We start from the raw sequence: 56,069 nt of genomic DNA on the forward strand, positions 1-56,069 counted from the left end.
ACGCCGGCGGTAAGTTCGACCAGAACTCCTACAAGGTGTCCGGCGGTCTGCATGGCGTAGGCGTGTCCGTGGTCAACGCCCTGTCCGACTGGCTGGAGCTGAAGATCTATCGCGACGGCAAGGCGCACCAGATGCGCTTCGAGCGCGGCGACACGGTCAAGTCGCTGGAAGTCACCGGCGACGCCCCCATTCGCGAGGACACGGGCAAGCCGCTGAGCGGCACCGAGGTCACCTTTTTCCCGTCCGTCACGACCTTCAGCCACATCGACTTCGACCTGAAGACGCTGGAACACCGTCTGCGCGAACTGGCCTTCCTGAACTCGGGCGTAGTCATCAAGCTGGCCGACCAGCGCCACGCCGAGCCGGTCGAAATGATCCTGCACTACGAGGGCGGTGTCGAAGCCTTCGTGCGCCACCTCGACAAGTCCAAGACGCCGATCCTCAAGGACGTCATCGTCATTCGCGGCAAGAAGGAAGGGATCGAGCTGGATCTCGCCCTGTGGTGGAACGACAGCTACCACGAGACCATGCTGTGTTTCACCAACAACATCCCCCAGCGGGATGGAGGCACCCACCTGTCGGCCTTCCGCGCCAGCCTGACGCGCGTCATGGGCGGCTATATCGAGAGCTCGGGCGCCGGCAAAAAAGAGAAAGTGTCCGTCACCGGCGAGGACGCGCGCGAGGGTCTGACCTGCGTCCTGTCGGTCAAGGTGCCGGATCCCAAGTTCAGCTCGCAAACCAAGGACAAGCTGGTCTCCTCCGAAGTGCGTCCGGCCGTCGAAAGCCTGTGCTCGGAAGGCCTGTCGACCTGGTTCGAGGAGCATCCGGTCGAGGCCAAGCAGATCGTGGCCAAGATCATCGAGGCGGCTTCGGCCCGTGAGGCCGCCCGTAAGGCCCGCGACCTGACCCGGCGCAAGTCCGCGCTCGAAATCTCGAGCCTGCCGGGCAAGCTGGCCGACTGCCAGGAGCGCGATCCCGCCAAGTCCGAACTGTTCATCGTCGAGGGCGATTCCGCCGGCGGCTCGGCCAAACAGGCGCGCAACCGCGAGAACCAGGCCGTCCTGCCCCTGCGCGGCAAGATCCTGAACGTCGAGCGCGCGCGTTTTGACCGGATGCTGTCGTCGGACCTGATCGGCACGCTGATCCTGGCGCTGGGCACCGGCATCGGCCGCGACGACTTCAACGCCGACAAGCTGCGCTATCACAAGATCATTCTGATGGCGGACGCCGACGTCGACGGCGCCCACATCCGCACCCTGCTGCTGACCTTCTTCTATCGTCAGATGCCCGAGCTGATCACGCGCGGCCATGTCTATATCGCCCAGCCGCCCCTCTATAAGGTCTCCAAGGGCAAGCAGTCGCGCTACCTGAAGGATCAGGCCGAGATGGACGCCTATCTGATCGAGGAAGGTTCGTCAGAGGCCGAGCTGGATCTGTCCACGGGCGAGCGTCGACTGGGTCTGGACCTGCAATCGCTGGTGCGCGAGGCCAAGGCCTTCAGCGCCAGCGTCGATCGGCTCAGCCAGCGCGCCCCCGCCTTCGCTATCGAACAGGCGGCGCTCGCCGGTCTGTTCGCCGAGCATTCGGACATGGCGACCGCCTCAGCCGCCGCCGCCGTGCGCCTGAACCTCTATGCCGAAGAGGGCGATGGGGAGTGGACGGGCGCGCCGGGCGAACAGGGCGCCGTGGTCTTCAGCCGCACACGTCGCGCGGTGCAGGAGACCATCGTGCTGGAGGAAACGTTGATCCGTTCGCTGGACGCCCGTCGTCTGGCCGAACGCGCACAGGCGTTCGACGGCGTCTTCGTCGCCCCCGCCACCTACCGCCGCAAGGACAAATCCACGACCATTCGCGGTCCGCTGGACCTGCTGACCGCCGTGCTGGATGCCGGTAAGAAGGGCCTGTCGATCCAGCGCTACAAGGGCCTGGGCGAGATGAACCCCGAGCAGCTGTGGGAGACGACGCTGGACGTCAACGCCCGCACCCTGCTGCAGGTCTCGGTCGAGCATGAGGAAGACGCCAACGACCTTTTCGCCAAACTGATGGGCGACGTGGTCGAACCCCGGCGCGAGTTCATCCAGGACAACGCTCTGGACGCGGCCGTCGACGTCTGATGGGCGAAAGGGGCGCGGCCTACTGGCCGCGTCCGCCCGCGATGAAGGCCTGGATGGTCGGGAAGGCCGCCGTCTGGGGCCGCATGTCCTCACAGGCGAAGGATTTGATTGCGCCATAGATGCCGCCGGCCGGCGTCGCTTCCCACGGCGTGTCCTCGGAATAGCGATCGGTTTCCGCCCCATCCGCGCCATAGGTCACCGTCGCGCCCGAACGCGACTGGCCGTCCGAACACCGCACCATGACCTCTTCGGTCTCATGGCTGAGATTGGTCGCCTCGCCGCGCGCGGGCACCCGCGCCATCCGGGTCGTCGCCACGCCGTCCACCGGCGCCAGCGCATCGACATCCACCAGATAGACGGTGGCGTCGCTGCGTGAAAACGTGGCCCAGCTTTCGGCCGCCGATGGCGATGCGATCGCCGCCGTCGCCAGGATAGCCACCACGCCGATTGTTCTGATCATCCTCTTCCCTCCCCAGGCAAGACGATCATTTCATACCCGCGCAAGCGAGAATTCAATCTCTCCCGAAGACTCCGAAAGCGTTTTTGATCAGGGCCGATCGCGAGACGGCAGGGCCTCGATCTCTGCAGTCGTCAGCTTCCTGGCGATGCGCACGCGGCACGGTTGAGGGCCCGTCGCCGGGCTGAGCAGTGAGGCCTGATCGCCGGGACACAGGCGGCTGGATCCGGCGACAGGTTCCAGCGCGATCGACAGGGCGCGGGTCATGTCGCGACAGAAGGGGGTTTCGATCTGGAACACCCCCGCGTCGGCTGTGCGAACATACAGGGTCTGGTCGTTCGGCGCGGTGAAGTTGCGCACCAGATTGGGCCGGAAGCACTGGCCGGCGTCGGCGCGGCTGGCCGTCGTCACGCCCGGCGACGGCGCACAGGCCGACAGTACGAGGAGAGCAGCCGACGACAGAATTAGGCGATGCATAGTCAACTCCTGAACAAGCCCCCGCTTCATCATGCGCGCGTCGGCGAGGACGATGCAAGGGCGTCCGTCAGAACCGCAGACCGACGGGCCGACACGCGCGCCGCCAGATCGCGCGGCAGGGGCGAGGGCTGATCAAGGACGAGGGCGGCGATATGCTCGCCCAGCAAGGGCGCGACGCAGAAGCCACGCGACCCCAGACCGCCGAGCACATAGAGACCGTCATCAAGAGCGCCCGCCACGGGCAGGCGATCCGGCGTCGTGGCGCGGACTGCAGCCCGATGCTGCACCGACCCGGCCGCCGTGATGCGCTTGGCCAACGCTGGCAGGCGCGCTTCCAAGGTCGCCAGATTTCGCGCGCTGTCGGCCTCGCGCGCCGCCGCAGAGGTGTCGCCCCGATCATGGGTCGCGCCGAACAACACGCCTTGGCCCGTCGGAACCGCATAGCCGCCCCAGGCCATGGGGTGGATGGTCACGTCCCCGTCGATCCAGTCCGCCTGCCCCCGCACGGGCGACAGGCGCGGCGTCTGGTCGAACCCTTCCATCAGGGCGGCCGATCCCCAGCCGGCGGCGAGAACCACCGCATCGACCTCGCCCAGCACCGCGTCGGCTTCGCCGATCAGCCGCCAGCGGCCGTCGGCGCGCTCCAGCCGTGTCACGCGCTCAGAGCGCATCTCCGCGTCCGAAAGCCAGTTCGAGAGCACCGCCGCAGGGCGCAGCGCGAATGCCCCCTTCATCAGCAGACCGCCCTGCCCCGTTGCTTCGCCGGCGACCGCTGACGCCGCCCCTTCATCCAGCACCCCCATGTCATCGGCATTCCAGATCGGTTGGCGAGCGATTTTTTCGAACCGGGCCGCATCGCGCGGCGCTTGGGGCAGTTGCAGCACGCTGTGGCCCGTTACGGCGTCCGGGATCGAGGCATACAGATGTGCCGCCCGCTCCAGCGCCTGGGCGTGCAGGGCGGCGATGCCGTGATCGCCGGCATCCAGACGTGGTGTGACCAGGGCCGCCGGAAAGCCAGAGCCGCCCGCGCCGGGACGCTCACCCTCGAACACCACAGCCCGGACGCCCTGCGCCTTCAGGGCCCGCACCACCGATGCGCCGGCGATACCCGCGCCGATCACGGCGACGCGGGGCGGCGGCGACGGTTCGAAAGCCGAGGGCAGATGAGCCTCAAGCCGCTCGCGCTTGCGGCCATGGCCGGGGCGCTTCTCGACGACGAAACCCTGCTCGGCCAGGCCCCGCCGCACGGCTCCGGCGACGGTGAAGGTGGCCAGGCGCGCGCCCGGCGCCGAGCGCTCGGCGATCAAGGCCATCACTTCGGGCGACCACATGCCCGGGTTCAGCGCAGGCGAGAAACCGTCCAGGAACCAGGCGTCCGCCGATCCCGACCACTGCTCCAGCGCCCAGGCCGCATCGCCCACCGCCAGGTCCAGCACGGCGTCGAAGCCCGGCAGATCCACCCGGTGAAAGCCCGGCGTCGCGGCCGGCCAGTCTGCGATCAGGACCTCGGTCGCTTCCGTCAGTTCGGGCCAGGCGCCCAGCGCCCGCGCCGCTTCCGCCGCCGTCAGCGGAAACCCCTCGATAGAGAAGATGTGCAGCCGCCCGCCCTCGGGCCGCGTCCGTCGCCACAGATCCAGCAGGGCGGCGATGTTCAACCCTGTGCCGAACCCCAGCTCGGCCACCGTGAAATGATCCCGCCCCATCCAGGCGTCCGGCAGGCCGCAACCTTCCAGAAACACCGCCCGCGTTTCGGCCAGGCCGTCGTCTCGGGAGAAATAGACGTCGCCGAACCGGCCGGAGCGCGGCTCGCCCTCTTCGGTCCAGGTCAGCAGCGGCGAGGCGTCGTCATCAGGCGTCATCGCGCGGCTCTAGCACCTTCGTCGCCGACATGAAAAAGGCCGCTCCCGTTGGAGCGGCCTCTTCGGGTTTAGGTTTCGACGCGGCCTAGTGGGCGGCCGCCGGACCGTGCGCCGGCTCGGCCGCCGCGACAGGCGCAGGCGCGGCGGCCGAGGCGTCGGCGCCCTGCATCGTCGTGGCCGCCTGGGCGGCGGTGTCTTCCTGAATGGCCTGATTGGCCGCCGCTTCGGCGTCCTTGGCGGCCTGATCGACCGTCAGCGCGGCTTCTTCAGCACTGCCGGCGGCCTCGACCGCATCGGTGGCCGGCGCTTCGGCCTTCTCTTCCGGGGCCTTGCTGCAGGCGGCCAGGACCAGGAGCGCGGCGGATGCGGCGACGAGGGCTTTGATACGCATGAAGATGTCTCCGAAGCTTGCGAGACCGGAACGTCTCTTAGCGCAAACGATAGGGCCGCCGCGCGCGGCAGGGCAAGTTAAGATCAGGAAAGTCGGGATCAGTCGGCGGTGATGCTGTTCAGCGCCTCTTCCATCTCGCCGAACGACGGCTGCGCCGACGACGGGATGTCGCCTCGGCCGATCTCGACCGAAATCTGAGCGGCGTTGCCGTGCAGGTGGGCGACCAACACCGACTGGATGATCTTATAGTAGGCGGCTTCCTCGTTGATGATGGCCGTCAGGCGCGCCGCGAACGGACCGACCAGACCATAGGCCAGGAAGACGCCCATGAAGGTGCCGACCAGGGCGCCGCCGATCATGCCGCCCAGAACCTCGGGCGGCTCGGTGATCGAACCCATGGTCTTGATGACCCCCAGCACGGCCGCGACGATGCCTAGAGCAGGCAGGCCGTCGGCCAGGTTCTGCAGCGCGTGGGCGTTTTCCAGATGCTCGTGATGGTGCTTTTCGAGCTGCTTTTCCATCGCATCCTCGACCTGATGCGGATCTTCCAGGTTCATCGTCATCATCCGCAGGGTGTCGCAGATGAAGTCGACGGCGAAATGGTCCTTCAGCACCTTGGGATACTTCTGGAAGATGTTTGATTCCTTGGGCTTTTCGATGTGGCTTTCCAGCGCCACCACCCCCTTGGACTTCATCGTCTTGGTCAGCTGGAACAGCAGCGACAGCAGGTCCTTATAGTCCTGCTTCTTCCACTTCGGGCCGGCGAAGGTCTTGCCCAGCCCGCCCATGGCCCCCTTGATCACCGGCATGGAGTTGGAGATCAAGAAGGCGGCGATGCCCGCTCCGCCGATCGCCATCAGCTCGTGCGGCGCGGCGTGCAGGATCACTTCGAACTTGCCGCCCGAAATAGCGTAGCTGCCGAAGACGAGGCCGAACAGCAGCACGATGCCGATGATCTGGAACATGGAGGCGAACAATCCTGACGCGAGAGGTCGGGACTATCGCCATTAATCATTAAGACGGCGTTTCGTGAACGCCGCCTTCCCAGTCGTTAAAGCCGGGTTTCGCCCTTCAGAATGGCGTTGCGTCCGGCCGCCGTCAGCTTCTGATAGCCTGTCGCCCCGCCCCGCACATAGAGGGCGGCGCCGGTTTTGGACGGATCGAACCCGTCGACCACAAGATCGGCCTTGCGGTATTTGAAGGTGCCGGTCGTCTCGGCCGATTTGATCAGCCGCACAAACACTGGTTGGGCATAGGCGGGCAGTTTGGCCTCGACATGATCGGAGAAGGCCTGGGCGTCGAACTTGCCTTCCACCACCAGGGCCGCCATGCCGGCCTTGCCGTCCTGGGCCGGCACAGGCACGCCATAGACGATGGCTTCGGTCACGCCCGGCGCGTCCATCAGCACCTGTTCGACCTCTGAGGTCGAGACGTTCTCGCCCTTCCAGCGGAAGGTGTCGCCCATCCGGTCGACGAAGTAGAAATAGCCTTCCTTGTCCTGCTTCATCAGGTCGCCGGTGCGGAACCAGCGGTCGCCCTTCTTGAACACATCGGTCAGGATCTTCTTCTGCGAGGCGGCCTTGTCGGCATAGCCCGAGAAGTCGTGGCGGATGTCGTTGCCGATCAGGCCGATGGCCTCGCCGACCTCGCCGACACGCGCCAGGCGACACAGACCGTCCGAGCCGCGGATCGGCTGTTCGGTCTCTACGTCGAACTCGACCAGGCGAATATTGATCTGCGACTTCAGGAAGCTCGGCACCCGACCGATCGCGCCCTGTTTGCCGTCGAAGTTGAACAGCGAGACATTGCCTTCGGTCGAGCCGTAGAACTCCAGGATGTCGGGGATCTTGAACCGGCTCTGGAAGTCGGGCCAGACATCGGCGCGCAGGCCGTTGCCGAACGCCAGACGCAGCTTGTGCTTGGTCTCGTCCTCGTGCGGCGGGCAGTTGACCAAATAGCGGCACAACTCGCCGATATAGACGAACATGGTCGCGCCCGACGAGCGCACGTCGGGCCAGAAGGTGCTGGCCGAGAACTTCTTGCGGATCACCAGCCGCGCGCCGTTCAGCAACGCCGCGCCCACGCCGACCAAGCCGCCGGTCGAGTGATACAGCGGCAGGACGTTGAAGATCCTGTCCTCGGGCGTCGAACGCGTGGCGCCGGCGAAGGCGCGCATATAGGTCCGGGCGCGCGAATGCGGGATGCGCGCCGCCTTGGGCAGGCCGGTCGTACCGGAGGTGTAGATATAAAGGGCGGTATCGCGGTTGGTCAGGCCTTCGCGCGCCGACTTGGACGGCCGCACCGAAGACCCGCCGCGCACGGGCTTGTCCAGGCCGCGACGGTCGCTGGTCTCCAAATCGTCGGTCAAGCCCAGAACCCAGAGCGCCAGGTTGTGATCGACCAGAGGCCGCGCCTCCTCAATCTGACGCCAGCAATCCTCGTCCGCGACGACGTTGAAGGCCTTGGAAATGGCCAGACAGTGGGCCAGCCCCTGTCCGTTCAGATTGGTGTTGATCAGGGCCGTGGCGATACCGACCTTCGAGAAGCCGATCCACGCCGCCAGATACTCGATCCGGTTGGTCATCATCAGGGCGATGGTGTCGCTGCGGCGCAGGCCCCGGTTCTTGGCCCAGTGGGCGAAGCGGTTGGCCATGGCGTCCAGGTCGCGATAGGTCAGGGTGCGCTGACCGTCGTCGATGGCGATGTTGTCGGCGAACTTGTCGACGGCTTCTTCAAAGTCGTCACAGAGCAGGACGTCGCTGTCCAGCTCGATCGGCTTGATGCGTTTCAACAGACGGAACAGGCCGCGCGCGAACCGGACATCCCTGCGGATATTGGCTACAAAACCCATGCGCGCCGTACTCCGGTCAATGCGTGTTCCACCCGGTCCGGTGATGGACGAAGGCGGCCGGTCGGGTCAACCGTAGGGTCCGCAATCCTTCGCGAACCTGCCAAATTGCCGCCCGGCCGTGATCCATTTGTTCGGTTGACGCGGCGGAAATCCAGAGCGCCGCCCTGCTTTTTATTGCCGCATTGACGGCAAATGCGGCGGCCGCGCGCACGGTCTTCGCCCCATTCCGGGCGGAAACGGTGTTTCTTCGGGGCTTTTGCGCTTTACGCGGAACGCCGTTGCGGAACGGCGGGTTGGTTGATCGACGTTATGGAGGACAGAAACAATGTCTATGACCTATGCCAACGCCAATACCGAAGCCCGCGCTGAGGACACGACCTTCGTTCCGCGCTACGCCCGCACGACCAAGTCCAAGAAGTCGGTGAAGACCTGGATGATCCTGGCCCCGATCGGCGCCGTGGTGCTGCTGGGCAGCGGCGTCGCCATGATGATGGGCGGCGAACAGGCCGCTCCCGCTCAGCCCGCCGAGACCGCCGTACCGGCCATGCAGACCGCGCCCGCCGCGATGACGGCCGCCCAGGCGCCGGTCACGCCCGCCCCGGCCGAGGTCGCGCCCACGCCGGCTGCGGCTCCGACGCCGGCCGCCGCGCCTGCGCCGGTCGCTCGCCGCGCCGAACCCGTGGCCCGTCGCGCTGCGCCGGCCGTTGAACGGCCCGCCGCCGCCCGTGTTGAGACGCCGGCTACGCCTTCGGGTCCGCAACCCTACACCGCGCCGGCCGCCTCGACGGCGAGCACCAGCCGGTTAAACACCGCGCCCGCAGCTTCGACCCCGGCTCCCGTCGTGACCACGCCCGCCGCGCCGGCGATCACGGTCCAGCCGCTGAACTGATCTCAGCAGAATAATGGAAAGCCCTGGCCTCGGCCGGGGCTTTTTTCATGATCGAGGTTCAGGCGCCGCTGACGCGCCAGATGACATTGCCCACGTCGTCGGCGACCAGCAGCGCGCCTTGCCGGTCGATCTGCACCCCGACGGGCCGGCCCTGAGCCTGACCCTGGGCGTTCAGAAATCCGGTCAGAACATCCTGCGGCGGCCCGGCGGGACGCCCATCGACGAAAGGCACGAAGATCACCTTGTAGCCGCTGCGCACGCTGCGGTTCCACGATCCATGCTGGCCGACGAAAACGCCTGAGCGCAAGGCTGGCGGCAACAGGTTCGCGCCTTGTCCGAATGTCAGCCCCAACGACGCCGTGTGCGCGCCGAGAGCGTAATCCGGACGGATCGCGCGCGCGACCATCGCCGGATTGGCGGGTGGGCGCGTATCGACAGTCTGGCCGTAATAGCTCCACGGCCAGCCGTAAAAGGCGCCCGGCGCCACCGAGGTCATATAGTCGGGCACCAGATCGTCGCCGATCTCATCACGCTCGTTGACCGCCACCCACAGCTGGCCGGTCTGCGGGTTCCAGTCCATGCCGACCGGATTGCGCAGGCCCGAGGCATAGACCTGCCGCGCGCCCGTCGCCGGATCGATCTCCAGTATGGCGGCGCGATCGACTTCCTCGTCCAGGCCGTTTTCGCCGACGTTGGAGTTGGATCCGACTCCGACATAAAGCCGGCGACCATCCGGGCTGGCGACAAGGCTCTTTGTCCAGTGATGATTGCGGCCGGCAGGCAGGTCCGCGACCTTCGTGGCCGCAGCGTCGATCTGCGTCTGGCCGCTCCGATACGGAAAGGCCACCACCGCATCGGCGTTGGCGACATACAGCCGGTCGCCGACCAGAGCCATGCCGAACGGCGAGTTTAGTCCGGTCAGGAAATCGGTCTTGATCTCCGCCGCCCCATCGCCGTCCGCGTCCCGCAGCAGGACGATCTTGTTGGGGCTCGGGACACCGGCGCCGGCCTTGGCCATGACCTTGCCCATCACCCAGCCACGCAGACCGCCTTTCTTGTCTTCGGGCTTGGGCGGCGCATTCGACTCCGCGACAAGAATATCGCCGTTGGGCAGGCGATAGAGCCAGCGCGGGTGATTCAGGCCTGTCGCGAACGCCTGTACGCGCAATCCCGCCGCCGCCTCCGGCGTCGCGCCTTCGGGCCAGCTCGACGCCGGGGCGATGTTGACGGTCGGCAGCAAGCCCTGACGCGGCGCCGGTAGTTGCGGGTCCGGACCAAACCCCGCCGCGACGGGCAAGGCTGTCCCGCCCGCGCAGGCTCCCAAACCGATCACCGTCGCGAGCAGTGTCGAGGCGAACAAAACCGTCCGGGAAGAGCGCATGGCCTTTGATCCTTACCGCGCCGGTTGGGCCGGGAACTCCAGACGACTGACGTCGTACCCCAGGGCCCGCGCCCGTTCAGTCAAGGCGCGCACCTGCTGCTCGCTGGGCAGGTCGCGCGTATAGATGAACAGGCGATTGAAGGTCGGATCAGCCGAGATGAACCAGCTGTAGTCGTCCGCCCGGTCCAACACCCAATAATCCCAGGTCACGAACCCGGCCAGATATTTGACCCTCAGCTTGGCGTTAGTGCCCGGATCGAGGATTTCGCCCCGTCCGCCGATGGCCTTTTCCTTGCCGTCCGGCGTGCCGACCTGACAGGTGTCGCGCACATCGACCCGCGTGCCCTCCACCGGCGTATAGATCGACGCGCCGGCGACGCAGCCGTCGGTCAGCCGATCCGGCAGGCGCGCAATCTCGTGCCAGCGCCCGGACCACAGACGCTGCACGTCCACCGGCTTGGCCGGCTGGGGCGCGCGATATTCGGAAGGCGACGGTGCGGTCACGCATCCCGCCAGCGCGATCGCGGCGGCGGCGGATGCGGCGAAGGATTTCAGGCTGGACATGGGCGTTTCCGTTTTGATGCCATAAGCCGCTTTCAGCGACCCTGGTTCCGTTACGCTCCGATGACGAGATCGGACGCTGCGGGCCGAAAATCTCACAGCCGAGTGCAGTATCCATCGCTTGTTCCTTGGCGCACATTGCCGTTCTCACCTCCGTTCGACGGAGATACCGCTGGTGGACATTGCCATTCTGACCGGAAGCCGAAACGCTCTACCCCCCGCACGCCTGACGCACCTTCAGCGCCTGGAGGCCGAGAGCATCCACATCCTGCGCGAGGTGGCGGCCGAAGCCGAGCGGCCGGTCATGCTGTATTCTATCGGCAAGGACTCGGCCGTCATGCTGCATCTGGCGAAGAAGGCCTTCTATCCGTCCAGGCCGCCCTTCCCGCTTCTGCACGTCGACACGACGTGGAAGTTCCGCGCCATGTACGCGATGCGCGAACAGGCGGCGGCCGATCTGGGCGTCGAACTGCTGGTCCACCAGAACCCCGACGCCCTCGCACGCGGCATCAACCCCTTCGATCACGGCTCCGCCCTGCACACGGACCTCTGGAAGACCGAAGGTCTGAAACAGGCCCTGAACCATTACGGCTTCGACGCGGCCTTCGGCGGCGCTCGTCGCGACGAGGAGAAGTCGCGCGCCAAGGAGCGGATCTTCTCCTTCCGCACTGCCGAACATCGCTGGGACCCCAAGAACCAGCGCCCCGAACTCTGGCGGCTCTACAACACGCGCAAAAAGCCCGGCGAGAGCATCCGCGTCTTCCCGATCTCCAACTGGACGGAGCTGGACGTCTGGCAATACATCCACCTAGAGCGGATCCCCATCGTACCTCTGTATCTGGCCGCCGAACGGCCGGTGGTGGAGCGGGACGGTGCCCTGATCATGGTCGATGATGACCGGTTCCCCCTTCGTCCCGGCGAGACGCCGAAGATGAAGTCTGTCCGCTTCCGCACCTTGGGTTGCTACCCCCTGACCGGCGCGGTCGAGAGCACGGCCGCGACCCTGCCCGAGGTCATCCAGGAAATGCTGCTGACCACCACCTCGGAGCGGCAGGGCCGGATGATCGACCACGACCAATCCGCCTCGATGGAGAAGAAGAAGCAGGAGGGCTATTTCTGATGGCCCATCAATCGGATCTGATCGCGCGCGACATCGACGCCTATCTGGACGCCCACCAGCACAAGAGCCTGCTGCGCTTCATCACCTGCGGCAGCGTGGACGACGGCAAGTCCACCCTGATCGGGCGGCTGCTCTACGATTCCAAGATGATCTTCGAGGATCAGATGGCCGCGCTAAAGGCGGACAGCCGCCGTGTCGGCACGCAAGGGGACGACATCGACTTCGCCCTGCTGGTCGACGGCCTGGCCGCCGAGCGGGAACAGGGCATCACCATCGACGTCGCCTATCGCTTCTTCTCCACCGAAAAACGGAAGTTCATCGTCGCCGACACGCCAGGCCACGAACAATACACCCGCAACATGGTGACGGGCGCCTCGACCGCCGACGCCGCCGTCATCCTGATCGACGCCCGGCGCGGCGTCCTGACCCAGACGCGTCGCCACGCCTATCTGGTCAGCCTGCTGGGCATCCGCCACGTCATCCTGGCGGTGAACAAGATGGACCTGATGGGCTGGTCCCGGCCTGTGTTCGACGCCATCGTCGCCGACTTCTCCGCCTTCGCCGGCCAGATCGGGCTTCAGGCCTTCGACGCCATCCCGATGTCGGCCCTGCGCGGCGACAACATCACCGAAGCCAGCGCCCATTCGCCCTGGTACGCCGGCCCGCCGTTGATGAGCCTGCTGGAAGCGCTGGAGGTCGGCGACGCTCTTCAGGCCGACCCGTTTCGCCTGCCGGTTCAGTGGGTCAACCGGCCCAACCTCGACTTCCGCGGCTTCTCGGGCCAGATCGCCGCCGGGACCGTGCGCCCCTGCGATCCCGTCCGCGTCCTGCCGTCGGGCAAGACCTCGACCGTCGCCCGCATCGTCACCGCCGACGGCGACCTGGCCGAGGCTGTCGCCGGCCAGTCGATCACCCTGACCCTGGCCGACGAGATCGATATCTCGCGCGGCGACGTCCTGGCCAGCGCCGACGCCCCGCCTGAGGCGGCCGACCAGTTCGAGGCCACCGTGGTCTGGATGGACGACGAGCCTCTGCTGCCGGGCCGGCCTTACCTGCTCAAGATCGGCGCAAAGCTGGTGGGCGCCACCATCACCGAGCCCAAGCACAAGGTGAACGTCAACACCCTGGAGCAGCAGCCCGCCAAGCGGCTGGAGTTGAACGAAATCGGCGTCTGCAACCTGTCGCTGGACGCCCCCGTCGCCTTCGCCCCCTATGCCGAGAACAAGGACCTGGGCGGGTTCATCCTGATCGACCGGATTTCGAACCGCACAGTCGGGGCGGGTTTGCTGCACTTCGCCCTGCGCCGCGCCCACAACATCCATTGGCAGGCCCTGTCCGTTGACAAGGCCGCGCGCGCCACGATCAAGAACCAGACGGGCCGCGTCGTCTGGCTGACCGGCCTGTCCGGCGCCGGCAAGTCGACCATCGCCGATCTGGTGGAAAAGCGGCTGCACGCCGACGGTCGCCACACCTATCTGCTGGACGGCGACAATGTCCGCCACGGCCTGAACCGCGATTTGGGATTCACCGAAGAGGACCGGGTCGAAAACATCCGCCGAGTCGCCGAGGTGTCGAAACTGATGGTGGACGCCGGCCTGATCGTCCTGGTCAGCTTCATCTCGCCCTTCCGCGCCGAACGCCGCCTGGCCCGTGACCTGCTGGGCGAGGGCGAGTTCGTCGAGGTCCACGTCGACACGCCGCTGGCGGTGGCCGAGGCCCGCGACGTCAAAGGCCTGTACAAGAAAGCCCGCGCGGGAGAGCTCAAAAACTTCACCGGCATCGACAGCCCCTATGAAGCGCCCGAACACCCCGAGATCGTCGTGGACACCACCACCATGTCGCCCGAGGACGCCGCCGAGCGCATCGTCGCCTGGCTGGATGGGCGCTTCTCGATCGAGGACTTCGCCATCTAGGTTCGGAACCTTGACCGTTCGCCGGACGCTCTAGGACGCGATGACCAATCCGATCCAGAAGCTGGGCCTCGACACCATCGAGCAGTCGCAGATCGCCCGCATCGCCGGGATCAATCTGACGCTGGGCGGTCTGGTCAGCGCGGGCGTGATCCTCCTGATCGCCTTCGCCGCCCATTGGCTGGTGACGCGGTCGCTGCGCCGCGTGCGCGAGCGCTCGGACCGCAGCCGTCAGGCGATCTATCTGCTGGAGCGTTTGGCCGGCTACGGCATCATCGTCGTGGGGATTATGTCTGCCCTGTCGGCGGCAGGGCTGAACCTGTCGTCGCTGACCGTTTTCGCCGGCGCGCTCGGCATCGGCGTGGGTCTCGGGCTGCAGGGAGTGGTCAAGGAGTTCGTCTCCGGCCTATTCCTGATCTTCGACCGGATGGTGTCGGTCGGCGACTATATCGAGATCGAGGACATCGGCATTCGCGGGGCCATCATGGAGATCGGCCCGCGCGCCACCCGTGTCCGCACCAACGACAACGTCAATGTCCTGGTGCCCAACTCGCGCTTCATCGAACAGCCCGTCACCAACTGGACGATGAAGGGCGACACCCGCCGCATCCATGTGCCCTTCACCGTCGCCTATGGTTCGGACCGGGGACAGGTGCGCGACGCGGTTCTGGCCGCCGCCCGCGCCAGCCCCTTCACCCTGCCGGAAACGGAGGCCCGCAAGAGCCAGGTCTGGCTGGTGGCCTTCGGCGATCGGGGCCTGTCGTTCGAACTGGTGGTCTGGCCGACACGTGACGCCGTCAAACGCCCGGCGGCCATGCACGCCGCCTACACTTGGCTGATCGCCGACGCCCTGGACGCGGCGGGCGTCGAGGTGCCGGTGCCCCAGACCGATCTTCGCCTGCGCACCGCCTTCGGCCTGGACGGCGAGGAGGCCTTGAAGCGCCTCGGCTACGGCGTCGGCTCACCGCCGCGACCGACCGGCCCGCAAAGTCCCGCCCGAACCGCCAACGACGCCGCGGACGACGTCATGGCCGACGACGAGGCCGAGACGCAGGAACCGCCCGCTCCGCCCAAGGCGCGTCAGACGGACTGAGCCGCTTTGGCCTTCAGCCGCCAGGCATGCAGCAACGGCTCGGTATAGCCGTTCGGCTGATCGACGCCTTCGAACACCAGCGCCCGCGCCGCCTGATAGGCCAGACTGTTATTCGGGTCCGCCGCCATCGGCCGATACAGCGGATCGCCCGCATTCTGACCATCGACCTTGGCCGCCATGCGCTGGAACGCGGCCTCGACCTGATCGGCCGTGCAGACCCCGTGCAGCAGCCAGTTGGCGATATGCTGCGAACTGATTCGCAGCGTCGCCCGATCCTCCATCAGGCCGATGTCGTGGATGTCCGGCACCTTGGAACACCCCACCCCCTGATCGATCCAGCGCACGACATAGCCCAGTATGCCCTGGGCGTTGTTGTCCAACTCGGCCGCCACCTCGTCCTCGGACCAGTTGACGCCATTCGCCAGCGGCGGGGTCAGCAAAGCCTCCAGCCCCGGCGTCTCGCGCCCGGCCACATCCTTCTGAACCGCGAACACATCGACCGCATGATAGTGAAGCACGTGCAGGGTCGCCGCCGTCGGCGAGGGCGTCCAGGCGGTGTTCGCGCCCGTTTTCGGGTGGCCGATCTTCTGCTCCAGCATATCCGCCATCCGGTCCGGCGCCGCCCACATCCCCTTGCCGATCTGGGCCTTGCCGGACAGGCCGCATTTCAGGCCGATGGCGACGTTCCTCGCCTCATAGGCCGCGATCCAGGCGCTGGATTTGATGTCGGCCTTTCGCACCACCGGACCGGCCTGCATGGCCGTGTGGATCTCGTCGCCGGTGCGATCCAGGAAACCGGTGTTGATGAAGACGATCCGGTCCTTCACCGCCTGAATGCAGGCCGCCAAATTGGCTGAGGTCCGGCGCTCCTCGTCCATCACCCCGACCTTGATCGCATGGCGCTGCAGGGCCAGCAGATCCTCGACCGCATCGAACAGCCGGTCGGAGAAGGCGGCCTCTTCCGGCCCGTGCATCTTGGGTTTGACGATATAGACAGAGCCCGTCGCGCTGTTGCCGAACCCGCCCAGACCCTTGATGTCATACAGCGCGATCAGGCTGGTCACGATCGCGTCCATTATCCCCTCGGGCGCCTCCGACCCGTCGGCCAGACGAATGGCCGGGGTCGTCATCAGATGCCCGACATTGCGCACGAACAGCAGGCTGCGCCCCTTCAGGATCACCGAGGACCCGTCCGGCGCGGTCCACTGGCGATCCGGCTCCAGAGCGCGGGTCAGGGTCTCGCCGCCCTTGTTGAACGTCGCCGACAGATCGCCTCGCATCAGACCCAGCCAGTTGCGATAGGCCTCGGCCTTGTCCGCCGCATCAACGGCCGCGACGGAGTCCTCCAGATCGACGATGGTCGACAGGGCCGATTCCAGCACCACGTCCGCGAGACCGGCGGCATCGGTGCGCCCCACCGGATGGCTGCGGTCGATCACCAGTTCGATGTGCAGCCCGTTGTTGACCAGCAGGATCGAGGCGGGCGCGCTGGCTTCGCCCGTGAAGCCGACGAACTGTTCCGCATCCTTCAACGCGGGTGACAGTGCGCCGTCGATCACCGACCAGCCGGCGACATCCGTATGCAAACCCTCCGCCAGCGGCGCCGCCTCGTCCAAAAAGGCCTTGGCCCGCGCGACGACCCGCGCGCCGCGCGCTGCGTCATAGCCGCCGCCAGCCGGCAGGTCGCCCAACGCATCGGTGCCGTAAAACGCATCATACAGGCTGCCCCACCGCGCATTGGCGGCGTTCAGCAGGAAGCGGGCGTTCAGCACTGGCACGACCAGCTGCGGGCCGGCCATGCGCGCGATCTCGGCGTCCACGCCTTCGGTGCCGATCGTGAACGGGGCCGGCTCCTCCACCAGATAGCCGATCTCTTTCAGAAACGCCTCGGACGCCGCCACATCATACGGCTGGCCCCGCCGCGCCCGGTGCCAGTCGTCAATCTGAGCCTGCAAGGCGTCGCGTCGCGCCAGAAGCGCCCGGTTCTCGGGCGCGAACCGCTCGAAGATCGCCGCCGCTCCGCTCCAGAAGGCCGCCGCATCAAGTCCCAGCCCAGGCAGTACGTCCTGCTCGATCAGGGCGATCAATTCGCCCGCGACCTTCAGCCCGGCGCGATCTTCATGGGTCGTCATGACGGCCTCTCTCCGGCGCGACGCCGGCCTGTAACAATGCGTGATCAGGTAAGCTGAGGCCGCACACTGGCGCAAGGGTAACGTCGCGTCATCGCCGTCGCTTTTCTTACAAGGCGACGGCCGGCTGGTCAGAAACTCTTAACCGCGTCCGTGAACGGGACTGCAAGCGGCGGCGCCTATTGTGAGCTTACGGACGAACTCGCGTCCGGCCAGTCGAGCGTCTCGCCCATGCTGTTTCTTCTGAACGATGTCGTGTTCGACCTGGACGAGGCCTGCCCGGTCACGCCCGCCGAGGCGCGCCGGTTCGAGAAGCTGGGTCTGGACTATCTGCTGGAACTGGGTTGCGAACTGTTCGCCGAGGACCCGCTGCTTCACCGCAACGATCCCGAACGCGCCCGTCGCCTGGCCTGGCTGATCGCCGAGCGCAGCCCCGACGTGAACGCCGCCCTTTTCGCGGCGCCCGCCCCCGCCTGCAATCCCGACCTCGTCGAGCCGCGCTTCTGCACCCTGCCCGAACAGGTAATGCGTCAGCTTCAGGCCAAGGGCCGTCGCCTCGACGCCGTCTCCGCAGACCGCGCCGTCTGGAACCGCTTGGCCGCCTGATCGCGACCTGAAACGCCGTCAGAGGACGGCGTTGAACACCACATGGACCAGCGTCGCGACGGCTACGATGAAGCCGAAGCCGACGACCAGCCCCACCGCCGGATGCAGCGGCGCCCGCTCACGCGGCGCATGGGCGATACGGTCTTGAGGATGGATGACAGCCATCGTCCTTGTCCTTTCCCTATGATCCCGGATCGATCCGGGAGCGGAGCGTCGGACTCTGACGGCCTGATCGTCTCCTCCAGAACCGAGCATGACTCCGATAGCCCTTCGTGGCGAGGGGTTATTTTACGTGGACCAATCGGCTGGACGTCGGCGCGTGGAAGTTGCACCTTCGCCCTCAAGGGATGTTCGGGACTGATTATATGAGTTCGAAGCTCGTAACCTGCGCCATTTTGGCGGTGGGATCGATTGTGTTTGCCGCAATGGCTCAGCCAGCACGGGCGGACTGGCTGCGGGCCGAAAGCGAACGCTTCATCGTCTATAGCGACGGCGGCGAGCGCGCCTTGCGCGATTACGTCCAAAAACTCGAGATTTTCGATCGTGTCATGCAGGTCCGACACGGCGGCTCGATGTCGGATGAGCCGCAGCGCAAAATGCCGATTTATCTCGTCGGCGGTCGCCGAGGCCTGACGCGTGTGCACCCGCAGAGCGGTGAAAACACGATGGGCACTTACTTCCCGACGGAAGAGGATATCTTTGCGGTCGCCATCAGAGGCGACGGCGACGGCGGGATGTCGGGCGACGACATCCTCATGCACGAATACGCCCACCACTTCATGCTGGGCAACTTCCCCGGATCCTACCCGGCGTGGTTCGTCGAAGGCTTTGCCGAATACTACATGACCGCGGACATCGACGTCCGAGATCGGAAAGTTCAACTAGGCCAGTTTAACCAAAACCGCGCCTACTGGATTATGGCGGAAACCTGGATCCCGCTTGATGTCCTGCTGACCAAGCGTCCGGGTGAAGTTCGATCCGAGAGTCAGAAAGCGACCTACTATCCGATCGCCTGGCTGCTGACCCACTGGTTCATCAGCGATCCTGCGCGCCTGGAGCAGTTGGAAGACTATCTGAAGCGCGTTTCGGGCGGCGAGGATTCTGTGCCTGCAATGGAGGCCGCTACCGGAATGTCGTTGCGTGACCTTCAGGTCGCGCTTCGACGCTACACCCGTGGGCGTCTGATGGGCAGGACGCTCAGCGGCCAGTTTCCAACGGCCGACATCGTCGTCACGCGCCTGTCGCCCGCTGCCAATGATCTGCTGCTCATCAATCAACGGCTGAAGATCGGCGTCCCCGACGAAGATCGCCAGGCCTTGGGCCAAGAGGTCGCCAGGCTGGCGGCGCGGCATGGCGACGATCCGCTGGCCTTGCTCGCCGCCGGCCATGCCGGTCTCCATTTCGGCGATCGCCCCGCCGGCGAACGTGCGCTTGAACGCCTGCTGGAAATCGATCCGGACCATGTCGAAGCCTTGCATTTCCTGGCGCAGGAGAGGCTCAAACAAGCGCGCGAGGCCGAAGACGACGACCAGGCTCAGGCGTTGCGCGTCCAGGCGCGCGGCTATCTCGCTCGCGCCTATGCAGCCGGTCAGAACGACTACCGCACCCTGATGCTTCTTTCCGAACTTCGCCGGACCCAGCCCGGCTATCCCAACGAAAACGATCTGCTGACCCTGGGCTTGGCGCTGGATCGCGCCCCTCAACTGGCGGCGGTGCGCTTCCCCTATGCGGACGCCCTGGTAAAAACCGGCAAGCCGGAAGAGGCGATCGCGGTGCTGAAACCGGTGGCGAACAATCCCCACGGCAGCGCCGCTTCCATCTTCGCAAGCGGCATGATCGCCGCCATCGAAAAGGGCCAGGCCTTGCCGGAAATCACGCAAGACGCCGAAGCGCCTCAGATCAGCGAGCCGGAGCCGGAAACCTCTCCGCTAACACCGTCTGAATCCGCCCCATCTCCCGCCAGCGAGTGACTTTCGGCGCGCGGCGGGTTAGTCGCGCGCCATGTCCTCCTTGACCCTGCCTGAAGAAGCGGCGCGCCGCCGGACCTTCGCCATCATCGCCCACCCGGATGCGGGCAAGACGACCCTGACCGAGCACATTCTGTTGGCGGGCGGCGCCATTCGCGCGGCCGGCGCCGTGCGGGCGCGCGGTGAGAACCGGCGCACGCGTTCGGACTGGATGAAGATCGAGAAGGAGCGGGGCATCTCGGTCTCGGCCTCGGTCATGACGTTCGAGCACGACGGCAAGATGTTCAACCTTCTCGATACGCCGGGGCACGAGGACTTCTCCGAGGACACCTATCGTACTCTGACCGCCGCCGACTGCGCCATCATGGTGCTGGACGCCGCCAAGGGGATCGAACCGCAGACGCTGAAACTGTTCGAGGTTTGCCGCCTGCGCGACATTCCGATCATCACCTTCATCAACAAGCTGGACCGCGAGGCCCAGGATCCGATGACCCTGCTGGACGACATCGCCAGCCGCCTTCAGTTGGACCCGGCGCCGATCTGGTGGCCGGCCGAGAGCGGCAATCGTCTGCGAGGCATGGTCGAGGTCGGCACCGGCCGGTTCCAGCCCTATACCCGTAAGGCCGCCGGTTCGGCGGAGGATCCCGAACACCCCCCCGCCCTGCCGCTGGACCAGGCGGCCCAGTATTTCGAGGCGGGCGAGCAGGACAACCTCGCCGAGGCCGTCGAACTGGTCGAGGGCGGCTATCCGGCCTTTGATCGCCAGGCCTTCCTTGAAGGTCACATGACCCCCGTGCTGTGGGGATCGGCGCTTCGCCACTTCGGCATCGACGAACTGCTGAAGGCCATCGGCGACTGGGCCCCGGCGCCCAAGGTGATGAAGGCGAAGAAGGAAGCCCCGCCCGAGACCCGCAACGCCCCCGCCCCTGTCGAGACTGAGGTCGAACCGGGATCCAACGAGGTCACCGGCTTCGTGTTCAAGGTCCAGGCGAACATGGACCCCAATCACCGCGACCGGATCGCCATGTTCCGTATGGCGTCGGGCGCCTTCAAGCGCGGCATGAAGCTGAAGGTGCAGAACACCGGCAAGTCCCTGTCGGTGAATGCGCCGATCATGTTCTTCGCCTCGGACCGCGAACTGGCCGACGACGCCTTCGCCGGCGACGTGATCGGCATTCCGAACCACGGCGTGCTGCGCGTCGGCGACAGCCTGTCAGAGAGCGGCGTGGTCCGTTTCGCGGGCCTGCCCAACTTCGCGCCGGAAATCCTGCAACGGGTTCGCGTGAAGGATCCCCTGAAGGCCAAACACCTGAAGAAGGCGCTGGAAGGTCTGGCCGAGGAAGGCGTGACCCAGCTGTTCCGTCCCGAAATCGGCTCGGACTTCATCGTCGGCGCCGTGGGCCAGCTGCAGTTCGAGGTCATGGCCGACCGCCTGGGCGAGGAGTACGGCCTGGACGTCGTCTTCGAACCCTCACCCTACGCCGAAGCGCGCTGGATCGCTCCAGGCGCGGAGGGTTCCGACGCGGACGTCGAGGACTTCAGCGGGAAATACCGCCCCCAGATGGCGCGCGACATCGACCAGGCCCCGGTCTTCCTGGCCAAGTCGAGCTGGGAAACCGGCTATGTCGGCGAACGCTTCCCCAAGATCGCCTTCACCAAGACGAAGGAGCGCGGCTAAGGCCGGGCGCCGCTAACGACTTCCTTTGGTCACGCAGCTGAGCCATTCTGAGGTCATGTCGACGCTTCTCGCCCTCGCCAGCACCGTCTTTATGCTGCAGGCCGCCCCTTCCGTGGGGCTGGTTTCGTATGACGAAGCGGTGCGTTGTGCGGGCCTGACCCAGGCCGCGTCGGAGCTTGAAGGCGGCGAGAGCGCCCAGGGGCGGCGGCTGTATGACGCCGCGCTCTATTGGTCCCTGGCGGCCATGCAGGCCGCGACGGCGGCGGGCAAGGCGGCGCCGGCCGCCGAGGCCGATCAGACCCGTGCGCGCATCGCCGCGGTGCGTCAGCTCAACGCCGAGGCGCCCGAGGCGCGCGCCAACCTGCAACGCTGCCAGCAGAAGACGCCGAAACTCGACTAGGTCGCCGGCTTAAGGCCAAGCCGAACCGCATTCCCGGCGCTGCGTTTGCATTGGACGCCGCAGGTGACGCAGTCTGCGTCCCGAAGCGGGATAACCGAGGTCCAGCATGTTCGAATTCGGCCGTGATCTTCGAAAACTCTTCGCCCAGGCGCGAGAGAGCGAAGACCTGGGCTGGGTCGAACTGATCGGCGCGGATCTGCTGCGCGCCGAAGCGAGACGCGAGGCCACGGACGCCGGACGCGTTTCCTGCGCCCGTCCCTTCGAGACCGAGAACCGCGCCTGCGCCCTGTGGCGCGAACACGCCCGACGCACCGGCGCCGCCGACAGTCTGGATCGGGCCGAACGCTGCGCCGACAGCCTGGCGCGTTCAGCCGTGGGCGAGGATCAGATCGCGCGGGCCGCCATGGCCAAGGCGGCGGTGCTGATGCTGCGCTTTGATCTGTGCGGCGACCCCGGCCGTCTGGACCGCGCGGCGACGACCCTTGCGGCGGTCGGGCAGCCGCGCAGCCGACGCATCGCGGTCGGCATGGCCGCGCTTCACGCCCGGCTGACGGTCCGCACGGCCCGGCTGAGCGGCGACATCGCCCGCCTTCATCAGGCGGCTGTCTTGATGGATGAGGCGGTGCGCAGAGACGACGCCGAGGACATGGATCTGCGTATGGATCGCGCGGCCCTGTCGCTGGAAATGGGCGTGGTGCAGCGCGACGTGCATCTTCTGGATCAGGCCGGCCGCGACCTGGGCGCCCTGGTCGAGGCCGCATCCCCTGACCATCGCCCCCTGACCCGCGCCCGCGCCCTCGCTCTGTGCGGCGCTGGCCTGTCGGCCCTAGCCGCCATTGCGGGGCATGACGAGGCCCGCAACCAGGGGCGGATCATGTTCGACGCCGCCGCCGATCAGTTCACGCCGGATCACAGCCCGCTGGATTGGGCCGCGATCCAGGTGCTGCGTGTAGGCGACGACGCCCAGCCGCTGATGCTGCTGACCCAGGCGGAGGCCCTGACGCAGGGCGGCGAACTGATCATCGGCGCCCTGGCGCGCGAGCGGCGCATCACGCGTGAGGTGGCACTGGCAGAGGCGGTCAAGAACCTGACCGCCCTGATGACGCTGGAGACCCGGTTGCGGGCGCGCATGGCGACGGCGACGCCGCTCGACTGGGCCGCCGATCAGATCGGCATGGCCGAGATCATGCTGGCGCGGCATCGGCTTGGCGGCGTCGTCCCGACCGATCTGGGGCTGATCCTGGGCGAGGCGGCGATGACGGCCCGGGAAATGGGCGTCGACGCCCTCGCCGACCGCGCCGAGGCGTTGTTGAGGTCCTAGACCTTAGCCGCCCATGGCGACGAAGGCGCCGTTCAGGAACCGCGTCTTGCCATAGGCCATCCGCTGCCCGTCATCGGCCAGAACCCGCCCGCCGGCGGCTTCCAACACCGCCTGGCCTGCTGCGGTGTCCCATTCCGAGGTCGGGCCCGTGCGCGGATAGGCATCGAACCGCCCCTCGGCGATCAGGCAGAACTTCAGCGACGAATCCGTCCCCTGCCAGCGCGAGCAGCCGTGACGGGCGGCCAGACGCGTCGCCTCTTCGTCGGTGACGCTGTGGCTCAGCAGGGCCATGCCTTCCTGCGGCCGGTCGCGCACCCGGATCGGACGCCAGTCCTCGCCTGAATGGGCCTCTCCGGCCTGAAGGGCGCCGAACTGACGCCGGAAGGCGCCGCCCTCGGGCTTGTCGGTGCGCCAGGTCGTCGCCGTCGCCGGCGCCGTCACCACGCCCGCGACCGGATAGCCGTCATGGATCAGGGCGATATTGACGGTGAAGGCCTCGCCGCCGCGCACGAAGCCGCGCGTGCCGTCCAGCGGATCGATCAGCCAGAACCAGTCCTCGGCGGTTTCAGGCGCACCATCGGCCGACACGGCCTCCTCCGCCACCGTCTGCACGCCCGGATACAGGGCCGCCAGCCGTTCCAAAATCAGGGCTTCGGCCGCCCGGTCGGCCTGGGTCACCGGGCTGTCGTCGGACTTGGTCTCGACCGCCGTGCCTGCGCGCCAATAGGGCAGGATCAGCCGCGCGGCCTCCTCTGCGATCTCGGCGATGGCCAGGGACAGCGCGCCGGACGTCAGATCGCGCTCAAGAGCAGGTGTAGAAGAGGTCGTCATTGGCGGGTCGATAGACCATCCGGGCGGTTCCATGAACCGGCAAATCACTCCAACTTCGCGCGCGATACGAACTGTGACCTGAGCGCGCCAGACATCATGACCTCCCCCCACGACACAGACGCCGCTCCGCTGGACCTTCCGGTCGATGGGACGGAGCTGGCGACCTATATCGCGGCCAAGCTGTGCCACGACTTCATCAGTCCGTCGGGCGCCATCGTATCGGGCCTGGACCTGATGCAGGACCCGACGGCTCAGGATATGCGCGACGACGCCCTGGCCCTGATCGAGCAGAGCGCCAGGAAGATGGTCGCCCTGGTTCACTTCGCCCGCGTCGCCTTCGGCGCTGCCACGACCAGCGAGAAGTTCACCGCCCGCGAGATCGAAGGCCTGGTGTCCGGCATGGTGCAAGGGGGCCGCGCCTCGCTGGACTGGCGCATCGCCGACGGCGAGTTCACCAAGCCCCAGGCCCGCGCCCTGACCAACCTCGCCTATCTGACCGTCGGTGCCCTGCCGATGGGCGGCGTCGCCACCATTCAGTCGCGGGTCGAAAACGGCCTGCTTTATCTGGAAGGCTTCGCCGAGGGCGCCCGCGCCCGGCTGAAGCCCGAGGCCGTCACGGGTCTGGCTGGCGAACGCCTGGTCGAGGGCCTGGCCGGCCAGTGGATCCAGCCCTACTGGCTGTGGCTGACCGTGAACGAGGCCGGCGGCGCTCTACGCGTCAAGGTTGAAGACGGAAAGGTCGCACTGGTCGCGCGAATGCCCGCCTGAGGCGTTTCCAAACGACTCATTAACTGGCGTTTGAGATAAAAACAGTCCATGCGCCACGGGCGAAAGCCGTCGTGTCATTGAGGGATCGACCTTGGACTTCCGAACCTGCCTGATCGTCGACGACAGCCGCATCATCCGCAAGGTTGCGCGCCGCATCGTCGAGGGCCTGGGCTATGAGGTCGATGAGGCGGCGGACGGTTCCGAGGCCCTGGCCTATTGCACCGGCGCCATGCCTGACGTCCTGCTGGTGGACTGGAACATGCCCGTGATGGACGGGATCACCTTCCTGCGTCGCCTGCGCGCCATGCCGGGTGGCAAGCAACCCAAGGTGCTGTTCTGCACGATCGAGACCCGCCCCGAGCGGATCGCCGAAGCCCTGGCCGCCGGCGCCGACGACTATGTGATGAAGCCGTTCGACGGCGAAATCCTGCAGTCCAAGCTGACGGAGGTCGGAGCGATCGCCGCATGACGCCTGAGGACTTCGACAAGCTGCAGTCCCTTCTCGCCACCCGCGCCGGCTATCGGCTGTCGCGGGATCGCATCCACCTGGCCGAACACCGGCTGGGTCCGATCGCGCGGCGTGAGGGCTACGCCAATGTCGAGGCTCTGCTGACGAACCTGTGGGCCAATCCGGTCGCCTCGCTGGCCTGGTCGGTGATCGAGGCCCTGCTGAACGCCGAGACCTGGTTCCGTCGCGACCGCACCCCTTTCCGCATTCTCGAAACCGAACTGCTGCCGGCCCTGTCCAAGGCGCGGCCCGACGGGCGGATCAAGATCTGGTCGGCCGGCTGCTCGACCGGCCAGGAGGCCTGGTCCATCGCCATGACGGCCAGGGAGATCGGCGTCGATGTCGATCTGGTCGCCACCGACCTGTCGCAGCGCGCGATCGAGAAGGCGCGCTCGGGCCTCTACACCGGCTTCGAGATCCAGCGCGGGCTTACGGCCAAGACCATGCTGCGCTGGTTCGAACCGCGAGAAGACCAGTGGATCGTCAAGGCCGAACTGGCCGATGCCGTGCGTTTCGGTCGCGCCAACCTGCTGGACGAACCGACCGATGAGGCCCGTTTCGACGTGATCTTCTGCCGAAACGTCATGACCGATATGGAGCCGTCGCGCCGGGCGCGTCTTCTCGACGGACTGGAACGCCGCCTGGTCGATGACGGCTGCCTGCTTCTGGGCGTGGACGAAAGTCTGGAAGGCGAGACGGTCGCCTTCCGCGCCGTGAACGGCCGCCGAGGCCTGTATGTAAAGGCGCCGTCCGCGCTTCGCCGCGCCGCCTGAACCCGCCCTTTATGGGGGCGATCAGCCCGCGTGCAGTTCCTGCTTCACACGCTCCGCCAGCGTCTTGATGTCCAGCGGCTTGGGCAGGAAGGACACGCCCGTCTCGTCTTGCAACAGGTCCGAGAAGTCGCTCTCGGCATAGCCCGAGATAAACATGACCGGCGCGTCGCCCAGATATTTGCGCGCCTTCTTCAGCAAGGACGGCCCGTCCAGCCCCGGCATGATGACGTCGGAGATCATCATGTCGATCTGGCCGGCGTGTTCCTCGGCCAGCAGCAGGGCCTCCTCGCCGTCGGCGGCCTCGATGACTTCATAGCCGCGCTGGCGCAGCAGCCGGGCGGCGATGCCGCGCACGGCGTCCTCGTCCTCGACGAACAGGATGCGGCCGGCGCCCGACAGGTCGCGCGGCGCCTTGGCCTTGACCTCGACCGGCTGAACCTCGGCCAGCTCCGCCTCGCCCGCCGCCGGCAGGAAGATGCGGAAGGCGGCTCCAGCCCCTTCGATATTGCTGACGGTGATGTGGCCGCCCGCCTGCTGCACGATGCCATAGACGGTGGCCAAACCCATGCCGGTGCCCTCGTTCACCGCCTTGGTGGTGAAGAAGGGTTCGAAGATCTTGTCCGCCAGTTCGGGCGGCACGCCGGGTCCGGTGTCCGACACCTCGATCAGGGCCACCTCGTCCGTCGGCGCATCGACCCAGCCCAGGGCTCGCGCCTCGTCGCCCGTCAGACGGCGCGTGGCGATGGTGACGACGCCGGCGCCCGGCTCGACCACGCCGCGCATGGCGTCGCGCGCATTGACGGCCAGGTTCATCACCGCCGTCTCCAGCTGAGACTTGTCCGCCAGCACGACCGGCAGGTCGCGTCCGTAGTCGGTCTCCAGCCGCACGTCCTCGCGCAGCAGCCGCCGCAACAGGATGGCGAACTCGCCCACCAGTTCGCCCAGGTCCAGCCGCTCGCGCCGCACCGTCGACTTGCGCGAGAAGGCCAGCAGCTTGCGCACCAGGTCGGCCGCGCGAATGGCCGTCTGACGGATCTCGTTCAGCCCCTCGTACGAAGGATCGCCCACCGGGTGCCGTTCCAGCAGACCCGACAGCTGAAGCTGGATCGCCGTCAGCAGATTGTTGAAGTCGTGCGCCACGCCCCCGGCCAGCTGGCCCACAGCCTGCATCTTCTGGGCCTGGTTGAGCTGCAGCTCCATCGACTTCTGACCCGAGACGTCGAACAGCCAGATGCGCCGCTTGTCGCCCTCGGGCGCCACATACAAGTGCAGCATCTTGTCGGGATAGGCCCGTGCGACCAGTTCGATCGGGCCCGACGATCCGCCCGCCAGCTTCAGCCGCGCCTCGGCGATGCCGCCCGGATCGAACAGATGCCCGAAGGCTGCATCGCGCGCCGCCCCCGGTCCGGTCAGGACCGCCAGCGCCGGATTGGCCTCTTCAGCCCGGCCTGAAAACAGATCGTCGCCGCCGATCACGGCCGAGCCGAACGGCGCCCCGGCAGCCATGGCTCGCGCCTCGCCGGTCGCTGCGGCGGCGGGCGTGTGAACGGGCGCGGCGGCGATGGGCAGGACGGCGTCCGGCGCGGCGCGCATCAGGAACCGTCCCTCGCCCGTCTTGCCATCGCCGATCTGGCCGATGACGACCTCGACCTCGCGCTGCCCGATCATGACGATGGCGCGGCCCGGCTCGCCTTTGCGCGCCTGGGCGAAGGCCATATACAGCGCCTGGGCCGACTTGCCGCGCGGCAGGGCGCCGGTCGCCCCATTGGCCTCGGACCAGGCGGCGTTGAAGGCCAGGATCTGTCCTGAATCCCACACCAGCGCCGCCGGTTCGGCCATGGCGTCCAGCACCTCGATGGCCGCGTCGCTGCTCGGCTTGGCGTCCGCCGCCCGGCGGAAGCCGAACAGACCGATCAGGGCGATCGCGCCGACGGTCAGGATCAGCACCAGTCCCGGCGCCGAGGTCGGGTTGGCGCGAAACGCCGGATAGGCCAGCGCCGCGATCGCCGCCACGACGCCGAACGCCATCACGCCGGACAACAGGTCGAACGAAGGGCGGCGGGTGGACGTCATACAGCCTCGCGAATCAGTGTTGCGATCATACGCCCAAATCCTGACGCCGCCTTACCGGCGCTTACGGGACTGGAAGACGAAGCCGATGATCTTGGCGGCGGCGTCGAAATGTTCGCGCGGAATGACCTCGTCCACCTCGACGGTGGCGTACAGGGCGCGCGCCAGCGGCACGTTCTCGACGATCGGCACGCCGTGCTCGGTCGCCACTTCGCGGATGCGCAGGGCCAGGGCGTCGACGCCCTTGGCCACGCAGATCGGCGCCCCGTCGCCCTGATCCGGCTCATAGCGCAGGGCGACCGAGTAGTGGGTCGGGTTGGTCACGATGACGGTGGCCTTTGGCACATTGGCCATCATCCGCTGGCGGCTGCGCTGCATGCGGATCTGCTTCAGCTTGGCCTTGATGTGCGGGTCACCTTCGGACTGTTTGAAGTCTTCCTTCAGCTCTTCCTTGGTCATCCGCATCCGCTTGGCGAAGCGCATCTTCTGCCAGATGAAGTCGGCCCCGGCCGTGGCGCCCAGCAGGATGATCGAGGCCACGAACAGCGAGATCGCCATGTCGCGCGCCAGCGGCAGGATCGCCAGCGGGCTAATCGAGGCCATGTTCTCGAACTCGCGCAGATGCGGCTTCAAGACCATCCAGCACACGGCGCAGACGGCGATCAGCTTCAGGAAGGTCTTGACGAACTGCGCCAGGCCGTCGGGACCGAAGATGCGCTTGAACCCCTGCATCGGACTGACCGCCGACCATTTGGGCTTCAGCTTTTCGGCGGTGAAGATCAGTCCGGACTGGGCGACATTGCCCCCGACCCCGCCCAGGATGGTCGCCAGCATGACGGCGCCCAGAAAGGGCGCCACGGCCCAGACAGCGCGCACCATGATCTGGTTGCCCGCGCCCGAGTTCAGCACCCCCAGCATCTCGTGCGGCGCGGCGATGAAGGGCAACATCTGTTCGGCGATGGACGAGGCGAACCAGCCTCCCCCCATCAGGATCACCGCCGCCGCCCCCGCCAGCGACAGCACCTGGGCGACGTCGGGCGACTTGGCCGCATCGCCCTTCTTTCGGGCGTCCTCAAGCTTTCGCGGGGTCGCCTCTTCGGTTTTCGACTCGGGATCCGCGCCTTCAGCCAACAGGGCCTCCCAGCACGAAATACTCCGCCAGACGGCGGTAGCGGTCGATGAAGAGGGTGCCCAGCGCACCCAGACTCAGCGCGAAGATCGACAGGCCCAGGATCACGCTCAAGGGCGCGGCGGCGAAATAGACCTGGAACGACGGCATGACCCGCGCCACCAGGCCGGACGCCAGGTTGAAGATCAAAGCAAAGACCAGCACCGGCGCCGACAACTGCACCCCCAGCATAAAGCTGTCGCCCAGGGTCCGCACGGCCATCTGGGTGAAGTCGGCCATCATCAGCGGCTGGGCCGGCGAGATCAGCCGATACGATCCCACCATGCCGGCGATGAACAGGTGGTGGGTGTCGGTGGCGAACAGCAGCGTCACCCCCAGCAGGGCCAGAAAGGCGGCGATGGTCGAACCGGGCTGGGCCTGCATCGGATTGGCGGTCTGGGCGAAGCTCAGCGTCGTCTGCAACGACACGATCTCGCCCGCCGTCGCCAGGGCGCTCATGAACATTCGCAGCAAAAGGCCGATCATCAGGCCGACGACCACCTCGCGGATGATCCACCCGACCATCAGCCCCATGCTGTCCGGCAGGCCCGGCAGCGAACCGCGCACCACCGGCCACAGCGCCAGACTGATGACCAGCGCCAGCGACAGTCGCACGCGCGGGGGCACATAGGCCTCGCCAAAGCCGGGGATCAGCATCAGGATCGCCGCGATCCGGGCGAAGATGAGCCCCCCGGCCCAGACCTGATCAGCGGTCGCATAAGCGTCCACTACATCCCCGCGATGCGGGCCGCGATCTGGCGCATGAAGCCGCCCAACAGGGCGCCCATCAGCGGCAGGAACAGGATCAGCGAAACGAAGATGGCGATGATCTTGGGCGCATAGATCAGGGTCTGTTCCTGAATCTGCGTCAGGGCCTGAAACAGGCCGATCACCACGCCGACGACCAGGCCGACCAGCAGCACCGGCAGGCACAGCTGGATCGTCAGCCAGATGGCGTCGCGCCCGACGTCCAGAACTTCCGCGCCGTTCATCGGCCCACTCCAGCAACTACTGGGCAGAAAATGCCGACAGGATGGTTAACAGGCCGCTAACCAGACGTGTCTTCGTCTAGACCTGACCCATGGAAAAATCTCGCGTGCGGCCTTGAACGGCGCCGCTTCGATGCCGACTTCCCCGCCTTCGACTGGGGGAGCGCCGATCATTCGATTTCAGACGAATTAGACGAATTAGACTCTCTTTTTCCGACTCCACCGTCTGAACGCGCGTCCGCCTCGTAATGGGACGGCTCGCCCTCTCCCCTTCCCTCAAGCGCTCCGCTATCTAGGCCGCCATGACAGACGCCCCCGCCTCCAAAGTCTCCCAGGCCGACGCCGAAGCCGCCGTCCGCACCCTGATCGAATGGGCCGGGGACAACCCGGATCGCGAAGGTCTGCTGGAAACCCCCGCCCGCGTCGCCAAGAGCTACCGCGAGCTTTTCCAGGGCTATGAGGTCGATCCGCTCTCCTATCTGGAGAAGACATTCGAAGAGACGGGCGGCTACGACCAGTTGGTCGTGCTGAAGGACATCCGCTTCGTCAGCTTCTGCGAGCACCATATGCTGCCGGTCGTGGGAAAGGCGCACGTCGCCTATCTGCCGACGGACCGCGTCGTCGGCATCTCCAAACTGGCTCGGGTCGTGCGCGGCTTCGCCCGCCGCCTTCAGATCCAGGAGAAGATGACCTCCGAGATCGCCGAGGCCATCCAGACCGTGCTGAAGCCGCACGGCGTCGGCGTGGTCATCGAGGCGGAGCACAGCTGCATGACCCTGCGCGGCGTCAATGCGCCCGGCGCCAGCCTGTCGACCAGCCACCTGATCGGCGTCGTCCGCGACGACCCCCGCACGCGCGAAGAGTTTCTGCGTCTGGTGCGGGGCTGATGTTCGCCTGACAGGCGAACTGGCCCGACGCTTGCGGTGAGGGGATCAAAGGAGGCGCTGACGATGCCCTGGCCCCTGATTTCGACCCGCAATGAGACAGTTCAGATCGCGCGCGGCGGCTGGCTGGACGCGCTGCGTTTTATCGTGGCCTTCCTGATCATCCTGCATCATTTCGAGGCCGCCGGTCCCGAGCCGCTCGCCCATCTGATCAATCCGATCTTCGAACGCGGCGGCTTCCTGCTGACCAACTTCTTCCTGATCGACAGCGGCTATGTGCTGATGCGCGTCTATGCCGCGGCGGTGGACAAGGGTCGGATGTCGCCCGGCGACTTCTTCCTGAAGCGGTTCCTGCGGGTCGTGCCCGCCCACCTGATCATGGGCCTTTCGCTGGTCGGCTTCGTGCTGCTGGCCACCGCCGCCGGCTCGCCGCCCCGCAATCCCGAATGGTTCGCCTGGGATCAGCTGCCGGCCCAGCTGCTGCTGCTGCAATCCTATGGCGTGCATGGCGGCCTGGGCTGGAACGCGCCGACCTGGTCGATCTCGGCCCTGATCGGCTGCTACCTGGCCTTCCCCTGGATCATTCGCGGCCTGATGCGTCTGGGTCCGTGGTCGGCCCTGGCCGTCGGCGTCGGCGTCTATCTGATCGCCAACCAGCTGTGCTGGTCGTTCCTCGGCTATCCCGTCTATCAGATGCCCATGCGCTACGGCATCATCCGCGCCCTGCCGCTGTTCTTCCTGGGCATGTGCCTGGCCTGGTTCGCCCAGAAGGTCTGGATCGCGCCGCGCCTGGCCGGCTGGGCCGGGGTGCTGGCCGCCGTCGGCTTCTTCGCGCTTCAACTTCACGACAAGCACGCCCTCGTCGCCCTGACCCTGATCTCGATCATCATCCTGGCCGCCGGCGCCGTGCCGGTGACCAAGCCCTCGAAGTGGATCGAGACCGCCGCCATGGTCTCCTTCTCCATGTTCATCTCCAACGAGGTGGTCCGCATCGTCTGGTTCGGCGTGGTCAATGCGGTCGAGGCGCGCGTCGCCTTGCCCCCCTTTGTTCAATGGGGCCTGTGGGGCCTGGGCGTCATGGCGGCGGTCGCTTTCGCCTTCGCCTTCCACTTTGCGATCGACAATCCGATCCAGACCCGCATCCGCGCCTGGCTGAAGCGTCGCAGCGCCCGTCGCGGCAAGGCGCAACCCAAGCTCGGCCCGGTCATCTCCATCGACGGCTGATCGCCAGCGATCCTCGACCCCAAGGTCGCCTTGGCGACCGGCGATCCTCGACCAAAGTCGCTCTCTCCACCCGCCCCGCTCTCGGTCAATGTCGGCGTCCACGCATCCTGAAGGATGTGCAGAACGGCCGATAACGGCGACACGGGAGGAAATGGATCATGGCAACCGACGCACCCCTTGCGTCCGGAGGAGAGGAGCATACCGTCGATCGCAGCGATCGCCTGGTCATTCTCGCCTCATCGGTCGGCACCGTCATCGAGTGGTACGACTTCTATCTCTACGGCTCTCTGGCGGCGATCATCACCGTCCAGTTCTTCTCCGGCGTCAACGAAACCACCGGCTACATCTTCGCCCTGATGGCCTTCGCCGCCGGCTTTGCGGTGCGGCCCTTCGGCGCCATCGTCTTCGGGCGGCTGGGCGACCTTTGGGGACGCAAGAACACCTTCCTCGTCACCATGCTGCTGATGGGTCTGTCGACCTTCGTCGTCGGCCTGTTGCCGCCCTATGCGGTCATCGGCATCGCCGCGCCCATCATCCTGGTGCTGATGCGCCTGATCCAGGGCCTGGCCCTGGGCGGTGAATATGGCGGCGCCGCCACCTACGTCGCCGAGCACGCCCCGCAGGGCAAGCGCGGCTTCTACACCTCCTTCATCCAGATCACGGCGACCGCCGGCCTGGTGCTGAGCCTCGTGGTGATCCTGAGCGTCCGCCTTGCGGTCGGCGAAGAGGCCTTCGCCGCCTGGGGCTGGCGCATTCCGTTCCTGGTCTCGATCCTGCTGCTGGGCGTGTCCCTCTGGATACGCCTGAAGCTGGCCGAGAGCCCCTCGTTCAAGAAGATGAAGGCCGAGGGCAAGGGCTCCAAGACCCCGCTGAAGGACAGCTTCGGCAAATGGCCCAACCTGAAGATCGTGCTGATCGCCCTGCTGGGCCTGACCGCCGGCCAGGCCGTCATCTGGTACACCGGTCAGTTCTACGCCCTGTTCTTCCTGGAACGGGTCATGAAGGTCGACGCCACACTGGTCTATGTGCTGCTGACCATCGCGCTTGTCGCCGCCTCGCCCTTCTTCATCTTCTGGGGCTGGCTTTCGGACAAGGTGGGCAGAAAGCCGATTATCCTGGCCGGCTGCCTGATCGCGGCCCTGACCTATTTCCCGCTGTTCAACGCCCTGACCCAGGCCGCCAATCCGAAACTGGCCGCCGCCGCCGCCTCGGCGCCGGTCACGGTCTACGCCGATCCGGCCGATTGTAACCTTCAGTTCGATCCGGTGGGCAAGACGGTGTTCAACCACTCCTGCGACGTGGCCAAATCCTATCTGGCCAAGGCGGGCGTGACCTACACCAACGTCGCGGCGCCGGCGGGCACGGTCGCCGAGGTGCGTATCGGCGATCAGGCCGTCATCCCCAGCTTCCGGGGCGACGCCATGGCCCCGGCCGATTTCGCCGTCCAGAAGAAGACCTGGGACAAGAGCCTGGGCGAGGCCCTGACCGCCGCCGGCTATCCGGCCAAGGCCGACAGCGCCCTGGTCAACAAGCCGATGGTGGTGCTGATCCTATTCATCCTCGGCTTCTACGTGACCATGGTCTACGGACCGATCGCGGCGGCCCTGGTCGAGATGTTCCCGACCAATATCCGCTACACCTCCATGTCCCTGCCCTATCACATCGGCAACGGCTGGTTCGGCGGCTTCCTGCCGACCACCGCCTTCGCCATCGTGGCGGCGACGGGCAACATCTACTCCGGCCTTTGGTACCCGATCGTGGTGGCCCTGGGGACGGTCGTTCTGGGCTTCCTGCTGGTCAAGGAAGGCAAGGACGTCGATCTGAACGCCTGATCCTGCTTTCAGGCGGAAGGAAGGGCGGGTCGTCGCAAGACGGCCCGCCTTTCGCTTGTGAAACACCCCGCGCCCGGTTCAGATGCCCCGATGTTCAGCCTGACGATCCTCGGCCTGGTCGCTGCCTATATGGCGGTGCTGTTCGCCGTCGCCTGGTCTCAGGAACGGCCGTCGGCGCGCGCGCGCGGCAAGGGCCTGGGGCCGTCGGTCTACGCCCTGTCGCTGGCGATCTACTGCACCTCATGGACCTACTATGGCGCGGTCGGCACGGCGGCGCGCGACGGGTGGGAGTATCTGCCCATCTACATCGGCCCGGTGATCGGTCTGACGTTGCTGTTTCCGCTGTGGCGCCGGATCGCGGCGGCCGCTCGGCGCGAGAACGTCGGCTCCATGGCCGACTTCGTGGCCTCGCGCTACGGCAAGAGCCAGACCTTGGGCGCGGCGGTCACCGTCGTCGCCATCCTGGGGTCGCTGCCCTATATCGCGCTGCAACTGAAATCGCTGTCGATGGCCGGCGCCCTGCTGACCGCCGGCACGCCGGTGGCGGGGTCCGAGGGTCTGACGGTCCTTGTGCTGGCCGGCGTCCTGGCCTTCTTCGCCATCCTGTTCGGGGCGCGCCGTCCCGACCTGACCGAGCACAATCGCGGCCTGATCCAGGCGATCGGGCTGGAATCGATGGTCAAGCTGGGCGCCCTGCTATTCGTCGCCGTCTTCGCCCTGGTCCTGCTGCTGAACGAAGGCTCGCCCCCACGCATCGTCGAGGGCCTGGGCGCCCTGGCCGCGCCGCCCGAGGTCACGCCGCGCTTCACCGCCATCACCCTGCTGTCGACCCTGGCGATCTTCTGCCTGCCGCGCCAGTTCCACGTCGCCTTCGTCGAGGGCGCCCAGCCGTCGGACGTAAAGCGGGCGCGGTGGATCTTTCCCCTCTATCTGCTGCTGACCAGTCTGGCGGTGCTGCCGCTGGTGGCGGCGGGCGCCCTGTTTGCGCCGTCGGTGAATCCAGACCTGCTGGTGCTGGCCCTGCCGTTCCAGCGCGGCGAGACCCTGCTGACGGCCGTGGTCTTCGTCGGCGGCTTTTCCGCCGCCACCGCCATGGTCATCGTCGAGGCCGTCGCCCTGTCGGCCATGGTGTCCAACAGCCTGATCCTGCCCTTCCTGGCGCGCGAGCGTTGGCGGGTGCGCGGCGACGCCTCCGACATGGCTGGGACCATCCTTCAGGTCCGGCGCGGGGCCATCGTCGCGGTCCTGCTGCTGGCTTGGCTCTATTATCAGGCGACGGATCAGTCGCGCGGCCTGGCGGCCATGGGGCTGGTGTCCTTCGCGGCGATGGCCCAGCTGGCGCCGGCCCTGTTCGGCGCGGTCCTTTGGCGCGGCGGCCATGCGCAGGGGGCGCTGGCGGGCATGACAGTCGGCATGGGCGTCTGGATCGTCATGCTGGCGCTTCCCCAGCTGTCGCCCAGCGCGCCCTGGCACCTGCACGTCATGCTGGGGGTCAAGGATCCGCTGGCCTTGGGCGTCTTCGTCAGCCTGGCGTTGAATCTGGCGGCCTATGTCGGCGTGTCGCGCTTTGCTCAGCCCCGCCTGATCGACCGGGTTCAGGCCCGCGCCTTCGTGGATCGGCTGGGACCGGACTGGATGGAGGCCCGGCCCGCGCCGTCGGGCGCCTCGGTCGGCGATTTGCGCGCCCTGGTCGCTCGCTTCATCGGCGACGAACGGGCCGAGCGCGCCTTCACCGCCTGGGGCGATGAGACTGACACCAAGCTGCGCGACGCCGACCCAGCCGACGCGGCCCTGGCGCGCGCTGCCGAACGGATGCTGGCCGGCGCCATCGGCGCGGCCTCGGCCCGGCGGGTCATCGCGGCGGCGCTGGCCGGCGTCGGACGCGCGCCCGAAGACGTGGTGCGGATGCTCGACGAGGCGTCCCAGGCCGTTCAGTTCAACCGCGACCTGCTGCAGACCACGCTCGACAACATCGACCAGGGCGTGATCGTGGTTGACGAGGATCTGCGCGTCACCGCCTGGAACAGGCGCTACGTCGCCATGTTCGACCTGCCGCCCGGCTTCGTCCACGTCGGCCTGCCCATCGCCGTCATCTATCGGCTGAACGCCGAGCGCGGCGAGAGCCCCGACGACATCGAAGCCTGGGTCGAGCGACGGCTGGAAGCGCTGAGCCGCCGCATTCCCCACGACCACGAACGCCAGCAGCCCGACGGCCGGGTGCTGCGCTCCTCAGGCGCGCCGATCCCCGGCGGCGGCTACGCCACCAGCTACACCGACATCACGGCCCTGCGCCAAGCCGCGCGTGAGCTGGAAGAGGCCAACGAACGGCTGGAGGCGCGCGTTGCGGACCGCACCGCCCGACTGGACGAGGCCCGGCGCGTGGCCGAGGACGCCACGGCCTCCAAAACCCGGTTCCTAGCCGCCGCCAGCCACGACCTGCTGCAACCGCTGCACGCCGCCCGCCTGTTCATCGCCGCCTTGAAGGAGGAGCCGGCGTTGGAAGACGCGACGAGCCGCACCCTGGCCGTCAACGCGGACCGCGCCATCGACAGCGCGCACCGTCTGCTGACCGCCCTGCTGAACCTGTCCAAGCTGGAGGCCGGCGGCGTGCGGACCAATGTCGCGCGGCTGTCGCTGGGCGGCCTGTTCGACGAACTGCGCCGCGAGTTCGCGCCCGTGGCCGAGGCCAAGGGTCTGGATCTGACCGTGATGTCCAGCCGTCTGTGGGTCGCGTCCGACCGCGACCTGTTGCGCTCCATGCTGCAGAATCTGCTGGCCAACGCCATCCGGTATACGGATGCCGGCCGGGTGTTGGTCGGGGCGCGTCGGCGGGGCGAGACGGTGCAGCTGGTCGTCTGCGACACCGGACGCGGCATTCCCGATACCGAACACGAAACCGTCTTCGGCGAGTTCGTGCGTCTGCCGGGCGCCGTCGATGAACCGGGCGCGGGCCTGGGTCTGGCCATCGTGCGCCGCCTGTCCAGCCTGCTCGATCACCCGCTGGAGCTGAGTTCACGTTTGGGACGCGGCACGACCTTCCGCATCACCGTGCCGCGCAGCGCAGCCGACCGGCCTGCCGTGGCCTCGCCGGTGCGCGAGGCGCGCCTGCCGCTGGCGGGCTTGCGCGTGCTGTGCGTGGACAATGAGCCGGTGATCCTGGACGCGCTGAACGCCCTGCTCACCCGATGGGGCGCGCGGCCGACGCTGGTCGCCAGCGTTGAGGCGGCCAAGGCGGCGATCGGCCCCTTCGACGCCGCCGTGGTCGACCTGCATCTGGGCGATGGGCCCGAAGGGCTCGCCGTCATCGACTGGCTGAGGCCCCAGGGCGTGCGCCGCATCGCCCTGGTCACCGCCGACACCCGCGACGGGCTGAACGAGCAGGCCACGGCGGCCGGCGCCGTCCTTCTGCCCAAGCCGATCAAGCCGGCGGCGCTGAAGGCCTTCCTGTCGAGCTAGGAGCTGGCGAGTTAAGCCGGGTCCAACGACTTGGCCAGGATCACCGCCTGGGTCCGGTTGTGAACGCCCAGCTTTCGAAACACGCTGGTCAGATGCGCCTTGATGGTGGCTTCGGAGACGCCGAGGTCGAAGGCGATCTGCTTGTTCAGCCGCCCGGCCTTCAACCCTTCCAGGATGCGCAGTTGCGATGGCGTCAGGCTGGCCACGCGGCCGGCCAGATCGTCGTCGGCCTCGGGCACATCCGGCGCCCAGCTGTCGCCGGCGAGAATGGCCGCGATCGCCTCGACCATCTGCGGCAGGGACGAAGACTTGGGAATAAAGCCGGCGGCACCCAGACCCAGGGCGTGACGCACCACCGGCGCGTCCTCGCTGGCCGAGACCACCGCCACCGGCACGGTCGGCTGTTCGGCCCGCACGGCGGCGAGGCCCGCCATCCCCTCGCTGTCCGACAGTTTCAGATCCAGCAGCAACAGATCGACGGGTCCCGCGGCCATCGCCGCCCGGGCCTCGGCCAGGCTGGCGCATTCCACCACCTCCGCGCCCGGCGCCGCCTTGTCGACGGCCGAGCGCAGGGCGGCGCGAAACAGGGGATGGTCGTCGGCGACGACGATGCGATCCATGGGCGTCCTTCCGTGCGCGGCGTCTGACCGGCCGCGTCGTCGCCATCATGGCGCGGTTCGACTTTGGTCGAAATTAGACCAATGGCCAATGGCTCCCCGAGGCCGCAGGCGGAAAGGTCGTCAAAGGGACGCCCGCGCGAGACGGGCGCGGGAGGTTCATCATGATCAAGACAAGCCTGATGGCGGGAGCCGCCGCCGCTGCGCTGATGGCGACGCCCAGTCTGGCCTCGGCCCAGGACCAGGCCGCGCTCGAAGCGCGCATCGCTCAGCTCGAAGCCCAGTTGAACGCCCTGAAGTCCGAGGTCGTCGCCGCCCGAACCCAGCAGGCGGCGCAACAGCAGGACATCATCCGCCTGGAGACCCGCCCGGCTGCGCCCGCCCCGGTCCAGCAAGCGGCGGCGCCCGCCGCACCCGGCGACGGCTTCCGCATCGGCGACCACACGGTCAAGTTCGGCGGCTTCGTCAAGGTGGACGCCTACGCCACCCGCTATTCCGGCGGCGATCCGGTCAACGGCGACGCGCTGCGCGAATTCCACATTCCAGGCTCCATCCCCATCGGCGGCGCCGATGAGGACACGGCGACCGACTTCAACGCCCGCCAGACCCGGTTCTGGCTGACCACCGACGGCATGGTCGGCGGTCACAAGATCGGCACGCGGATGGAGATGGACTTTCAGACCCTGCCCGGCGCCGGCGACCAGCGTACCACCAGCCCGGCCAACCCGGCCCTGCGTCGCGCCTTCATCACCATCGACAACTGGCTGATCGGCCAGGAGTGGACCAACTTCCAGAACACGGCCGTCCTGCCCGAATCCGCCGACTTCATCGGCGCGGCGGAGGGCACGGTCTTCGCCCGTCAGGTCCAGGTCCGCTACACGCGCGGTCCCTTCTCGGTCTCGGTCGAGAACCCCGAGACGACGGTGACCCCGTTTGGCGGCGGCGCGCGCATCGTCGCCGACGACAGCACCCTGCCGGACTTCACCGCCCGCTACGCCGTGTCCAGGCCCTGGGGCGACTTCCAGATCGCCGGCCTGCTGCGTCAGCTGAAATACCAGAACCCCGCGACGAACATCGATTCCACCGCGACGGGTTGGGGTCTATCCGCCTCGACCAAGATCAAGGTCGGCGCCAAGGACGATCTGCGCCTGATGGTGACGGGCGGCGAGGGCATCGGCCGCTATGTCGGTCTCAACTTCTCCAACGACGCCGTGCTGAACGGCTCGGGCGATCTGGATGCGATCGGCGTGGTCGCCGGCTTCGCCGCCTATCGCCACGTCTGGGCGCCCGGCTGGCGTTCCAGCCTGATCTGGTCTGCGCAGAAGGTGGACAACGACTTGGCCTTCACAGGCCTGGCCGCCAACCGTTCGGCCCAGAGCCTGCACGCCAACTTGATCTGGTCGCCGGTTACGGCGTTTGATGTCGGGGCCGAGCTGATGTTCGCAGATCGCGAGATCGAAACCGGCGCCAGCGGCGACATGACCCGTTTGATCCTGTTCGCCAAATACGGATTCTGATTTGATGCCGGAGACGTCTCGCGTGCCTGATCCCGCCCTCTATCCCGTCCCTGCCGACTGGGCCGCCAAGGCCCATATGGACCGGGAAACGTATGAGGCGGCGCGGATCGCCGCGCGCGAGACGCCGGACGCCTTCTGGGCCGAACAGGCCAGACGTCTGGACTGGATCACGCCGCCGACCCAGATCAAAGACGTCTCCTTCAAGAAGGAAGACTTCCGTATTCGTTGGTTCGAGGACGGCGTCCTGAACGTCTCGGCCAACTGCATCGACCGTCACCTGCCCCACCGCAAGGACGAGACGGCGATCATCTGGGAAGGCGACGATCCCGCCGACAGTCGCCATATCACCTTCGGCGAACTGCACGCCGAGGTGTGCCGCATGGCCAATGTGCTGAAGGCGCATGGGGCCAAGAAGGGCGACCGGATCACCCTGTATCTGCCCATGATCCCCGAGGCCGCCTACGCCATGCTGGCCTGTGCGCGGATCGGCGCGGTGCATTCGGTCGTCTTCGGCGGCTTTTCGCCCGACAGCCTGTGCGGCCGGATCGAGGACTGCGGCTCCAACCTGGTCGTCACCGCCGACGAGGGCCTGCGCGGCGGCAAGCACATTCCGTTGAAGGCCAATGTCGACGAGGCCCTGACGAAGGTGAAGGTCGACACCGTCCTGGTCATCCGCCGCACCGGCGCCGACGTGCCGATGATCGAGGGCCGCGACTTCGACTATGGGCTGGAGGCCGCCAAGGCCGACACTGACTGCCCGCCCGAGCCGATGAACGCCGAGGATCCGCTGTTCATCCTCTACACCTCCGGCTCGACCGGAAAGCCCAAGGGCGTGCTGCACACCACGGGCGGCTATCTGTTCTGGGCCGCCTGGACGCACGAGCTCGTCTTCGACTATCGCCCCGGCGAGGTCTTCTGGTGCACCGCCGACGTGGGCTGGGTCACGGGCCACTCCTATATGGTCTATGGCCCGCTTGCGAATGCGGCGACGACCCTGATGTTCGAGGGCGTGCCCAACTATCCCGACGCCGGCCGCTTCTGGCAGGTGGTCGACAAGCACAAGGTCGAGATCTTCTACACCGCTCCCACGGCCCTGCGCGCCCTGATGCGCGAGGGCGATGCGCCGGTGAAGGCCTCTTCGCGCGCCTCGCTGCGTCTGCTCGGCACGGTGGGCGAACCGATCAATCCCGAGGCCTGGCGCTGGTATCACGAGGTGGTCGGCGACGGCCGTTGCCCCATCGTGGACACCTGGTGGCAGACCGAGACGGGCGGTCATCTGATTACCCCCCTGCCCGGCGCCACCGACCTGAAGCCCGGATCGGCGACCCTGCCCCTGCCCGGCGTCGAGCTTCAGATCGTGGACGCCGAGGGCCAGCCCCTGGAGGGCGCCGTTTCCGGTAATCTGTGCATCACCGACAGCTGGCCGGGCCAGATGCGCACCGTCTATGGCGACGATCAGCGCTTCTTCGACACCTATTTCTCGACCTATCCGGGCCGCTACTTCACCGGCGACGGCTGCCGTCGCGACGAGGACGGCTATTACTGGATCACCGGCCGGGTGGACGACGTCATCAATGTCTCCGGCCACCGGATGGGTACGGCCGAGGTCGAGAGCGCGCTGGTCCTGCACGACGATGTCGCCGAGGCGGCGGTGGTCGGCTATCCGCACGACATCAAGGGCCAGGGCATCTACGCCTATGTCACCCTGAACAAGGGTGCCGAGGCGACCGAGGATCTGAGAAAGGCCCTGGTCGCCCACGTCCGTCACGAGATCGGCCCCATCGCCGCCCCCGACGTGATCCAGTGGGCGCCGGGCCTGCCCAAGACCCGGTCGGGCAAGATCATGCGCCGCATCCTGCGCAAGATCGCCGAGAACGAGATCGGCGCGCTGGGCGACACCTCGACCCTGGCGGACCCGTCGGTCGTGGACGATCTGGTCAAGAACCGCGCCGGGGCCTGAAGACGCGGGTTCAATGCGCAGGCTGATGCGCCTATCTGTGCGTCACCCCGCCGCCGCCTGAGCCGTCCATGCCTCGTTTCCTGTCCCGCCTGCCGATCGACGGCTATCTGCTGGCCCTGATCAGCATGGTGATCCTGGCGGCGCTGTTCCCCGCCAGCGGACAGGCGGCCGTCGTCATGGACGGGGTGGTCAAGGCCGCCATCGCCCTGCTGTTCTTTCTGTATGGCGCGCGAATGTCGCCGGCGGCCATCGGCGCGGGGCTGCTGCACTGGCGGCTTCAGGGCACGGTCTTCCTGTCGACCTTCCTGCTGTTTCCGCTGTTGGGGCTTGGGCTGGTCTTCCTGATACGGGGGTCGCTTCAGCCCGATCTGCTGACCGGGATGCTGTATCTATGTCTGCTGCCGTCCACGGTGCAGTCGTCCATCGCCTTCACCTCCATCGCCGGCGGCAATGTCGCGGGCGCCCTGACCAGCGCCAGCCTGTCGAACCTGCTGGGCGTGATCGTGACGCCGCTGCTGGTCGCCCTGCTGATCGGCGGCGCCAATGGCGGCATCCATCTGCAGTCCATCCTCGACATCGGTCTGCAGATCCTGGCCCCCTTCGCCGTGGGCCAGCTGTGCCGCCCGCTGCTGAAGGACTGGCTGACCCGCCACGCCAAACTGACCGGCCTGGTCGACCGCGGCTCCATCCTGCTGATCGTCTACGCCGCCTTCAGCGAGGGCGTCGTCGCCGGCGTCTGGTCCCAGGTCGCGCCGCTGGATCTGGCCAAGGTCATTGGCCTCAACATCGCCCTGCTGGCCATCGTCCTGACCCTGACTCTGTTCGCCGGCCGCGCGCTGAAGTTCGACCGGCCCGATCGGATCGTCATCCTGTTCTGCGGCTCCAAGAAGAGCATGGCCACCGGCATCCCCATGGCCGGCATCCTGTTCGCCGGTCACGCCGTGCCGCTGATCGTCCTGCCGATCATGCTGTTCCACCAGATCCAGCTGTTCGCCTGCACCATCATCGCCCAGCGCTATGCGCGTGAGAATGAAGCGGCCGCAATCATCGAACAGACCGCCTAAGTCCGGCGCGGTGAGCTGAAAGAGAGATCAGGGCTGACGAGTTTTAGTATTCCCATGCATAACATCATGCTTTCTGACGCATTAACATCGGCAATCAAGGTTAAGCCGCGTTAGGCGTGTTCGCTCGTGTGACCTTAACGGGCGACGATCTAGTGTTCCTCTGCAATGTGCAGATCGGAACCGCAGATGACCCAAGGTATCCTTCGCGCTCTCGCCGCCGCCACGCTCGGGCTCGGCCTGGTCGCCGCCGCCGCTCCCGCCTTCGCCGGGCCGACCGCAGGCGGCACCTATCGCCTTCGCGCCACCGTGCCTGTCGCGTGCTGGGTCAAGCCCACCTCGCCCGTCCTGGCGGCCGCCGGTCGCTCTGGAGAAGTGGTCGAGGCCTGCAACAGCCCCGGCGGCTTCACCGTCTCGGCCCAGTATCGCCCGTTGTCGCTGACCGAAAAGGCGGTGATGTTCTACGGCGACCGGACGTTCGATCTGGACAAGTCCGGCATGCAGACCCTGCGCCGCTCCAGCGTCGCGACGATCCGTTCTGTGTCCTATCGGTTCGACGACGTCGAACTGGAACAGCCGCTGATCCTGGCCCTGACGATTCAGCCGATCTGATCGCCGACCATATCCATCCCAGTTAAAAAAGAGGCGGGGACGCGCGACGTCTCCGCCTCTTTTTGTTTGGCGCTGACGCTTATAGCGCGGCGACCGTGAAGGTCAGGATGTCGGAATAATCGCCGGCGCGCTTGCCGGTCGTGCTGCCGACGCTGATGGTCAGCGGATAGTCGTCCAGTCGCGCGCGACGTGACACCACATCGACCCGACCGCCGCGCGACAGGTCCATGTCGCGATCGCCCAGGACCAGACCATAGGGCACATACCATTCGCTGGCGCCCTGACGCAGGCGGCCCTGGTTCTGCGACGCCACCGAGACGCTGTATCCCGCAGTGCTCAGAACATAGAGGGTCGTGCGCAACTGCCGAACGCCTTGGGTCAGTTCCCCCAAGTCGATCGTCGGCGTGCCGCCGTTGCGACGAAACTCGCCCTTCAGCCCCATGACGGCGGCCGAAGGCACCTGGAGGCTAAGCGTGACGGACTTTTCCGCCAGCGGTCGGCCGTCCGGTGTTTCCAGATTGATGAAGGCGTTCTGGGAATAGAGACCCGCCGACAGGGTTTCAGCCGGGGCAGCGGTGAAGGAGAAGCGCATCAGACCCCGCTCGCCGGCCGCCAGGTTCAGGGGCCGCACCCCGATGCGGCGCGCGCTCTGGCCCGCGCGCGGCGTAACATCCGCGCCGCCACGCTCGTCGACCAGGGCGTAGGCCATGCGCTGGGCGCCGGCTTCGTTGACCAGACCGAACTGCTCGCCGCGCAGTTCGACGCGGCTGACGGCGGTGCAGGGTCCGTCGCCCTGGTTCACCACGGCGACATCGAATTCCTGCACGGCCACGTCCTGATCGAACGGCTCGTAGCGCATCATCCATTGATCGGCGCCGGATTCGATCACCAGCTGGCAACCCGGCGCGGCTTCGCTAGGCGCGGCCGCCATCAAGGTCGCGGTCGCAGCAGCAGCGGCCAGGAGCAGGGCGGATGTACGATTACGGGACATTTCAGCCTCCTCGGCTAAGTCTTGGGCTCAGGCTTCGGGCAGGTCGAGCGGAACGGTAATGGTCTCGAGATCGAGCAGACCTTCGTTGTCCGCGGGAACGGTAAACTCGAACCCGAGCGCCGGCGTGGAGAACAGTTCGACGCGATAGCGCTTGCCCGGCTCCAGGTTCTGCAACGCAAACCGTCCAACCGAGTTGGTAAAGAACAGTTCGGGCTGTGCGTTCGCATCATCAAGGGGCGTCACACGACCCGAGATCAGCGACACCGGACGGCTTTGATTGCCGACCAGACGGCCCAGCGCGCTGACGAACTTGGCGCTGCCGACCTGGATGGCGTAGCCGCTCTTGTAGGTCGGGCGGACGCGCGCGATGCCGTCGCCGATGTTGTAGCCCAAGGGCGCGTCGAGCACGTCATAACGCACCGACTGGTTCACATAGGCCGTCAGATTATTGGCCACCGCGCCGCCCAGCAGGCCGCTACGGCCCGTGTAGCGACCGCCTTCGAAGCTGTCGCCGACGATGACGGGGTGATCGTCGATGCTCTTGTGCGGATAGACGATGGCGAAGCTGTCGTAGATGTTGCGGCCCACAGCGACCTTGCCACCGGTGGTCGAGATCGACGATCCGAAGCGCAGGTTTGTGATCTGCTCTTGGGTGATATTCGAGAAGTCCCGCCCGAACGCCGTATGGCTCAGGCTGGCGTCGAAGCGGTTGCCGACATAATCGACCTGGCCCGAAACGGTCGCTGGACCATCGTCATAGGTGGAGGCCAGCGAATAGCCGAGGGAACCGACGCGGTTCTCACTGGACTGTTGCGCGCGCACGCTGCCGCTGTTGCGGGCCGAGTTATAGCGACCTTCGACACGACGATCGTATCGCGGCTGCCAGATCAGGGCGAAGGTCGCCCCGAAGCCGCCGGACTGGAAGCCGCCGAAGCTGGCGCCGAAGTCGGAGTATTCCAGGCCGACCTGTGCGCTCCATTCCGGCGCGAACCGGTAGGTGGAGGTCGCGTTGATCGAATAGGAATCGTCGATCAGATCGCTGCGGCTCATCCGATAGGAGGCGCTGACGTTCGCCAGCCAGTCCTGCGAGAACTGGTGCGAATAGCCGCCGGAGAACACCCAAGACGTCGGGTTCTGGCCGGTCGGATTGCCGATGGAGGAGAAATCCTCCGACGTGAAGTCGGCGACGACGGTCCAACTGTCGAATGTCTCGCCCAAATCGACGACGTGGTCGTAACCCAGCGCAAAAGCGTAGCCGACGCCGGGGTCGCCGTTGCTGGCGGCGGCGTCCAGGCGAACGCGCGCACCATTGCGCAGGATCAACTGGCTCTGGCCCGACAAGGTCTGGGCGTCCTGTGAAGCCTGGAAGCCGATTCCCACAGCAGGTCGGTTCTCGAACGCCTTGCGCCAGAAGCCGGTGAAGGCCAGTTCGCCTTCGGAATAGTCGGGCGATCCGAAGATGCCGTTGTTGATCGCGCCGAAATAGGCGCCGTATTCGTAGTCGCCCGGTTCAAGTTCGATAGCGTCCAGATAGGCGCTGTAGGCGACGGTTTCGGCGCGGCCCGAGTCGTTTTGGATTTCCAGCTGGATGTCGTTGGAGCCGGTTTCCAGCGGCAGGTTCGTCAGGTCGTACTGGCCGGGATCAAGGCGAAACTCGCGTACGAAGACGCCGTTTCTCAGCACACGGATCGTCGAGGCTTCCTGAAGCACCAGTTGACGGCCGCCGGCCAGGACATTGTTGCGGAAAGAGTCGAAGCGCTGACGCTGACGCGACACGCCGACGCCGCCGAGCTGCGAGAAGCCCTGACGACCGCGGATTTCCGGTTCCAGATCGCCGAGATACCAGCGGCGATAGTCTTCGGGCTGATCGAAGACGAACCGGGCGTAGCGACGCTCGACATTGTATTCGCCGGTGAACAGATCCTCGCGGCCCTGAACGTCGGCTTCGAACACCAGGCGCTTGTAGCGGATGGCGCCGTTCAAGAAGACGCTGGGCTTGCTGACATCGCCTGTCGATTCCCGCCGCTGGATCGAGACGTTGCTGTTCAGATAGGCGCTGAAAGGTTCGGGCGGCAGGCCCGGCGTTTCGGGCTTGCCGCCGCGAAACAGCGACTCGACTGTGCGCTTGGTCGGATCAATGCGCAGGACCAAAACGGCCAGCTGTTCCGGGTCATAGTCCAGCTGAATGCCGGTGTCGTTGATCTCTTCGGGCGCAAACGACGTGACGCCTTGCAGCCGCGTAGCGAGCTCGGTCTGGGCTTCAGGGGTCAGCAGCGGATCGATCAGCGTCTTGAAGCCCGCCGTATCGACGATGAAGCGGTCGTCGCGCGTCAAGACGACCGGGAGTTCACCCAGCACGCGACTGTTGAAGTTCAGCGGCACCGTCATCGGGATGTCGCGATCGTAGGGGTTGATGTCGCGACGTTCGCGCAGCGCTGCAGGCGCAGATGCAGTCGGCGGCGTTTGCTCGACCGGAGCCGGCGTCTCAGGCGCAGCCCCGGCCATCGTTGGGGCGGGCGCGGGCGAGGCCGCCGCCTGCATGGCTTGAGCGCCAGAGGCGGCGGCTTCGCCGGCCGCCAGACTGGCTCGATTCAGAGCCGCCGTGGCTTCCTGCGCCGCCTGTTCGTAGGCCACGCTAGCCGCCCTAATGGCGGCCAACGCCGATGATTCTGGAACGCACGCCAGCCCCCAGGCCAGTGCGAGAACCGAGACGCCCCCCAGCGCTCTCATCGTCCGAACTTCAACGTGACGGGCTTGGCGGGATCCAGCGCCGTGCCGGTGGGCAGTTTAAAGGTTCTCTTGCCGCCGCCGGGCGCCAGATAGCCGACGCCGACGGTCTTGGAGATCTCACCGCTGTCGTATTCGCGGCGGAAAGGCTGGCCGGCGGTATCGGTGCCTTCAACAATCCAGGTGGCGCCGCTCATCAAGGCATAGCGTTTGCCGGTGTTGGACACGACGATCTCGATACCGGGTTCCGCAGGCGGCGGCGGCGCGGCCTGACCATTCGTGAGGGTGGGATCGATCTCGGGCGCCGGCGGGCTGACCAAGGCGGGCGTCACCGAGACGACCTCGACCTTCGGCTCGGCTCCGGGCGGCGCCACGACGATCAGCGCCTTCATCGTATAGAGGACCTGGACCGACACCGCGCCGCCGCTCTCGGGCGTGGCGGTGGGGTCGGTGGCGACCGGCAACTGGCGGACCCAAAGGTAGTAGGCGTGCGACGTCTCGATCTTGGGATCACCGACCCACTGGACCCGAACCACCTGACGACCATTGACGGGCACCAGCCCTTGGGGCGGGAAGACCAGGAAGTCGTCGTCGGCGTCCGTCTCGGTCACATTGCCGTTGGCGTCGATATCCATGCGCGTGATGCGCGTCTCGAACGGCAAGGCGACGGATCCGACATTGCCGACTTCGATCCGGGCGGCCGATCCGGCGCCGGTCGTGGTCAGTTCGGACACCATCGGCGACACGCGCATGGCCCATGCGGCACCGGCGACAGCCATGATCACGAGCGCAACAGCAAACACGCTGATCGCCAAGGCGACAGACCGGCCCCTGCGAACGCTGAACAATGAAGACATTGTGTTACTTCCCCCGAAGACCGATCTGACGCCGGCTTGAGATTCCCGTCGCGAGCCGCCGCGCCCAGGCTGCTGCAAGCGTCGCGCCAGCTTCACTTAAGCATGGCGTAACAATGGTGACTGAAACGCAAACAGGGGGGACATGCAGACCCCCCTGTCGCCGTTTCTCAAGTCGTTCTGAAGATCAGAAGGCTTGGATGTTGACGGTCAGCTGGCCTTCATAGGCGCCGGCGAGCAGCGACTTGGACGGAACGGGGATGTTCACGTTCAGGGCCATGGCCGACTTCCAGGCGCCGTGGCTGGCGCTGGTGGAGTTGGCGTTGGCGGCCAGGTTGATGTAGTTGCCGTTGGTCGCGGCGGCCGTGGAGCCGACGGCGCCGGCGGTGTAGGTGCCGGTGACCGAGTAAGGCAGGTTGGCCTGGAAGACGTTGGAGTCGTAACCGGCGCCCGAGTTGTTCACCAGGCCACGGATGTCGTTCTTGGACACGGTGACGGTGTTCGAGGTGTTGCAGCCGGCCAGGTTGGTGTCGATGGTGACGTTGGCCGGAGCGGTCATGTCAAAGGCATTGGCCGGGCCGGTGTCGTCCGAGGCGTAGATGCCGATGGTGCCGAAGTCGATCGTGGTCGAGGCGTTGCCGGTGTAGTAGGCGCAGTCCGTCGACACAGCGCCCTTCAGGGTGAAGGTCGCGCCGTCGTTGTTCGACGCCGTGCCATTGTTGTTGGCGGCGCCGCCCGTGATCAGCAGCAGCGAAACGTCGCCCTGGTTGTTCGGACCGTTGACGTAGTTTTGAGCCAGGTTCAGCTGGGCCGTACCGGTGTAGGTGCCGATGGCGCTTTGGGCATTGCCGTTGGCGTCATACGGGCCGCTGGCCGAGCCCTGATAGATCGGGTTGCCGGCCAGAGCCGGAGCGGCGGTCAGAGCAAGGGCGGCGACGCCGGCGAGAAGAGCTTGAAGCTTCACAGTAGTTCTCCCTTTAACGAGAAGCGGGCGCCGACGCGAGGCCGACGCCCTTCGATCTCAAGTCGTTCTGAAGATCAGAAGGCTTGGATGTTGACGGTCAGCTGGCCTTCGTAGGCGCCGGCGAGCAGCGACTTGGACGGAACGGGGATGTTCACGTTCAGGGCCATGGCCGACTTCCAGGCGCCGTGGCTGGCGCTGGTGGAGTTGGCGTTGGCGGCCAGGTTGATGTAGTTGCCGTTGGTCGCGGCGGCCGTGGAGCCGACGGCGCCGGCGGTGTAGGTGCCGGTGACCGAGTAAGGCAGGTTGGCCTGGAAGACGTTGGAGTCGTAACCGGCGCCCGAGTTGTTCACCAGGCCACGGATGTCGTTCTTGGACACGGTGACGGTGTTCGAGGTGTTGCAGCCGGCCAGGTTGGTGTCGATGGTGACGTTGGCCGGAGCGGTCATGTCAAAGGCATTGGCCGGGCCGGTGTCGTCCGAGGCGTAGATGCCGATGGTGCCGAAGTCGATCGTGGTCGAGGCGTTGCCGGTATAGTAGGCGCAGTCCGTCGACACAGCGCCCTTCAGGGTGAAGGTCGCGCCATCGTTGTTCGACGCCGTGCCATTGTTCGCAGCCGAGCTGCCCGAGATGGTGATCAGCGACACATTGCTGTTGACGCTAGGGTTCAGCGCATCGGCGATACCCACGATGGTCGTGTTGTTGCTGGTGCCCGTGAATGAAACCCCAGGAATGGTGCCGAACGGCGTCGAGATCGGGGGCGTAATCTGAACGGTGCCCGTAACGGAGCCCTGGTAGACGGTGCCGGCCATGGCGGGAGCGGCGGTCAGAGCCAGCGCGGCGGCGCCGGCCATCAGGGAAGCGAACTTCTTCATTTCAGTCTCTCCAAGCGAATGATTTCGCGAAAAATAGTCGATCGAGGCGGCAGTCCCTCCCCGTCCGATCTCGTCCAGTTAATCTTCCATTAACAAACGGTCAACAATAAAAAACGCCGTTAGCTACGATTTTCGGTGTATTCGCGTGGCGCGCGAAATCTTCGTTTTGCTCAAGCAAAGCAAAAATGAGCCTGCTTCTTCTTGAAGCAAGCGCCGAATCTATTCCGTATGCGCTATTAACTTGAACTTAATCGTTCAGACGCGAGGCGTTACCGTCACCGTCAGGGTTTCAGTATATTGACCTGCCAGAAGACCTGCTCCGGCCGGTTGCCTCGTGCGGAACTCGATCTTGCCGCCGCCGGCGGCGATGCCGTCCCCGCTGCTCAGCATTCCCATATGGTCGGCGCTGCTGAAGTTGGCCTGCACCGTGCGCGGTTCGGGCCGAAGCGTCGGAACGGTCAAGGTGACATCATAGGGCAGCACGCCCGCGAAGGGTCCTTCGCCCTGCGGCTTGCTGACGTGGGCCAGACCACCCCGCGCCGAGGTCACGCCCAGATCGAATGGCACGTTGCAGTTCAGACCGAAGAGCGCGGTGGCGCGTTCGCCGCCCGTCAACTCGCCGAAATCAATATCTCCGCCGCCTTGAATCTCACACCGTGGCACGATCTGGCCGACGACGTTGACATTCAGCGTCCGGCCCACGTCGCGGTTGTCGGCGACAGGCTTGGCCAGAGCCGGCGACGCGACGGCGAAGCCGATCAGCGCAACGGCGCCGCTTAAGCGACGGACCGACGCACGCAACGGCCTTGACGAATTTTGCATTGCCCCAATCCCGTTTCCGTCCCCAGGACGGCCCGTCACCCCGACGGTTCGCCCCACCCCTTCCAAAAGCCGTGCCACTCCGAATCGAGACGTTCGGCGACGGGCAGGCTTTGGTTAACAATCAGTTAACGGTGGCCGCTTTACGCCTAAGAGCAGCGGTATGCAATGCGTTTGCTGAACGGCGTTGTGCGTCAGGCCGCCGCAAGCGCGTGGCGTTCGGCGAACTTCGTCAACGTGTTCAGCGCGGCTCGGGCGACGACGCCAAGCAGGGTGTTTCGGCGATGATCACGCGCGTCCCTAGCGTCCTATCGTGGGACAACCACAGCTAGCGCACTGTTTCACAATGGCACACAAAATAGAGTGGCCGCAGGCAATGGCGCCGCTTCGTGGCCGTTGTGGACACGCGTAAAGGATCGGGACTGGAGCGGGTGAGGGGAATCGAACCCCTGACATTCAGCTTGGGAAGCTGACGCTCTACCACTGAGCCACACCCGCATTTTCCAGCGTTTTCAACGCCGCCGCTCCACGCAGGACGGAACAAACAAGCACCGTTTACTGCGTGGTTTACAGCTTTGTTCGCCAGCCGTTCTGATCTAGCCCGCCGTCTCGTTGCGGGCAAGCCGCTCAGCCGCTCTTCGAGCTATCGCTCCGGGGTCGACATAGCGGAGAAGAATGCGCTCGACGCCCTTCTCCTCCCAGCCCATTATCGTCGCCACCTCAAAGGTCGTGCATCCCGCAAGAAGCAACCGAGTCGCAGCGGTGCCCCGAAGATCGTGCAGGCGCTTCGCCACGCCCGCAGCCGCAGCAGCTCTGATGAAGGCTTGAGTAACGGAAGCCGGAAGCCATTTTCCGCCTCTCTCAGTCGTCAGGACGAAAGCTGAAGGGATTGCCCCGGACGCGATGACCTCCCGCCGTTCCTGGGTCAGCTGTTCGATGATCGCTCGCGCCGCCGGAGTCAGAGGCACCGTGGCAGTCACGCGCCCGCCGCTCTTGTTCGTTTTCACGATCAAAAAGTCGTCTCGAACCTGGTCCCACTTCAGATCGACCAAGTCGCCCCGTCGAAGTCCGGTCGCAGCCGCAAGACCAATGACATGACGAGCGCGTATAGTCGCTTTTGACAGGATCGCTTCCAGCTCGTCGTCGGTTACGATTTGTTCGGCTCGATTGACGTTATGAAGCTTCTTGAAGGACGTGGCTGGATTGTTTTCGACAAGCCCTTCCTCCATGCCGAAGGCAAGGACGCGCCGAAGAACCTGAATGCCATAATCCGCCTTACGCGGCGTCTCGGCCATCGAGTTGCGCCATCGCTTGATCGCATTGCGCGCCGCTGCAGCTTTGAGAAGACGTAGTTCCAAACTGCCGAACTGCTTGTCTATGACATCAAGCCAGCGAGACCATTGAGCGCGCGTGGACGTTGCCAGTTTGGGCAGCCCATCGGGATCGCCCCGATAGAGGACGACCAGATCATGAATGGTTTTCGTCGGCTTCTGACCTGCCACACGCGATGCTGCGTATGCCTTCACGAGATCGTCGACGCCCGCGAGTTCGGCTTGTCGGGCACCTTGCAGATCCGCCCCGGTGTATGTGGCTAGGCGGGGCGCGCCTCGTCCTCGGTACGCATAGACGTGGATATGGCAGCGTCCGTCGGACAGGTGACGAATGACTCGGTGCATGTGAGGAAGCACGGCTCGCTTAATGCCCATTTCCGGCCTCCCAGGCTGCGAACTCCGCTTCCAAATCCAAGTCGGTCTCTGGGCGCTCGGAGTTCATGCCTCCTAGGCCGTCGAGCCACCTATCGAGCGCAACCTTGTCCCAGCGCGGAGCAGCGTCGCCCTTCTGGGACAATGATACGGGGCCGACCGGAATACGGCGAAGAATGTCGGTCGATTTGTAGCCGACATAGCTCGCAGCTTGTTGGGCTGTGAACATGCGAGGCTGAATGGACTGGGTGTGCGCAGGGCGCGACTTGGGGATCACGTCGTGAGACGTGGAGGACGGTTCCAGGTTCATGGAAACTCACTCTGAAGCAGATAGTAAGGCGCTGCTGCCGCCTTTAAGCCCCGCTCTTACGGGGTGAGGACAAGTGGCGAACAATCGCCGACCTGATGACTCTAGTTTACTAGAATGCGAGAAAAAGGCAAGCATTTCCCGCATTCTAGGCCAGAAAAGGCTGAACGTCGTGCCGGTCACGCCGGGAGACCATCGGCCCAAGCCAGCTTCAGGCGACCACCGGACAGAACTAGTTTCCAGATGCCGACTGCACGCCCCGCAGGAATGGTGGCGTCGCCAAGGAAGCGCTCGCCTTCCTCGACCAGCCAGTGGACGCTGAGGTTGGCGTACATCTCCGCATGAGCCTTCGTGCGCTCAGTCAGGACGCCGCAGGAATAGGCCACTGCGTCCTGCTGTACGTCGCAGACTATGGGCTCGATCCCGGAGACTTGGTCTCCGAGCATGGTGATGAGGTTGTAGGTCGTCATGAGGTCAGTCCGCTTGTGATGTCGGACGACCTTATCTGGTTGCAGACTCTCTGGTTCTGGCTTCCACACTCTCGACGTTGGCGATCTTCATCACCCTTGCAGCGTGGCGACCAGCTTGCCGATCTGCGCCGGGCTGAACTCGGGGTCGGCGTTCTTCGTGGCGAGCCGAAGGGCGTCGATCATCAGCGCCTCGTTGGACGAGACCGTCCTGCGTTGGAGCAGTTCAACGAAATCAGCCGGCACCTCCTTGTCCCGGTCGCGCTGTTGAGCGAGCCAGAGGCGATAGAGTTCGGCGGGATCGAGACCCAGCAGCGCCGCGAGGGACGCGATCCTGGCAAGCGGCACTGGTGTTTGTCCGGTCCTCCACATGCTGATCATGTTTGGGGCGCCTATGCCGAGGCGATCGGCGGCCTCGGTGTTGGTCAGGCCCAGCGATGACCACCGGCTATCCAGGAACTCAGACAGCGGCGTCGGCGATTTCCCGTGCGCAGTCCTAGCGCCGCCCCTGCGTTTGATCGTGTCCATTTCGATCAGCCCTCTCCAGAATGACTCGGCGTCAGAAGTAAGTCGTCAAGCCGCCACGGTTGCAGGTGAGAGGATAGTCACGCTTGTTGCCGGGGAAGGCTTCATCGCAGGTCGGACCCGCTCCCTCCCCTGAAAGACGGGCTTCCAGCCGACGATGGAACAGATCCATTTCTTCCGGCGTAAGGCCACCGACCGCCGTCAGGGGGATGTCCGTCATCAGACCAGATGCATCCGGGATCGCCATGTCCAGAGGGCCGCGATTGCCAGATCGCGTGGCCGCATTCACGAACACCTCGGTTCCGCCCTGACCTGGTTGAATACGGACCACCCAGAAGTCGGTGCCGACGACGTTGGAGAGGCCCATGTAGCTGCTCCAGCCTCTCGCGGCTGAAAGTCCGGTCTCGGTCAGCGCTATCTGGAAGCGGCGATCGGTGTGGGTCAGCACCTCATGAGCCGCTCTCCGAACATCATCAGGGCTGGCCGCATAACGATGGGTCGATGCCTGTTGCTTCGCAGCCAGAAGGGTTTGCTGGGCAGCGAGATCCGAAGTCGGGCGGCTGGCGCACCCGGCGAGCACTGTGACGCAGGCCAGGGTGATGCTCCCCAGAGCGCGATGCCGTCGCGTTGCCTTACTAGTCAGACCTATCGTCGCCATTGCCGACCTCCCCGCAGTCCTACCAAACAAGCTGGTTCCGAAATCGAACCAAGCCGCTGCGCCTCTAGCGCAGGTCTTCCTCCCTTGGAAGGCGCGCGGATGCGAAAGTGGGTTTCATCTCCAGACTACCGGGCAGCCGTCCAAGTCATCGTGTCTGCAAGGGTCGAGAAGGGGCTGACGCAGCGAGAGGTCGAGCGTCGTCTGGGCAAGACGCACCATGGCTGGTTGGCAAAAATCGAAGTCGGCGAACGTCAGATGAACGTCCTGGACATGATTGCCATCGCTCGGGCCATCGGGGTGGATGAACGAGCGCTGTTTGACGATTTGGTCAGCAAGCTGCCCGAGAACCTCGACGTTTGAGAGTCGGTAGGATCTCAGCGGGGGTCGACAATCCGCCTCGCCTCAGCCGCGCGCTCTTCCTCGATAAGACGACCAAGCCGGTTGCTCTGCCGCTTCAGATAGACGCCATAGACCATGAGCGGTGCGGTGATGACGAGAAGGGCCAGGATCCCTTGGAGCTCGTTGGGCATTGGCACACCTCATGCTGGATGCTCGACCCTACGCCGCGATATGATGGAACTCCAGAACCCCGCGCGAAGTCCGTCGCCAGGCCGGCTGCCGATTTCCGGGTTCGACCCATTGCAGATTTCGGGGTGCGTTAGCAAAGTCGACGATGCTCGCCCGACTTGACACGCCAGAGCGGCGCGGATCGACCTAGGATGCCTAATGCCACTAATCACATTCGATGTAACCGGCGCGGCTGTGTCGTCTCGGCTAGAATACGGAAACGCTGATTGGCATGTCACATTACACCTAGCCTTGCCGTTCGATGAACACATGACGCTAGCGACCGGCGAAGACGTTCGAACCGTCCGCCTCGCTCTCACGATCAAAGCGATGACGGCGGAACACGACCGTTGGCTTCAAGAACGTCGGATTAAGCCCGACCGTCCGGTCATTGGGCAGATGCACTATTTCGACGGACCTCCCGCGATCCTGTCGGACGCCCACATTCCGGCAGACGCATTCGACCGCATCTTCGGGCTTGTTCAAGCGGGTCACATGCCGAGCACACTAACCGTTGAAATAGAAAGCCTCGACTACGATTGGCGACCGGACGGAAGCGGGAAGGTGTGGGACAACCGCGTAAATCCCATCGTTCCGGTTACGGACTTGAACTTTGATGTGCCGGTAGTGGGGCCGACCAAAGTGAGCGAGCCGGATCAGCTATCGGAAGTGGCAAAGCTAGTTCGCGCGTCCATCACCCTCCAAAAGTGGACGCTTTTCGCACTGATCGCAGCAACGGCTGTGCTCGCCTTTAGCCTATAATCGCTGACGGACCACTGGCACTTAAACCCTTCTCCTACGTCCACGCCCCACCTTTCACGATCCCGGCGATCCAGAACCACTCTGCGCCCTTTACCGTGACCGGCACTCCGTCTTCCGCTTCTGCCACGGCTGGGAGCCCGTGTTTGACGCCAGAGCAGGCCGCTACGTTGATCGATTAGAAGACCGCTCACGCCCTTATCAGCGTAGGTGCGAACGATCTCGTACCCGTTGCAGCACCGCATAGGTGGCGATGGCCGTCTTCTGCTGCAGTATCGAACTGTCCTGGCGCTCAGTGGACATGCGGACGTATTGAGCGGCCCGCCTTTTGGTCACTTCCGTCATTCCGCGCCTCACAGCACAAGTCGGATGACTGGAGTAT

51 protein-coding genes and 1 tRNA gene (1 of these 52 running past the window's edge) are annotated in these 56,069 nt (G+C 65.9%); 23 read left to right on the forward strand and 29 right to left on the reverse strand.

Features of this window, described 5'->3' with window-relative positions; genetic code table 11:
- Positions 1-2,114: the 3' portion of a DNA topoisomerase (ATP-hydrolyzing) subunit B gene (gene gyrB, locus ABIC32_RS03740; RefSeq protein ID WP_354072413.1), read on the forward strand. 313 nt of this gene lie to the left of the window's left edge; only the last 2,114 of its 2,427 coding nucleotides appear in the window; its start codon lies off the left edge, out of view; it ends in the stop codon at positions 2,112-2,114.
- 19 nt (positions 2,115-2,133) lie between these two features.
- Here gyrB and ABIC32_RS03745 read toward each other — a convergent pair whose 3' ends face one another.
- The 6 genes from ABIC32_RS03745 to ABIC32_RS03770 all read right to left on the reverse strand — a co-directional run bounded on the left by ABIC32_RS03745 (position 2,134) and on the right by ABIC32_RS03770 (position 8,149).
- Complete coding sequence (locus tag ABIC32_RS03745) at positions 2,134-2,574, reverse strand: hypothetical protein (protein ID WP_174086024.1); 441 nt, start codon at positions 2,572-2,574, stop codon at positions 2,134-2,136.
- Positions 2,575-2,661: 87 nt separating this feature from the next.
- Entirely contained in the window at positions 2,662-3,048 is a 387-nt protein-coding gene (locus ABIC32_RS03750) for a DUF6491 family protein (RefSeq protein ID WP_156363173.1), read from the reverse strand.
- Between the two features lie 29 nt (positions 3,049-3,077).
- Positions 3,078-4,907, reverse strand: a complete 1,830-nt coding sequence (gene mnmC1, locus ABIC32_RS03755) for an FAD-dependent 5-carboxymethylaminomethyl-2-thiouridine(34) oxidoreductase MnmC1 (protein WP_354072416.1) — start codon at positions 4,905-4,907, stop codon at positions 3,078-3,080.
- Positions 4,908-4,992: 85 nt separating this feature from the next.
- On the reverse strand, positions 4,993-5,298 hold the full coding sequence (locus ABIC32_RS03760; RefSeq protein WP_354072418.1) for a hypothetical protein: 306 nt from the start codon (positions 5,296-5,298) through the stop codon (positions 4,993-4,995).
- Between the two features lie 98 nt (positions 5,299-5,396).
- Positions 5,397-6,263 (reverse strand): flagellar motor stator protein MotA, encoded by an 867-nt coding sequence (gene motA / locus ABIC32_RS03765; RefSeq protein ID WP_354072420.1) that lies wholly within the window; start codon positions 6,261-6,263, stop codon positions 5,397-5,399.
- 86 nt (positions 6,264-6,349) lie between these two features.
- Positions 6,350-8,149: a long-chain-acyl-CoA synthetase gene (locus ABIC32_RS03770; protein ID WP_161639423.1), complete on the reverse strand. Its 1,800-nt coding sequence runs from the start codon at positions 8,147-8,149 to the stop codon at positions 6,350-6,352.
- A 325-nt stretch (positions 8,150-8,474) separates the two neighbouring features.
- Here ABIC32_RS03770 and ABIC32_RS03775 point away from each other — a divergent pair, with 325 nt between their 5' ends.
- The gene (locus tag ABIC32_RS03775; protein ID WP_354072423.1) at positions 8,475-9,038 is read left to right on the forward strand and encodes a hypothetical protein; all 564 of its coding nucleotides are present in this window, start codon (positions 8,475-8,477) and stop codon (positions 9,036-9,038) included.
- A 58-nt stretch (positions 9,039-9,096) separates the two neighbouring features.
- Here ABIC32_RS03775 and ABIC32_RS03780 read toward each other — a convergent pair whose 3' ends face one another.
- Positions 9,097-10,419, reverse strand: coding sequence for a PQQ-dependent sugar dehydrogenase (locus tag ABIC32_RS03780; protein WP_354072425.1), 1,323 nt, complete (start codon positions 10,417-10,419; stop codon positions 9,097-9,099).
- Positions 10,420-10,431: 12 nt separating this feature from the next.
- Complete coding sequence (locus ABIC32_RS03785; protein ID WP_199061062.1) at positions 10,432-10,983, reverse strand: lipocalin family protein; 552 nt, start codon at positions 10,981-10,983, stop codon at positions 10,432-10,434.
- Positions 10,984-11,146: 163 nt separating this feature from the next.
- Between ABIC32_RS03785 and cysD the strand changes: the two genes are divergently transcribed.
- The 3 genes from cysD to ABIC32_RS03800 are packed head-to-tail and all read left to right on the forward strand — an operon-like array spanning position 11,147 to position 15,103.
- Complete coding sequence (cysD, locus tag ABIC32_RS03790) at positions 11,147-12,100, forward strand: sulfate adenylyltransferase subunit CysD (protein ID WP_354072944.1); 954 nt, start codon at positions 11,147-11,149, stop codon at positions 12,098-12,100.
- Positions 12,100-14,013, forward strand: a complete 1,914-nt coding sequence (gene cysN / locus ABIC32_RS03795) for a sulfate adenylyltransferase subunit CysN (RefSeq protein WP_354072428.1) — start codon at positions 12,100-12,102, stop codon at positions 14,011-14,013. The genes cysD and cysN overlap by 1 nt, the downstream gene beginning before the upstream one ends.
- Before the next feature lie 40 nt (positions 14,014-14,053).
- The gene (locus ABIC32_RS03800) at positions 14,054-15,103 is read left to right on the forward strand and encodes a mechanosensitive ion channel family protein (protein ID WP_295195050.1); all 1,050 of its coding nucleotides are present in this window, start codon (positions 14,054-14,056) and stop codon (positions 15,101-15,103) included.
- On the opposite strand, the gene ABIC32_RS03805 is transcribed toward ABIC32_RS03800, so the two are convergent.
- A complete protein-coding gene (locus tag ABIC32_RS03805; protein WP_354072431.1) occupies positions 15,091-17,235 on the reverse strand; it encodes a malate synthase G in 2,145 nt (714 codons plus the stop codon). The two genes, ABIC32_RS03800 and ABIC32_RS03805, sit on opposite strands and share 13 nt — an antisense overlap.
- A gap of 228 nt (positions 17,236-17,463) precedes the next feature.
- On the opposite strand from ABIC32_RS03805, the gene ABIC32_RS03810 reads away from it, so the two are divergent.
- Positions 17,464-17,838 (forward strand): hypothetical protein, encoded by a 375-nt coding sequence (locus ABIC32_RS03810; RefSeq protein ID WP_307508864.1) that lies wholly within the window; start codon positions 17,464-17,466, stop codon positions 17,836-17,838.
- An 18-nt stretch (positions 17,839-17,856) separates the two neighbouring features.
- Here ABIC32_RS03810 and ABIC32_RS03815 read toward each other — a convergent pair whose 3' ends face one another.
- Entirely contained in the window at positions 17,857-18,003 is a 147-nt protein-coding gene (locus tag ABIC32_RS03815) for a hypothetical protein (protein ID WP_167334160.1), read from the reverse strand.
- A 182-nt stretch (positions 18,004-18,185) separates the two neighbouring features.
- Here ABIC32_RS03815 and ABIC32_RS03820 point away from each other — a divergent pair, with 182 nt between their 5' ends.
- From ABIC32_RS03820 to ABIC32_RS03835, 4 genes are all read left to right on the forward strand, one after another.
- On the forward strand, positions 18,186-19,808 hold the full coding sequence (locus ABIC32_RS03820) for a hypothetical protein (protein ID WP_354072434.1): 1,623 nt from the start codon (positions 18,186-18,188) through the stop codon (positions 19,806-19,808).
- Between the two features lie 31 nt (positions 19,809-19,839).
- Positions 19,840-21,483: a peptide chain release factor 3 gene (locus ABIC32_RS03825; RefSeq protein WP_307508852.1), complete on the forward strand. Its 1,644-nt coding sequence runs from the start codon at positions 19,840-19,842 to the stop codon at positions 21,481-21,483.
- A 55-nt stretch (positions 21,484-21,538) separates the two neighbouring features.
- The gene (locus ABIC32_RS03830; protein ID WP_313009140.1) at positions 21,539-21,883 is read left to right on the forward strand and encodes a hypothetical protein; all 345 of its coding nucleotides are present in this window, start codon (positions 21,539-21,541) and stop codon (positions 21,881-21,883) included.
- A gap of 106 nt (positions 21,884-21,989) precedes the next feature.
- Positions 21,990-23,204 (forward strand): hypothetical protein, encoded by a 1,215-nt coding sequence (locus ABIC32_RS03835; RefSeq protein ID WP_354072437.1) that lies wholly within the window; start codon positions 21,990-21,992, stop codon positions 23,202-23,204.
- A gap of 3 nt (positions 23,205-23,207) precedes the next feature.
- Here the strand turns inward: ABIC32_RS03835 and cysQ are convergent, their stop codons facing one another.
- Positions 23,208-24,035 (reverse strand): 3'(2'),5'-bisphosphate nucleotidase CysQ, encoded by an 828-nt coding sequence (cysQ, locus tag ABIC32_RS03840; protein ID WP_017505648.1) that lies wholly within the window; start codon positions 24,033-24,035, stop codon positions 23,208-23,210.
- 96 nt (positions 24,036-24,131) lie between these two features.
- On the opposite strand from cysQ, the gene chpT reads away from it, so the two are divergent.
- The 3 genes from chpT to ABIC32_RS03855 all read left to right on the forward strand — a co-directional run bounded on the left by chpT (position 24,132) and on the right by ABIC32_RS03855 (position 26,084).
- Positions 24,132-24,803: a histidine phosphotransferase ChpT gene (gene chpT / locus ABIC32_RS03845; protein WP_055806821.1), complete on the forward strand. Its 672-nt coding sequence runs from the start codon at positions 24,132-24,134 to the stop codon at positions 24,801-24,803.
- A 91-nt stretch (positions 24,804-24,894) separates the two neighbouring features.
- A complete protein-coding gene (locus tag ABIC32_RS03850) occupies positions 24,895-25,272 on the forward strand; it encodes a response regulator (protein ID WP_017505646.1) in 378 nt (125 codons plus the stop codon).
- Entirely contained in the window at positions 25,269-26,084 is an 816-nt protein-coding gene (locus tag ABIC32_RS03855) for a CheR family methyltransferase (RefSeq protein ID WP_354072440.1), read from the forward strand. Before ABIC32_RS03850 ends, ABIC32_RS03855 begins: the two co-directional genes overlap by 4 nt.
- 21 nt (positions 26,085-26,105) lie before the next feature.
- On the opposite strand, the gene cckA is transcribed toward ABIC32_RS03855, so the two are convergent.
- Genes cckA through fliQ form a run of 4 tightly spaced genes read right to left on the reverse strand, consistent with a single transcriptional unit; the run spans position 26,106 to position 30,314 of the window.
- Complete coding sequence (cckA, locus tag ABIC32_RS03860; protein WP_055806826.1) at positions 26,106-28,157, reverse strand: cell cycle histidine kinase CckA; 2,052 nt, start codon at positions 28,155-28,157, stop codon at positions 26,106-26,108.
- Positions 28,158-28,208: 51 nt separating this feature from the next.
- Entirely contained in the window at positions 28,209-29,285 is a 1,077-nt protein-coding gene (flhB, locus tag ABIC32_RS03865; protein ID WP_055753861.1) for a flagellar biosynthesis protein FlhB, read from the reverse strand.
- Entirely contained in the window at positions 29,278-30,051 is a 774-nt protein-coding gene (gene fliR / locus ABIC32_RS03870) for a flagellar biosynthetic protein FliR (RefSeq protein WP_354072442.1), read from the reverse strand. Before fliR ends, flhB begins: the two co-directional genes overlap by 8 nt.
- Entirely contained in the window at positions 30,051-30,314 is a 264-nt protein-coding gene (fliQ, locus tag ABIC32_RS03875; protein WP_017505641.1) for a flagellar biosynthesis protein FliQ, read from the reverse strand. The genes fliR and fliQ overlap by 1 nt, the downstream gene beginning before the upstream one ends.
- Positions 30,315-30,613: 299 nt before the next feature.
- On the opposite strand from fliQ, the gene folE reads away from it, so the two are divergent.
- From folE to ABIC32_RS03895, 4 genes are all read left to right on the forward strand, one after another.
- Entirely contained in the window at positions 30,614-31,198 is a 585-nt protein-coding gene (gene folE, locus ABIC32_RS03880; RefSeq protein WP_055806832.1) for a GTP cyclohydrolase I FolE, read from the forward strand.
- Positions 31,199-31,261: 63 nt separating this feature from the next.
- Positions 31,262-32,419 carry an acyltransferase family protein gene (locus ABIC32_RS03885; RefSeq protein WP_354072444.1) on the forward strand — a complete coding sequence of 386 codons (1,158 nt, stop codon included), beginning with the start codon at positions 31,262-31,264 and terminating at the stop codon, positions 32,417-32,419.
- Between the two features lie 158 nt (positions 32,420-32,577).
- A complete protein-coding gene (locus ABIC32_RS03890) occupies positions 32,578-34,251 on the forward strand; it encodes an MFS transporter (RefSeq protein ID WP_307508821.1) in 1,674 nt (557 codons plus the stop codon).
- A gap of 90 nt (positions 34,252-34,341) precedes the next feature.
- Positions 34,342-37,707: a hybrid sensor histidine kinase/response regulator gene (locus tag ABIC32_RS03895; protein WP_354072447.1), complete on the forward strand. Its 3,366-nt coding sequence runs from the start codon at positions 34,342-34,344 to the stop codon at positions 37,705-37,707.
- A gap of 11 nt (positions 37,708-37,718) precedes the next feature.
- Here ABIC32_RS03895 and ABIC32_RS03900 read toward each other — a convergent pair whose 3' ends face one another.
- Entirely contained in the window at positions 37,719-38,327 is a 609-nt protein-coding gene (locus tag ABIC32_RS03900; RefSeq protein ID WP_354072449.1) for a response regulator, read from the reverse strand.
- Positions 38,328-38,488: 161 nt separating this feature from the next.
- Here ABIC32_RS03900 and ABIC32_RS03905 point away from each other — a divergent pair, with 161 nt between their 5' ends.
- From ABIC32_RS03905 to ABIC32_RS03920, 4 genes are all read left to right on the forward strand, one after another.
- Positions 38,489-39,841, forward strand: a complete 1,353-nt coding sequence (locus ABIC32_RS03905) for a DcaP family trimeric outer membrane transporter (protein ID WP_354072451.1) — start codon at positions 38,489-38,491, stop codon at positions 39,839-39,841.
- Between the two features lie 4 nt (positions 39,842-39,845).
- Complete coding sequence (gene acs / locus ABIC32_RS03910; RefSeq protein WP_354072453.1) at positions 39,846-41,801, forward strand: acetate--CoA ligase; 1,956 nt, start codon at positions 39,846-39,848, stop codon at positions 41,799-41,801.
- 68 nt (positions 41,802-41,869) lie between these two features.
- Positions 41,870-42,865: a bile acid:sodium symporter family protein gene (locus ABIC32_RS03915; RefSeq protein ID WP_354072455.1), complete on the forward strand. Its 996-nt coding sequence runs from the start codon at positions 41,870-41,872 to the stop codon at positions 42,863-42,865.
- Between the two features lie 186 nt (positions 42,866-43,051).
- On the forward strand, positions 43,052-43,474 hold the full coding sequence (locus ABIC32_RS03920; RefSeq protein WP_354072457.1) for a hypothetical protein: 423 nt from the start codon (positions 43,052-43,054) through the stop codon (positions 43,472-43,474).
- A 79-nt stretch (positions 43,475-43,553) separates the two neighbouring features.
- Here the strand turns inward: ABIC32_RS03920 and ABIC32_RS03925 are convergent, their stop codons facing one another.
- The 12 genes from ABIC32_RS03925 to ABIC32_RS03980 all read right to left on the reverse strand — a co-directional run bounded on the left by ABIC32_RS03925 (position 43,554) and on the right by ABIC32_RS03980 (position 54,151).
- Entirely contained in the window at positions 43,554-44,465 is a 912-nt protein-coding gene (locus ABIC32_RS03925) for a hypothetical protein (RefSeq protein WP_354072459.1), read from the reverse strand.
- Between the two features lie 27 nt (positions 44,466-44,492).
- Positions 44,493-47,099, reverse strand: coding sequence for a fimbria/pilus outer membrane usher protein (locus tag ABIC32_RS03930; RefSeq protein WP_354072461.1), 2,607 nt, complete (start codon positions 47,097-47,099; stop codon positions 44,493-44,495).
- A gap of 92 nt (positions 47,100-47,191) precedes the next feature.
- On the reverse strand, positions 47,192-47,971 hold the full coding sequence (locus ABIC32_RS03935) for a fimbrial biogenesis chaperone (RefSeq protein ID WP_143007364.1): 780 nt from the start codon (positions 47,969-47,971) through the stop codon (positions 47,192-47,194).
- A 262-nt stretch (positions 47,972-48,233) separates the two neighbouring features.
- Positions 48,234-49,010: a hypothetical protein gene (locus ABIC32_RS03940; RefSeq protein WP_066554165.1), complete on the reverse strand. Its 777-nt coding sequence runs from the start codon at positions 49,008-49,010 to the stop codon at positions 48,234-48,236.
- 74 nt (positions 49,011-49,084) lie between these two features.
- Positions 49,085-49,882, reverse strand: a complete 798-nt coding sequence (locus ABIC32_RS03945) for a hypothetical protein (RefSeq protein ID WP_174085986.1) — start codon at positions 49,880-49,882, stop codon at positions 49,085-49,087.
- A 255-nt stretch (positions 49,883-50,137) separates the two neighbouring features.
- The gene (locus ABIC32_RS03950; protein ID WP_354072465.1) at positions 50,138-50,704 is read right to left on the reverse strand and encodes a hypothetical protein; all 567 of its coding nucleotides are present in this window, start codon (positions 50,702-50,704) and stop codon (positions 50,138-50,140) included.
- Positions 50,705-51,124: 420 nt separating this feature from the next.
- A tRNA-Gly gene (locus ABIC32_RS03955) sits at positions 51,125-51,199 on the reverse strand.
- Between the two features lie 98 nt (positions 51,200-51,297).
- Positions 51,298-52,407 carry a tyrosine-type recombinase/integrase gene (locus ABIC32_RS03960; RefSeq protein WP_354072467.1) on the reverse strand — a complete coding sequence of 370 codons (1,110 nt, stop codon included), beginning with the start codon at positions 52,405-52,407 and terminating at the stop codon, positions 51,298-51,300.
- Positions 52,397-52,714, reverse strand: coding sequence for a hypothetical protein (locus ABIC32_RS03965; RefSeq protein WP_354072469.1), 318 nt, complete (start codon positions 52,712-52,714; stop codon positions 52,397-52,399). The genes ABIC32_RS03960 and ABIC32_RS03965 overlap by 11 nt, the downstream gene beginning before the upstream one ends.
- A 176-nt stretch (positions 52,715-52,890) precedes the next feature.
- Positions 52,891-53,181 carry a hypothetical protein gene (locus tag ABIC32_RS03970; RefSeq protein ID WP_354072471.1) on the reverse strand — a complete coding sequence of 97 codons (291 nt, stop codon included), beginning with the start codon at positions 53,179-53,181 and terminating at the stop codon, positions 52,891-52,893.
- A gap of 90 nt (positions 53,182-53,271) precedes the next feature.
- Complete coding sequence (locus ABIC32_RS03975; protein ID WP_354072473.1) at positions 53,272-53,706, reverse strand: helix-turn-helix domain-containing protein; 435 nt, start codon at positions 53,704-53,706, stop codon at positions 53,272-53,274.
- 31 nt (positions 53,707-53,737) lie between these two features.
- Positions 53,738-54,151 carry a hypothetical protein gene (locus tag ABIC32_RS03980; protein WP_354072475.1) on the reverse strand — a complete coding sequence of 138 codons (414 nt, stop codon included), beginning with the start codon at positions 54,149-54,151 and terminating at the stop codon, positions 53,738-53,740.
- A 309-nt stretch (positions 54,152-54,460) separates the two neighbouring features.
- Between ABIC32_RS03980 and ABIC32_RS03985 the strand changes: the two genes are divergently transcribed.
- Positions 54,461-54,721 carry a helix-turn-helix domain-containing protein gene (locus tag ABIC32_RS03985; protein WP_354072477.1) on the forward strand — a complete coding sequence of 87 codons (261 nt, stop codon included), beginning with the start codon at positions 54,461-54,463 and terminating at the stop codon, positions 54,719-54,721.
- 14 nt (positions 54,722-54,735) lie between these two features.
- Here ABIC32_RS03985 and ABIC32_RS03990 read toward each other — a convergent pair whose 3' ends face one another.
- Positions 54,736-54,891 carry a hypothetical protein gene (locus ABIC32_RS03990; protein WP_354072479.1) on the reverse strand — a complete coding sequence of 52 codons (156 nt, stop codon included), beginning with the start codon at positions 54,889-54,891 and terminating at the stop codon, positions 54,736-54,738.
- A gap of 307 nt (positions 54,892-55,198) precedes the next feature.
- Between ABIC32_RS03990 and ABIC32_RS03995 the strand changes: the two genes are divergently transcribed.
- Positions 55,199-55,690: a hypothetical protein gene (locus ABIC32_RS03995; RefSeq protein WP_354072481.1), complete on the forward strand. Its 492-nt coding sequence runs from the start codon at positions 55,199-55,201 to the stop codon at positions 55,688-55,690.
- Positions 55,691-56,069: the final 379 nt, after the last annotated feature.

This window comes from Brevundimonas sp. 1080, assembly GCF_040545985.1.
Taxonomy (GTDB): domain Bacteria; phylum Pseudomonadota; class Alphaproteobacteria; order Caulobacterales; family Caulobacteraceae; genus Brevundimonas.

What these genes read in the sequence shown, in the direction of transcription:
- ABIC32_RS03745 (WP_174086024.1), bottom strand. Translation starts at nt 2,574, where the DNA reads ATGATCAGAACAATCGGCGTGGTGGCTATCCTGGCGACGGCGGCGATC.
- ABIC32_RS03750 (WP_156363173.1), bottom strand. Translation starts at nt 3,048, where the DNA reads ATGCATCGCCTAATTCTGTCGTCGGCTGCTCTCCTCGTACTGTCGGCC.
- mnmC1 (WP_354072416.1), bottom strand. Translation starts at nt 4,907, where the DNA reads ATGACGCCTGATGACGACGCCTCGCCGCTGCTGACCTGGACCGAAGAG.
- ABIC32_RS03760 (WP_354072418.1), bottom strand. Translation starts at nt 5,298, where the DNA reads ATGCGTATCAAAGCCCTCGTCGCCGCATCCGCCGCGCTCCTGGTCCTG.
- motA (WP_354072420.1), bottom strand. Translation starts at nt 6,263, where the DNA reads ATGTTCCAGATCATCGGCATCGTGCTGCTGTTCGGCCTCGTCTTCGGC.
- ABIC32_RS03770 (WP_161639423.1), bottom strand. Translation starts at nt 8,149, where the DNA reads ATGGGTTTTGTAGCCAATATCCGCAGGGATGTCCGGTTCGCGCGCGGC.
- ABIC32_RS03775 (WP_354072423.1), top strand. Translation starts at nt 8,475, where the DNA reads ATGTCTATGACCTATGCCAACGCCAATACCGAAGCCCGCGCTGAGGAC.
- ABIC32_RS03780 (WP_354072425.1), bottom strand. Translation starts at nt 10,419, where the DNA reads ATGCGCTCTTCCCGGACGGTTTTGTTCGCCTCGACACTGCTCGCGACG.
- ABIC32_RS03785 (WP_199061062.1), bottom strand. Translation starts at nt 10,983, where the DNA reads ATGTCCAGCCTGAAATCCTTCGCCGCATCCGCCGCCGCCGCGATCGCG.
- cysN (WP_354072428.1), top strand. Translation starts at nt 12,100, where the DNA reads ATGGCCCATCAATCGGATCTGATCGCGCGCGACATCGACGCCTATCTG.
- ABIC32_RS03800 (WP_295195050.1), top strand. Translation starts at nt 14,054, where the DNA reads ATGACCAATCCGATCCAGAAGCTGGGCCTCGACACCATCGAGCAGTCG.
- ABIC32_RS03805 (WP_354072431.1), bottom strand. Translation starts at nt 17,235, where the DNA reads ATGACGACCCATGAAGATCGCGCCGGGCTGAAGGTCGCGGGCGAATTG.
- ABIC32_RS03810 (WP_307508864.1), top strand. Translation starts at nt 17,464, where the DNA reads ATGCTGTTTCTTCTGAACGATGTCGTGTTCGACCTGGACGAGGCCTGC.
- ABIC32_RS03815 (WP_167334160.1), bottom strand. Translation starts at nt 18,003, where the DNA reads ATGGCTGTCATCCATCCTCAAGACCGTATCGCCCATGCGCCGCGTGAG.
- ABIC32_RS03820 (WP_354072434.1), top strand. Translation starts at nt 18,186, where the DNA reads ATGTTCGGGACTGATTATATGAGTTCGAAGCTCGTAACCTGCGCCATT.
- ABIC32_RS03825 (WP_307508852.1), top strand. Translation starts at nt 19,840, where the DNA reads ATGTCCTCCTTGACCCTGCCTGAAGAAGCGGCGCGCCGCCGGACCTTC.
- ABIC32_RS03830 (WP_313009140.1), top strand. Translation starts at nt 21,539, where the DNA reads ATGTCGACGCTTCTCGCCCTCGCCAGCACCGTCTTTATGCTGCAGGCC.
- ABIC32_RS03835 (WP_354072437.1), top strand. Translation starts at nt 21,990, where the DNA reads ATGTTCGAATTCGGCCGTGATCTTCGAAAACTCTTCGCCCAGGCGCGA.
- cysQ (WP_017505648.1), bottom strand. Translation starts at nt 24,035, where the DNA reads ATGACGACCTCTTCTACACCTGCTCTTGAGCGCGATCTGACGTCCGGC.
- chpT (WP_055806821.1), top strand. Translation starts at nt 24,132, where the DNA reads ATGACCTCCCCCCACGACACAGACGCCGCTCCGCTGGACCTTCCGGTC.
- ABIC32_RS03855 (WP_354072440.1), top strand. Translation starts at nt 25,269, where the DNA reads ATGACGCCTGAGGACTTCGACAAGCTGCAGTCCCTTCTCGCCACCCGC.
- cckA (WP_055806826.1), bottom strand. Translation starts at nt 28,157, where the DNA reads ATGACGTCCACCCGCCGCCCTTCGTTCGACCTGTTGTCCGGCGTGATG.
- fliQ (WP_017505641.1), bottom strand. Translation starts at nt 30,314, where the DNA reads ATGAACGGCGCGGAAGTTCTGGACGTCGGGCGCGACGCCATCTGGCTG.
- folE (WP_055806832.1), top strand. Translation starts at nt 30,614, where the DNA reads ATGACAGACGCCCCCGCCTCCAAAGTCTCCCAGGCCGACGCCGAAGCC.
- ABIC32_RS03885 (WP_354072444.1), top strand. Translation starts at nt 31,262, where the DNA reads ATGCCCTGGCCCCTGATTTCGACCCGCAATGAGACAGTTCAGATCGCG.
- ABIC32_RS03890 (WP_307508821.1), top strand. Translation starts at nt 32,578, where the DNA reads ATGGCAACCGACGCACCCCTTGCGTCCGGAGGAGAGGAGCATACCGTC.
- ABIC32_RS03895 (WP_354072447.1), top strand. Translation starts at nt 34,342, where the DNA reads ATGTTCAGCCTGACGATCCTCGGCCTGGTCGCTGCCTATATGGCGGTG.
- ABIC32_RS03900 (WP_354072449.1), bottom strand. Translation starts at nt 38,327, where the DNA reads ATGGATCGCATCGTCGTCGCCGACGACCATCCCCTGTTTCGCGCCGCC.
- ABIC32_RS03905 (WP_354072451.1), top strand. Translation starts at nt 38,489, where the DNA reads ATGATCAAGACAAGCCTGATGGCGGGAGCCGCCGCCGCTGCGCTGATG.
- acs (WP_354072453.1), top strand. Translation starts at nt 39,846, where the DNA reads ATGCCGGAGACGTCTCGCGTGCCTGATCCCGCCCTCTATCCCGTCCCT.
- ABIC32_RS03915 (WP_354072455.1), top strand. Translation starts at nt 41,870, where the DNA reads ATGCCTCGTTTCCTGTCCCGCCTGCCGATCGACGGCTATCTGCTGGCC.
- ABIC32_RS03920 (WP_354072457.1), top strand. Translation starts at nt 43,052, where the DNA reads ATGACCCAAGGTATCCTTCGCGCTCTCGCCGCCGCCACGCTCGGGCTC.
- ABIC32_RS03925 (WP_354072459.1), bottom strand. Translation starts at nt 44,465, where the DNA reads ATGTCCCGTAATCGTACATCCGCCCTGCTCCTGGCCGCTGCTGCTGCG.
- ABIC32_RS03935 (WP_143007364.1), bottom strand. Translation starts at nt 47,971, where the DNA reads ATGGCTGTCGCCGGTGCCGCATGGGCCATGCGCGTGTCGCCGATGGTG.
- ABIC32_RS03945 (WP_174085986.1), bottom strand. Translation starts at nt 49,882, where the DNA reads ATGAAGAAGTTCGCTTCCCTGATGGCCGGCGCCGCCGCGCTGGCTCTG.
- ABIC32_RS03950 (WP_354072465.1), bottom strand. Translation starts at nt 50,704, where the DNA reads ATGCAAAATTCGTCAAGGCCGTTGCGTGCGTCGGTCCGTCGCTTAAGC.
- ABIC32_RS03960 (WP_354072467.1), bottom strand. Translation starts at nt 52,407, where the DNA reads ATGGGCATTAAGCGAGCCGTGCTTCCTCACATGCACCGAGTCATTCGT.
- ABIC32_RS03965 (WP_354072469.1), bottom strand. Translation starts at nt 52,714, where the DNA reads ATGAACCTGGAACCGTCCTCCACGTCTCACGACGTGATCCCCAAGTCG.
- ABIC32_RS03970 (WP_354072471.1), bottom strand. Translation starts at nt 53,181, where the DNA reads ATGACGACCTACAACCTCATCACCATGCTCGGAGACCAAGTCTCCGGG.
- ABIC32_RS03975 (WP_354072473.1), bottom strand. Translation starts at nt 53,706, where the DNA reads ATGGACACGATCAAACGCAGGGGCGGCGCTAGGACTGCGCACGGGAAA.
- ABIC32_RS03985 (WP_354072477.1), top strand. Translation starts at nt 54,461, where the DNA reads ATGCGAAAGTGGGTTTCATCTCCAGACTACCGGGCAGCCGTCCAAGTC.
- ABIC32_RS03990 (WP_354072479.1), bottom strand. Translation starts at nt 54,891, where the DNA reads ATGCCCAACGAGCTCCAAGGGATCCTGGCCCTTCTCGTCATCACCGCA.
- ABIC32_RS03995 (WP_354072481.1), top strand. Translation starts at nt 55,199, where the DNA reads ATGACGCTAGCGACCGGCGAAGACGTTCGAACCGTCCGCCTCGCTCTC.